Consider the following 57,671-nt stretch of genomic DNA (forward strand, 5'->3'; position numbering starts at 1 on the left):
TTAACTGAGATGGTTTTATCTTTTAAAAAAATGGAATTATGGCAACAATTAGGATTTTATTGGGCTTCATTTGCATTGCTTTTGCTGGCAGCAGTTGGGGTTTTGACCGCAATCGTGTAACTGATGGAGGGGCAAGAATTATCATCGAAACAGCTAAAAAAGAAATTGGCGTTCGTGAAGATCAGGAGAATGCTGGCGCAAGGGTGGATCAGTACAACACGTATGTTGGGCTTAAAAAAGTACCATGGTGTGCTTCGTTTGTGTCATGGTGCTTTGGTCAGGCGGGCTATTCGCAACCGCGCACGGCTTGGAGTCCTTCGCTTTTTCCCCCTGATCGGATTGCCAAGGATCCGGTGGCTGGAATGGTGTTGGGGATATACTTTGAGCATTTAAAGCGGATTGGGCATTGCGGGATCGTAACGGAGGTAAGGAATGACTGGGTTTTGAGCGTAGAGGGGAATACGAATTTAAATGGTAGTAGGGAAGGGGATGGTGTATATAGGCGCACAAGGCATGTGAGGAGTATATATCGTTTTGCAGACTGGACAAAGAAAGGAGGTCGAATTTGAGGACCTTATCTGTTATCTTAATATTATGCTTATGTAGTTGCGCTTTATTTAATAAAACGAGTAAAACAACTACTACAGATAAGCAATCATCAAAAAAGCAGCTGGAATCGAGTCAGCTGCTTTTTAGAACCGCAAACAAGGAAACACAGATTTTTACTTACTGGAGTGATAGTGGGTTTTATCACGTTCAAAATATCAAAGAGCAAATCGATATAGCAAAAACTGATAGATTAAAAACAGAAGAGAAGCAGGAGGCTAAGCAGGAAATAATAGTGAAAAAGACCGAGCCGCTAAGCTTTTGGATTTATGGTCTGGTATGCATAAGTTTAGTCATCTGTTATTGGCTTTATAGACGTTTTTTTTAAATGCAAAAGAGGTTGTATAACCTCCTCCGTATTTTATTTTGTTGAGAGGCAATTTTACTGCGTTTTCCACCAAATTTCAGCTAAGTAAGGTTTATTGTTAATTATCTAGGGAGCTTTGTTTAAATAACTTGATTAAAATATTGCGTGATATCAAAACGACCTAAAACCCATAGCCAATGAAATAAAGAAACGACAATAACAGATCATACTTCTTAAATGAGGTATTAATTCAGAGTCTCGATCATCAAATTCTGACAATGTTGCAAACGAGACAATAGATTAATGCCCGTAACAAATATTGTTGTACTTTCGCAAGTGCACTGTAGCGTTATGGGCTCCTATTGTAAATCCGTTTTGCAGGGCCGTCAGAAGCCAGATGATGCGGTATTTAGAGCTCGCTATGGTGCACTTTCGTTTTATCTAATAACGCCATGCTCTAGGTTTCTGTAAATCCCAAGAGACTTATTTTTTGAAACTAAAAAAATGAGCATATGTATACACCAGACCAATTTCTACACAAAAGACCATCAGGAACTAAAGCCGAGCTTAATGCGTTCGCGGAAACTAAATTAAAAGAGTTTTTTGAAACTTATCCACTTGATGATAGTCTTGAATATCTCTGGAGAATGATCCAACAAAGTTTCTATACCAAAAGCCGCATATTACCGAACGCAGAACGTGCTAATCTGATTGCTTATTATGAATATCTTCATACCCTTATTTTGGCAGCTAGCATCGTTAATGATGAATTAAAAGGATCATCTTAATTCATAGAATAATTTCGTTTATTGGCATAGGTAAATTTATATTCTCTCCCATTTTTTTTTACGGCAGCCCGTTTACTCGCTATGAATTTTTCGCATCCATTAAGTTAATTGTGAATTAGTCTTATTGTGATTGCTATTTTTTTGGTATTTATGTTTCATAATTTTTAAACATCATGGAAACGCGATTGTGGATGCAGGTGAGGGAATCCCTTTGGGCTGCCGCTAAAAAAGCTATCTACGGGAAGCGATGGTCTCTGGATGTTGGATTTTCAACCGTGAGCAAAAAATGGTATAAACCTGAGGAGTTTATGGTATCAATCGAAACGGTGAGTATGCACCAAGGTAAAGATGATGGAAGTAAGTATGTTGTGAAAGATCCATTGGTCGGACTACAGGAAGGTATTGATCTTCTCGAACGAACGCACAAAGAAATTGACGCTTTTAATAAAAAAATCCATAATTATTACGGACTTAAACCGAAGTGAAAAGTGGGGAAATTAATTGAGCATATAACAAATGCAGCCTATTCTTTTACACCATTGGCCTCATTCGCAATATTCACGAGCTTTTGAAGTCTCCATCGTACGGGGCGGTCGTGATACAGACCCTTTTTGCTAACTGTGCAAGGCAAAAGTCGCTTGACCGAAATATACACCCCACGCAGGGTTTCTTTGTTTTCCATTTATTTCGGACTTTCTTCATTACCGTAATGCCAGGTTTGATCGTTCTAGCCGGTGAATGATCATGTCATATAAAGGATAATATTTTGTGAATTCCTCCATGCAAGTTTGCGCTATACGGTCAACGGCCAGCTTCGGATCACCAGCCTCATAATCTCTTCCTATAGTAAAGTAATGTGCAAAAGCATCCTTTTTAACGAATTCATAAAGTTGCTCAGCGTTTTCAAAGCTCGATGTCATTCTTTCTTCACCGGCGATGTGGATCCAGTACGGATCGCCCAAATCTCTAATCAAATAGAAGAACTTTGTACGATAATTTGAGTCTTTCATCTGTTCTCTGAAATGCTGCCTGTCTACTTTACCAGCATTAGCTTTTGCAGGCATCAACCAGAATCCAACAGTGTCATGGTGAATGATGAACTGCATTCTCATGAAATACAATGGGGTCGTCTCATGATCCCCATACATTTTTAAAGTGGATTGATCCCTGCCGTAACCAACCCAGAGCGAGCGGACAAGATGCTGATCGTGATGGGCAGTCTCAATCTGGGAAGCTATATATATGGGTTTATAATGCGGATAAATCTCCCAAGATTTTGGAATTAATGGGGCTACCTGGTCATTGAGCCTATAGAGTTTATCTCTAACGGCAGCCCGCTCCACCCAGATTTCCTGATTATCCAATCCAACTTTCGATGGATCGAAAGTCATGAAATCTGATTTCTTAAAAAACTGTCTGCTAAAATCTACTTTATCCAGTTTATGAGTGGAGGAAACCTTTGCTATGAGTTCTTTGATATTATTGATCTTTGCTGATTCCAACGCTTCATTTTTCTCGAAATTCTCTGTATATGCATCAATCAACTCTCTGGTCAGCGCAATTGAATCGGCCTCCCATTCTATGATATGTTCTCGCATCTCATAACAGGTGGAATGATCAGTTATTTTCACAAAAAATTCCTCATTTGCAGCCCAGCCACCATGGGTCAGGTTTCCTGATCCGACGAAGGCCAGCCAGCCGATCTGTGTATTAAATAAATAAAGTTTTGGGTGAAAAAAATTATTAGCAAATACACTCACTTTAAGCTCTCCGGATTGTTCCAGGTTGAACAATTTCTCCAATACCGCAGGTGGTGTGGGCATATGGATACCTAATATCACATTAATCACTGTATCAGGTTTAAGATTGCGCATCAAGAAGTCAAACGTTTTCCCGGTAATCATCCCCACGGCAATATAAACCTGAGTAATGCTAGGTGCCATTTTGAGGAATTCAGCATTCAGTTTTCCGGTAGTATTAACAGTTTTTTTAGATTGCATTAGTTTAGTTTGAGTAATGAGCATCATTAAATTCAGTGGCCAATGTTGGCACTACTGACAATCTATATATTCTTAAGAACATAATGATAACTCTCTCTAAAATTAGTTCATTTTATTTATCTGTAGCTACCCTACCGCCTTCCAGTCTTCAATATTTCATTTAAAATGAGGCAAGGCCGATCCTGATAAAAAGAAAAAGCCATCCTTCTACCATTTCCGACCTCTTACCGATCCCACCATATAAACCTAGCAACTTCGCCGAATCCACACAGTAAAGTCAAAGAATTGTTCATAAAAGAACTTAAACCGAATTTCAATTTATAACCACAAAACTAGTTTTTCTTATGCCTTTGCATATTCGACTCCAATTTCAATCTCTCCGCTCGCTGTAAGTTCGGCTGCCTCTAGAAAACTGGCCTTGAGAGAACCACCAAGTGCTATTTTCTGGTTATAACTGATGCTGCTGATCGGAAAAGAATGTGGGCCTACATCAATGCTTTGCGGAATAAACTGGAATGCCGCATTGATTAGGGCTTTGACAAACTCTTGAAGCTTAGTTTTAAAATAATTATGAAAATCCCGCGCCTTTTTACCAGCATCTTTGATAAGGGTTTCAACAGAAAACACCAAGTCATCAATCTTCTGTTGGGCGTATTCCCTTCCGAAAATAAAATTCTCCCTCAATGCACTGGTATAGCTTTCCCACATGCTTTCAATTTTCCCCAAAGTGGCACCATCGAAAACCCCTTTTAACTTAGCCTCATTCTTCTGGACTTGCAATTCGTTAACGTGACGAATGGCTGTCTCTAAAATTTCATCGTTTATAATTATAGTTTTATACATATATTAAGTTTGATTGTTTAAATAAGATCAAAAAAAGGGTGCTTTTCAAAAGCATCAGGAAGTGGGATTTCCGGACATATAGCACTATCAAATAGATAACTTACAATGTCTTTTACTGGGCTCTGAAATGATTCGACAACATACAGCCCACGATCATATACCTCCTGGGCCAGTTCTGCATCTTGATATACAAAGTTGAGCAGACTGAATGAAACCTGATCCATTTGTTCGGTATTCCGTGTTAAGTTTTCTTCACAGGTTCTCTGTACGGCATTGGCCCATTCAGAAAGGTCATAAATGTATGCTTCGACCTTCAGTGCCTTCCAATCGATATTTTTTATCCAGGATAATGTTCTTAAACTGCAAGGCAAATCTCCGGAATTGAGCTGCTCCATAAAATTAATGCCCATGTGATTCCCAAATCTCCATTTTAACATTTCGGCTGCTTCCGGTTCCACATCTCTGCCGAAAAATAGGCCCGCTTTGGCGACATGGCTCCATTCACCTAGTTGATATATCAAGTATTGCTGATTATTAACCATTGGATTGGTAGTTCCTCCTAGGATCACCGCACGGGTCAGTTCCAAATAAGCAGCGCCGTATTTGCCAACGTATGTTTTAATATATTCGAATTGATCCGCAGGGATAGATATTGAGGTCACGTTATAGCTCGGTCTGCCTGTATTTTTATCCCTTTCACGCGTCCTTATCTGACAGACTAAACCTCCGGTCGTTTCAATAAGCCAAAATGGACATTGAATTCTGCCTAGCGGCATCATTGTATAACGATCTAATAGCGTTTCCGATTGCTTATTCAATATGATGGATCGATATCCTGACCGCATAGCTGCTTGCCCTGTCATTTTTATGATCTCCCGTAACTCCTTGTCTGTTATGCCTGTCCAATCTTTTCTATCCTCAACCAGCGACGATAATAGTTGATTTGTTTTGCTGGAAACATAATTGTGCTGATATTCTCGAACTTTTTCAAAATCATCATTGCTTAGGATCATCCTGCCTTCCCTCCACGCAATATTAACACCAGCTGTCCTTGCATCTGGATGAATCAGCACCTTTAAGTCTTCCACATCTATATCCGCGATCATTTCCAACCACTTTATGTGCTGCTCCAGAACACTATTTTTAAATGTTCTGGCACTTAAACTGAGATCGGGCATAAGCTCCATACCGCTGAACCGTGTTAAATTCAGCAAAATCCTGAAAGCCTGATCACCGCGCAATGGGATATCACCAAGCTTTAAACGCCATTTGGCGACAATGTTCCGTACCGTTAAATATCCGGGAAGATATTGTTTATGGCTGCCTTTCAAATATGGCCATAGTAGATCCTTCCCGATTTTTTGCTTGGCATCGCTGCACAGTTTCTCAAAAGTATCCCGGTGTATACGGGCCTGGGTAATTATTTCGTCAAGGGTTGGGGCATGCTTGTTTTTTGTATCCGGAATATAATCTATGAGATTGGACATGACCAAATTAATGGGCGACTCTATCTCGGGATCCAACGTCGGATCATCAGCAAACTCTCCATAAAGCGCCAGGCCTTCAAACCAGGGCGTCCAGGTCTGCTCCATCGATTGGATTTTATTTTCTATCTCGGCGGAACGTTCAGTATGAAGTAATGAGATGATAGAAGGTTCCCTCATAGGAAATGGTTTACCACTGTTAAAAAGTTCAATAATGGCATCATCTGTAGAAGTATCCATCTTGGAAGAATTATCCAGAAAAAGTATGGCTTCTAGGTCAACCAGAGTCCAGCGCATGATATTTAAGGTAAGGCCTATAACTCCGAACAGGCTATAGACATGAGTTAGCTCATGCTTCAGGTCAAGCAGCATATTTCCCAATTGTTCCTCTTTAAGAATAGAATCTCCATGGGGTATGGAGTTGAGCATTTTCGAATAACTGAGCGTCCAGTTGTTGAAATTGACCATTAAGGTCTCTTTATGAAGAAGCAGATCAAAGCGTCCATCAGCGATCTCCAGCATAAAGTCATTACTCACTGCGCTGAAATTTTCAACCCAGGCTTCAAAAGGTTTCTTCCAAACTGGTGTGCTGATCACCGAAAGGTCCGGAAAAGGTTCAGGCTTCCCTTTAACGCCATTCAGACAACAGTACAAACAAGCGAGGGGACGGAGATACTTATTCATACCTATATTGTTTTCAATCAACTGAAGAACTTTCTCATCATGGCTTGCAATTTCGGTCTGAGATTGTTTGACTAACAGGTATCTGATTAACCTGTCCATTGCATCAAAAGCCGATACTCTTCTGTCAGGATATTCATCAGCATGAATAGTGAGTATATCAACTGTCTGCGCGAGCAATATTGTGATGTCTTCACTTGCATATTTGAAGGAGACTTCAATTGCATAATTACATAGCTTTATCGATTTTGAATTATCTTTGTCTTTATAAAAGCTGATGGTAGTTAACAGCGTTCCTATGGTCTGGGGGCTGGAGTATCTGAGATCCAGCAAATAGGAAATCTCCTCAAGGTAGGCTCCGATCTTAAGGAGTAGCTGATCCTCTGGTTTGACTAATTGATCAAACAACATCAACTCCTTAAAGCATTCGATCACTAAGCCCAGCATTTGGGAATCCTTTACTTCCTTTTCAGTCCAGAGCTTTTCTAAAAATAAGACAGCATCGTCCACATAGACGAATCCGTTTTCCACCTTAGTAATTTTGGGATAACTGTACAGAACTTGAAACAATAAAAAACTGATCATTCGACCGCTTACCTGAAGGGAATTAATAAATGCATATTGAATGGGATGCATATCCTGCTCAGTCGCCTCTACCGACCACTTGTCATAAGATTCTAATTCGGCCTCCGTTGGAGATTCCAGTATATTCAGGCTCTTCATCAAAGTCTGATACGTATCAGTGACAAGAAACTCCTTGTATCGTTCGGCGGGAACACTTAATGCTATTGGTTTGTTGAATTGTTGAGGCATTATGAAAGAAATAAAAGCGTTTAACTTAAAAGCAAGTTACCAATTCTGCAGGATATAAATAAGGTAAAATATTTTAAAAAACTACGTCAAGTAAATTCAGGACTCGACAGATTGAACATTTTACTCTGGAGTGTGCTTGTCAGCTTGACTGTAAAATTACTGGCCAAGTTGGCGCGTTAGGCGATGGCCATAATCAGCGTGATATTTACCTCCTGCAAATAATACTTGTGTTTTGTTATATTTGAAGTTATCTAAATAAACTCTTATGGATCTTCAAAAGGCAAAATCACTTGATCAAACTCTTCAAATGTTTAGAGGTAATTTATCTCATACACTGGAAGGGATACAAAAAGAACAATTAAAGGTTTATGGTAATCTCGAAAAATATTATCCAATTGAAAATGACATTAAATATCTACTAGGTGACGATATGCTAAGAGAAGTTCAAGGAGGTATTATTTCTCTCTCCAATAGAGGTTTTGGTGCTTTAGCAGATGTTAATTCGTTAGGTTACAAAGCAAAAATTGAAAAAGGTAAAAGAGATAATATCATTAAGTATGTGGTTTTTGTACTTTCAATATTAACCTTTCTAATCTTACTCTATAAAACCTTTGTTTTGACGAAATAAAAAACGGGAACAATTTAGTTGTTCCCGCCGATCATCGCCAAATTACTTATTATCGCAATTTGGTTTAGGTCTTGAACGTAGAAATGTTTTTCTGCCGTCTTTCGTTGGCTTTGAAGGGTGCACTACTACGAACTTGTTGGGTTTCTTGCTATTTGACATAACTTTAAACTTTTAGGTTCATAAATCAGACGATGTCAAGCCTCGTCATTTCGGCCTCTCTATTTTCCGATTTGACTGAGCACCAGCATATTGTAAAGTTAATAAAACTATTGATTCATTTTGAAATAGGTATTTCCCCCTCGGAAAGCTATATATTTAAGTTGTATTATAGATTTTCAGTTAGGGTAATTTGCTATATTGTCACCTATGTTTATTTAAAATTATGATGTAAATCTGTTTTTGTCCAAGTACGTTAAGTTGTTCTTGGCTCCGGTTAAAAAAAATGTAATACTAAAACTTCGTCCTACGTACTTTAAAGTATTAACTATTTCATCAATAATGTTGGCTTTTTTGTTTTTAGCGAATATTAGCCTAAAATGCGATTTGATATCTCAATAAAAGCTAGACACTGTCGGGGAACTTGTTTCTCACCAAGTTGGGGAACTGGTCTGATTCTGTATCTAATATTTCAATATAGTCGCCGATGTCGTCGGAATGAACACTGAATATTTCATTAAATTTTGCCACAAAATTTGGAATGGCATGATGAATACAAAACTTTTCTGTTATGTTAAACGCTTCTTGTAAGATAACCCCAGAATCCAGCTTGAAATCAACGTTGATCTCTGCAACTTGTATTATTTTTTCTGTGATGTAGACTGCCCTGATTATCGGGTGAGGGTGAGAGCTTTCTGTGTAATAGATATCTTGATCACATTGACCCATAATCATGAAATAATTCAAAATTCCTGAAACAACTACTGACAGTAGCTTGCTCAAATTCCCAGCAGTTTGATGTTGGTCAGGATGTTTCTTCCAGAAATCCAAGATATGTGGAGGGATCATGTTGGCAGCATGAATGTCGGCATCGAATTCAAGGCAATGTTTTAGTGATGAGTACTTGTCTTCGGTGCCATTGTGTTTCCGTTCATCAAGTGAGTCGAACACTTTGAAGGGTTTTTGTATTAAATGAGCAAGTTCGTGGTAAAATGTAAACTGAACGGCCACTTGGAACATTAGAAATCCCAATGGAATTTTAAACAGTGTCTCTATTTCGCTATAATTTTTGTTGATCTCTTTATCTTCCTTAAATAAAAAATTTTTGGAGTAAAGACTTTCGTATGTTTTTACTATTGTGCCACAATTGACTTGAATAATGTTAAAGCCTTCCGGAAAACTTGCCTTGGCATTGATATTATAATCGTTGGTGTAGATGAATCTCGCAGGTTGTATATCATATTCTTTGCAACGTTCGGAAAGATTCGTCTGACAAAATGTGAAAAAATTTTCAAAATAATTTTCCAATGGGGTTTCACTGAAATCGTAAATGTCAGCAAAACTGATTATCTTTTTCGCCATAAGTTCTTTGCATACTTCGTCGTAGGTCATCATATTTTAAGGATTCATTTTATCATCGTATAACAACAATTCAAGATCTTCTTTGTAGATCTTTCCTGTTTGGTAAAAGATGCACCAAAGTACACATCCTGTCGGTTTATTTTAGATTTCAGCGCCATAACTTTTTTCGAGCACTATGGAATATATTTGAAATGATTGATCTTATTTCAGATGGTTAAAATTGAAGGATGTTCTGCCGTTAAAGACCTAATCATGGGAGACGAAAAAAGCACGTATTAATATTCGCAGAACAAAAGAGCTCAGGTTCATAAAGAAGCGGCTAAAGACATATTTCATGGCGTCACGAATTTTGATGGGAATATTCGTTAACAGCGCTTTTATTTGTGTAATTTCCCTTTTAATTGCGACTTCAAAATGGACCAAATATATGATGACTTAAAGCGTACCTTGGTAAAACGTGGACTTGCTTCGAACAACGATGTAAATGATAAAGTCTTTTATAAAGAGGATGAATTGCATGTCATTTTGGAACATACAGGCTCGAAATCCGAGCTTACTGAAAATATCCGCAAAGATTTGATAAAAGTGTCTAATGGCTTCGAGTTTAAGTTAATATTAAATGGAAAAGAAAAGACCATAATATATCCACAATTAAAGGATAAAATCAAGGAATTCAATTACCAAAGAATTTATAAGGATTCATTCATAATTGCAACAATTATTACAGGGTTCTATATATGTGTGATGACCATATTAGTTAGCCTCATTAATCAAGAGCCAGAAACGATAAAGGGTATCAGCGATAAGCTGCTTGATGTAAGTGCACTCATTTCTTCATTTGTTATCACTTACTTAACTTCGAAAGTCTTAACTGTGAGACAGGAAAAGTTGAACAGAGTAGAGAAGATCAAGGAGCTATCGAATAAACTCACCGAATTTAGACGGATCTGTCACGTTGTACTGGAAAGCTGGCAATTCTGGCAGCCCTCAGCTGCGGCTCATGCCCACGGGAAAAATGTTGCTAAAAAAATAACCTTTAATGATCTGCAATATTTAAATGTGTACGACCGTAGATGGGATGAAATACATAACATGATGAAATATGAAACTTATGGTGAAATCAAGCCGAAATTTGTACTGCAATTGGCTACATTGTGCAAGTCAAAGGATAGATACATTCACAATCGGTTGTTTCTTGGTATGAGCTTCCTTGCCAATTATATTTATTCACTTAAAGAACTCGAAGAGTGGCGATTTCTACCAGATAATAATATGTTTTGGTATGTGTTTGAAAATGAATGGCAAGATTATGAGCGCTCCTTTAACTTCCAAATATCTGATCATGATAAGACAAGAATTACCAAGTGTGCTGGCCGACTTGATAATTCACTGGTCAATAAGAATTTTAGTAAAGAACTTTTGGTTTCTGCCTCGCAAATAGCTGAAAACGAGATTATACCTGAATTGACAAGACTTGTAAAGAAAAATGAGGCTAAGCAATCTTTCTTAATTAAGTACTTGCTGATTTGCTTTTCTGGGGTTTTTGTTTTTGGCGTGTTACTTCAAGTAATTTTAGGTCTGTTTTTGAGTTCTTTGGTGATAAGCTACATCTCTATAATTGCTGTTACTGCGATTGTGATCCATATCCTGATCAGTATGCCGGCAATACTCAAAAGTGAAATTACTTTCCACCCAAAGTATGACTATGATTAGACTAGATGTCCTGAGATTAGCGCAGTACAGTTAATAGAAGTCTCATGTATCGTTAATTTGAGTTTGGGGGATTTAAGTTCCCTGGCAATTTAATTGATGTTGTAATTTAAATTGTATAATGTGTAAAATATAAATCATGGCAAAATTGGATAGGGAATATTCGGGCCAATACGTGGGAATACAAAAGGGCTTGTATCATTGATAAAATGATACAAGCCCTTTTCAATTGAATTATGATGTCCTAGAAGTGAAAGTTTACACCGATTGTTGGTTTAAAAGTATCTATTCCAAATTGAAACTCTTCACCGTCGGTTTTAAAGGGATCAGGATTTTCCATATACGTTGCTTCGTTAAAACTTTTTTGGTAACTCAGCATCGGAAATGAAAATTCAATAGCAATTTTTTTTATTGGAAAGTAAGCCAGGCCAGGTTTAATATTTGCTCCAAATTGTTTGAATTTATTCTCACTTGAGAAAAAGGGACTTGTCTCATTGTTATATTTCGACTTGCCTATATTTCCGTTTATAGCTAGTTCATTAAAAATTTTAAATTTTTCATTGATGTTGAAGTAATACCTGACAAATGGTGCTAGTCCATAACTTCTGCTTGTCTGTCTGCTCAATGGGGTTTGGTCGTTCAGATCGCTTTGTGTATCCTTATAATAATTATATAATAATCCAATACCAATCGCCAGATTATCGTTGATAAAATAAGCCGACCTTAAAGAAGTACTAAAATAATTTGATTTTTGAGCAGATTGTCCCTCAAATTTATAAGTGTAGAAGGAAGCATATCCACCTAACATTACCTTTCCTTTTTCTGTTTGAGCATTCGCCTGAATGGTGAAAAGACATAACAATGCTGCGAAAACTAATTTGTTTTTCATGTTGTTTTTCTTGAGTAATTAATCAAACGCAGAATTAAAAATGATAATTCACACCAATAGCTGGACTAAAAGAGCTGAAGCCAAAGGATAAGCTGTCATACTTATATGGTATTTGTCCAGCTATTTCCGGGGTATCTTTTTGATGAACATAACCTACTAAAGGAAATTGAAATTCAATAGCCCATTTTTTAGCTGGGAAAAACGCAAGTCCAGGACTGATTCCTGTACCGTAGGTTGTAGATTTACTTGTGGTGTTTCCGGCTTTTCCATGCTCATCCACTTGTTTTCTAATCCCTTTGGAGGCACTTACATTAAAATCTCCAAAAAATTTAAAGTTATCCGCGATTCTGGTGTAATGCCTAACAAATGGAGATATGCCATAATTGCTTTGCTGGGTACCAAAATTAACATTTCCTGCAGTACCTAGATATCCTTTCGATTTTGCTATGGAATAGTTTAAAGAGGTACCTACAGCCCAGTTGTCACTTACAAAGTAGCCCATTCTGGGTAGTACCCCAAAAGCGGTTTTTTTCTCCGGATTTTGACTTTCGTTTTTAGAAGTACTAAAGTTTACACTTCCTCCTAATAGGAAGTTTCCTTTTTCTGTTTGTGCGTTGGTCTTGAACGCGATGGCGCATAGCGCGGCCATGATGAATAGTTTGCTTTTCATTTTCATTTGTGTGTTTTGTGTTAACCAATATTAGTTAATAAAAAGAGTATTGTACTACTGCAACGAAAATGTTTCAAAAAAAGAAAAGCCAGTAATATGCTGACCATAAAGGTTAGCACATTACTGGCTTTAAAAGGGTAAATTGACCTTATTTATTGTTCAAAAACACAAATTTGTGATCGAACATATCTAACTTGATTTTACTGTCTTTATCTACTTTTCCAGCTAAGATCTCCTTAGATAACTCATTTAAAATGCGTTTTTGTATCACACGTTTCAATGGTCGCGCTCCAAACTGTGGGTCGTACCCTAGTTCAGCTAACCAGTCCAACGCTTCAGGAGTTGCTTCCATTTCAATCCCCATTTCAGCAAGTGTGTCCTGAACATGTTTGAACTGTAGGCTTACAATATCTCTAAGCTCATTTCGATCAAGCGGAGTAAACATAATCAACTCATCAATCCTGTTTAAGAATTCAGGTCGGATGGTTTGTTTCAACAGCTCAAACAATTCGTTTTTAGTTTTTGCAATTACCTCATCACGGTTTTCATCATTGAGCGCTTTGAAATTATCTTGTATAAGGTGTGAGCCGATGTTTGATGTCATAATGATGATCGTGTTTTTAAAGTTCACCACACGGCCTTTATTATCCGTTAAGCGGCCATCATCCAGGACTTGCAATAAGATGTTAAATACATCTGGATGCGCTTTCTCGATCTCATCTAACAATACAACAGAATAAGGTTTGCGACGTACTGCTTCAGTAAGCTGTCCGCCTTCTTCATAACCTACATATCCCGGAGGGGCACCAATTAAGCGCGAAACCGCATGTCGTTCCTGATACTCACTCATGTCAATACGGGTCATCGCATTTTCATCGTTAAACAGGAATTCTGCTAAGGCCTTTGCCAGCTCAGTCTTACCCACACCAGTTGTACCCAGGAATATAAATGAGCCAATTGGTTTACGTTTGTCTTGTAATCCGGCACGCGAGCGACGGATCGCATCAGATATCGCTTCAATAGCTTCATGTTGGCCGGCAACACGTTTGTGTAATTCCGTTTCAAGGTGCAATAATTTCTCGCGTTCGCTGGAAATCAACTTGGTTACCGGTATTCCAGTAGAGCGGGCTACTACACCTGCAATGTCATCTGCAGTAACTTCTTCTTTTAACATACGGCCTTCAATCTGCTGACTTTCCAATTGCGCTTTTAGCGTTTCAACTTTATCCTGGGCTTCTTTTATCTTGCCATAGCGTAGTTCGGCTACTTTTCCGTAATCACCAGCACGCTCGGCTTGACTGGCTTCCTGTTTGTAGTTCTCAACCAGTTCCAGTTCATTGTTAATGTTGTCAACCAGGTCTTTTTCGCCCTGCCATTTTGCTTTTATTTCATCCCTTTCAGCAGATAGGTTAGCGATCTCTTCGCCTAAGGCCTTAACTTTTTTACTGTCATTTTCGCGTTTAATGGCCTCCCGTTCGATCTCTAATTGCATGATCTTACGGTTCATCTCATCCACTTCCTCTGGTACACTGTCCATTTCCATGCGGAGCTTGGCTGCAGCTTCATCCATTAAGTCGATGGCTTTATCCGGTAAAAAGCGGTCGGCAATATACCTTTGCGACATCTCTACAGCGGCAATAATAGCCTCATCTTTAATCCGCACCTTGTGGTGCGTTTCATAGCGCTCTTTTAATCCACGAAGGATGGAGATTGCATCTTGCGTATCTGGTTCGTCGACGAACACCTTTTGGAAACGGCGTTCTAATGCTTTATCTTTTTCTATATATTTCTGGTATTCATCCAGAGTGGTCGCGCCGATTGCACGTAATTCACCGCGGGCCAAGGCAGGTTTTAGGATGTTTGCAGCGTCCATTGCACCTTCGCCACCTCCGGCACCTACCAAAGTATGGATCTCATCAATAAACAAGATGATATCACCATCACTTTGAGTGACTTCTTTGATTACGGCTTTAAGACGCTCCTCAAACTCGCCCTTATATTTCGCACCTGCAATCAGTGAGCCCATATCCAGAGAGTAAACGGTTTTCGTTTTCAGGTTGGCAGGCACATCGCCTTTAATAATTCTGAAAGCAATACCCTCGGCAATTGCCGTTTTACCCACACCAGGCTCACCAATCAATATCGGGTTGTTTTTAGTTCTTCTGGAAAGAATTTGAATTACCCGCCTGATTTCTTCATCGCGACCAATGATAGGGTCTAGTTTGCCTGATTCGGCATATTCGTTTAAGTTACGTGCATATTTATTTAATGCATTGTAAGTGGCTTCTGCATTTTGTCCGGTAACATGATTATCTCCCCTTAAAGCAATAATCGCTTTTTTAAGGTCTTTCTCAGTTACGCCCTGATCTTTCAGGTATTTAGATGTATTGTCATTTACAGAAAGTAAGCCAAGCAGCAGGTGCTCAACTGAAACAAACTCGTCTTTAAACTCTTTTAAATAAGATTGAGCTTTTTGTAAAGCCGAATTACTTCCTGAAGTCAAATACGGACTACTACCCGTAACTTTAGGGAAGCGCTCAATCTCTGCATCTAATTGTTGATTTAAAACATTTAGATTCACGTTGAGCTTCTTCAAAACATAAGAAACTACATTGTCATCAACAGTAAGCAAACCTTTTAGGATATGTGCTGTCTCAATAGCCTGTTGCTGATTGCCTTGGGCTATTTCGGAAGCCTGTTGAATCGCTTCCTGTGCTTTTATAGTGAAGTTGTTGAAGTTCATATCAGTCTATAAACAAAGTATATGCCGCCTTGTTTTTTTTAAAAATACCGGAAATTTTGTCGGCATTTTGAGAATTGTGGTGACTATTTTACCGATAAATGTAAAACTTGTATGAAATAATGTCTCTTTTCTGGTAAATAGAAACAGAGGTTTATGATTTGGAATAAAATTCCCGTCCTTTGCAGGTATCCAATGAGAGAATTTATACGATTATATTTAGACGCTTACAAAGGGCTGTCAACACCGGCATGGATGTTGGCGCTTGTGATGTTAATTAACAGGAGTGGGGCAATGGTTATCCCTTTTCTAGGGGTTTATATGGTGAATCATTTACACTTTGACCTGGAGGATACAGGTACTGTTTTAAGCTGTTTTGGTGTGGGGGCTGTTGGTGGATCTTTTTTAGGCGGATGGTTAACCGATAAAGTTGGGCACTTCAGGGTACAGCTGATCAGTTTGATTTTAACAGTTCCTGTGTTTTTTCTGCTGCCTGAGTTGGATACGGTTGTAAAACTTGGGCTTGGTGTTTTTATGTTAAGCATCATATCGGAGACTTTCAGACCCGCGAATTCAGTTTCTATCGCTTATTATTCAAAGCCGGATAACATCATCAGGTCTTTTTCCTTAAATAGAATGGCCATGAATCTGGGCTTCTCTATTGGCCCTGCTTTAGGTGGCTTTTTAGCTGCAGTTTCTTATACCTTTCTGTTTTATGGAAACGCGATTGGAGCTTTTTTATCAGCGATATTATTTTTTCTTTATTTCCGTAATCGTAAGGGTAATGAAAGAAAAGTTGTTGCTCATGAGGAAGATCTCGATCCAATGGGGGGGAGATCGCCCTACAAAGACACGCTTTTTGTGCTTTTTAGTCTACTCAGCTGTGTATTTGCCATTTGTTTTTTGCAGTTGTTGAACACGCTGCCATTATATTATCGGACTGTTTATAAGCTTACCGAAGCAAATATTGGTGTCATCCTGGCCTTTAGTGGATTGGTGGTATTTTCGCTGGAAATGTTACTGGTGCATATTGCTGAGAAAAGGATGACCGCCAGAGCTACAATTGTATGGGGAGTTTTACTTTGTGGATTGTCTTTTTTAATTTTAAATCTTGCAAGTGGCATGTGGATCTTATATGTATCCATGTTCGTACTCTGTATTGCTGAGATTCTAGCTATGCCATTTATGGCTACTGTAACTTTACAGCGCTCTTCGCTAAAGAAAAGGGGTGCGTATATGGGAATTAATGCCTTGTCTTTTTCGGTAGCACACATATTCTCGCCCTTTGTCGGAACACGAGTTGCTGCAATTTATGGTTTCGAAGTTTTATGGTATGGAACGGCTATAACATTGTTGCTGACAGCAGCTGGATTTCTTATTGTGATGAAAAAGATGCGATTATCAGAATTTTGAGGTAACAATTTTGGGCTTGGGTTGATATAGCTGTAGACCTAATCCCATATGTTATGAAAAAGCTCATCTCTAGTCTTGCTAATATTCCATTTTCTGTAATAGCACAGCAATTTCCTGAAGCGCCCATGTGCTTTTATGCCTTAAAAACGGTGCTGTCATTTTTTGTATTTCAAAACGGTTATAAAAGCCTTTTAGCGATGGACATGAAAACTCATGCCTACACATTTAGCACTGAAAAACCTATTGCGATCACCAAGGTTGGCTATAGAGCCTGGAAAGTGGGGATTACTTATCGCATATCCTTGTGGCAGATAGGTGTTGATAAGCCCTTAAGTACACGATATATCAGTCCGGCAAATACAAAGGACATTGAATTTTTCTCTTTAAAATATCCTATCAATATACATCCCGGAGTTGTCTATTACATTACGCGTACTTATGTAAACGGTGGAGATGAGCTGACAGATTGTGTAGGTTGGCTGAGTAGCAATGAAGGTGGATCACTTTATCCCGTTAAACAAGGCCCTATTGTTTTAAACCATGGATTTTTTAGCGATGATCTTGACCCCCTGCAAAGTGAAAGTATGTCGAACATACAGACGGGCACATTGTTGCCTTTTATAGATTTTGAATATACCCTACAATATCGATGAACGAGAAAAGGTGCCTTTTGGGGCACCTCTTCGTTATAAATTTTTAAACTGTTACTTCAGTAGCTCAGCTAATCTCGAAGTTTGATGATCTGCCAGTTTTTGTAGTGGACCTGCAGCTAACATTTTCATCATCATGTTCAAATCAGCCGATATAATGTGCGAAGCTGTAGTGCCGCCTTTCCCGTTATCTGCTACTGTCCATTTTAATTCAAGATCAAAAGGAGCTTTTTCTGTTGGAACAGCTGTTAGCTCTTTGTTCTCTACACGATTGGTTATTTTGATAGCCAATTTCGCCATGTTCTGTATGGTAAAGCTTGCTTCGTCTTCCGTAGATGACCAGTTATAAATATTCTCGGGCATCAACTGCTGATGATTATTCATATCTGCTAAAAAGGCATATACTTTTTCTACAGGTAAATTTACTTCAGTAGTACTTTCAATAACAGTCATTATAATTAGGTTAGTTTTTCTAATTCGTTAGCCCATTCTGCTGGGTTTCTACGCCATTTAGTTAAAAGATCTACGTCTTTTTGTGCAATAAAACTATGCTCTGCAGCATAATCAATTAATGTATTGTAGTTTGATAGTGTTGCATAACGGCATTTTGCTGCGGCAAAGTTTTCATCAGCCTGATCAAAACCATAAGTGAATATGGCAACTAATCCGGCAACAGATAATCCCGCTTTCCTCAATGCATCAACAGCTTGCAGACTGCTTTTACCTGTCGAAATCAGATCTTCTATAACTACTACTCTTTGTCCTTCAATAATTTCACCTTCGATCAGGCTTCCTGTTCCGTGTTCTTTTGCTTTAGCTCTTACATAAGCAAATGGTAATCCTAGTTCCTGGGCTACTAAAGCACCTTGAGGGATACCTGCAGTGGCAACTCCGGCAATCAGATCCACAGAACCAAATTCTTCCTGGATTAATTGTGTAAGTTTTTGTCTGATGTAAGTCCTAACAGATGGATGGGAAAGGGTGATCCTATTGTCACAATAAATAGGAGATTTCCAACCTGAAGCCCATGTAAATGGGTTGTTTGGTTGTAACTTTATTGCTTTTATTTGTAATAAAAATTCAGCTACCTTTAATTCAATATCACTTTTATTATACATGGCGCAAAAATACGGATTTCTTTACAATTTGTGTTAATACTACCCTAAACTTATGTGATTAAGGAGTATAGACAATTGAAGAAAATGCTCGGTTAAATAATTAATTCCTATAGGCCCAAATATCGTTAATTAAAACTGCCGGTAAAAGTTATTTTTTGGCTTTTGTTGATAATCAATGTAATAAAGAATTTATTGGAATTAAATTTGGGTGAGGGGTGTTATTTTCACCTTGTATAAAATTTCATTCTGTAAATCGGTCATTTTTTGGTGGAAACCTCGGTTGTTTATGCTAGGCTAGTCTTTTCGAATATGTCTATGGAACTTTGTCTTCTGGTCACACAAAAGATAGCGTTTTATATGAAGGACATTAAGATAGAAAGATCTATTACCAGGCGCGGCGAGGATTCGTTGGCGCGCTACCTAAAGGAGATATCCAGGTTTCCATTGCTTAAAGTAGAAGAGGAAGTGATATTGGCAAAAAAAATCAGTACAGGGGATAAGGCCGCATTGGAAAAACTGGTGAATTGTAACTTACGTTTTGTAGTGTCGGTTGCTAAAAAATATGAAATAGAGGGCATGCCTTTGGTTGATCTGATTTCGGAAGGGAATATAGGCTTGGTAAAAGCGGCGAAGCGTTTTGATGAAAGCAGAGGTTTTAAATTTATTTCTTATGCGGTTTGGTGGATTAGGCAAGCGATTATGTATAGTATTGGGATTCATAAGCGGATGATAAGGTTACCTATGAATCAGGTGTGCGGGATCATGGACCTCTGGAAATCTGAAGGTTTGCTGGAACAGCGACTGCAGCGTTCGCCTACTTTGGAGGAGTTGACAGAATTTATGGGACTTCCTGACGACCGTCTGAGGGATTATTTATCAAACTCTGCTGATGTTTTTTCATTGGACTTGCCATTGGAAGATGCGGAGGACACGCCAAGAATGGCTATGATGACCGATCCAATGGCAATGTCGCCTGATGCTAACCTGGAACAGGAGGCGTTTCAAATCAATATTCAGCGGATCATGAATGTGCTTAGCCCACGTGACCAACATATTCTTCGACTGGCCTATGGAATGGGGGGAGGCAGACCATTGCCAAATGAGGACATCAGTAATTTATTGGGACTGAGTTCCGAAACCATCCGGAGGGCAAAGCAGAAAGCACTGTTTAAATTACGTGAAATGAAAGAGGTAAAAACGATGCTGCAATATCTGTAGTAGGACATTATTTTTTTCGTGGTAATTCTGTACTTTTAAAAAATGATTTTCATTGCGGAAATACGCATTGGGGCGTGCTTGAACAATCATTTTTAAAATATTGGCTACGAATTATGAAGACTTACAGGATTTATATCAACGATAATACACTATATATAACTGACAATGTTCCAGATTTATCTCCAGAAGTTGAACGTTTAAGTGTTGTAGGCTTTGATTTTTCGACATTTTACAAGCAAGTAGCTGGCTTATCTGGTAAATCGTACTTGTTACTAGATTCAGACCCAAAAGCTTTGTTTAAAAGAATTAAAAGTAGCTGCTTAATTATTAAAGCAGCCGGTGGATTGGTTGCTAACGCTAAAGGGAATTACCTTTTTATTTTTAGGAATAAAAAATGGGATTTGCCAAAAGGAAAGGTTGAAACCGGCGAGAAAATGAAAGAGGCTGCATTGCGTGAAGTGGAAGAAGAATGTGGCGTAAAGATCTTCACCAATGATGAAAAGCTTTGCAAAACTTACCATGTGTATACATTGGGGGCTAAAATAGTTTTAAAGAAAACCAATTGGTACAGTATGACGGTTAAAGGAGTTCCTAAACTGATTCCTCAAAAAGAAGAGGGGATTACTAAAGCCTGTTGGTTAAGTAGGGCCGAATTGGCGCCTGTACTGAAAAACACTTATCCTTCTATTGTACAGGTATTGGAAGTTGGGGATATTGTACTCTTAGGACTATAAAATATGCACAAGAGGCAGTTCCTTATAAAAAAGGAAGTGCCTCTTGTGGTAAAAATTGACTTACATTTCCATTGTTGCGTAAGATATCGCGGACAATGGTTGAGCTGATCGCAGAATATTCAGGCTTGCTCAATATAAAGATGGTTTCCATTTCAGGCATCATCGTTTGGTTGATTTGTGCAATTGCCCTTTCATACTCAAAATCACCAACAGAGCGAATTCCCCTGACCATGTATTTTGCATTTATTTTTCTGCAAAAATCTACCGTTAAGCCTTCATAAAGCTGTACCTCAACCTGTGCAGTATCTGCAAATACGGTTTTTACAATTTCTTCACGCTGCTCTGCAGATAGAAAGCTTTGTTTTGAACTGTTTAGTCCAATGCCAACTACGATTTTATCAAATAAAGGCAGTGCACGCTTTAGTATATCTACGTGAGCGATGGTTATAGGGTCGAATGAACCAGGGAAAAGTGCAATCTTCATAAGGTTAAATTTTTTCAAAGAAACTGAAAGAGGAATTTCCATACCTTCGGGTTTCTTTATAACCCGGTTGGTCTTTCATCTTTAGTAAAGATGGGTGTTCTACTATTAATAAGCCGTTATCAGTAAGTAAATTATTCCTTAACACCAACTGGGGTATCAATGGAATGGTCGGTAAGTCGTAAGGCGGATCTGCAAAAATGATCTGATAAGTATCCTGATGACCTTCCAAAAATTTAAAAACATCGGCCTTTTGGACATCTATTTCTGGCAGATCGAATTTTTTAATCACTGATTTTACCCAAAACACACATCCCGAATGCTTGTCTACCGAAGTAACGTGCTTTATTCCTCTCGATGCAAATTCTATGCTAACGTTGCCTGTTCCGCAAAACAGATCAAGTGCACGGCACTCTTCAAAATCGTAAGTATTATACAGGATATTAAAAAGGGCTTCTTTGGCCATATCCGTAGTTGGCCTAACCGGTAAGCTTTCTGGAGCATTAAGGCGAATGCCTTTTAATCTTCCACCTATTATTCGCATAAATCAAGTGCTAGTAAGCTGCTGTAATAATGAGCAGGCATATCATCTAATATTTTGTGGTCTATTTCTTTAGCAGGAGGCAAACTGAAATTGATATTGCTAAAGTACTTTGTGATACATTGGTAATAATCATCTCCAGAATGTATAATACCACTTAACTGTACTTCTGTGTCAGCTGTATTGATATTAAGCTGGTTAATGATCAATAAAAGATAGTAGTTGAATTCTTCAGCATTATCAGTCTGGTAATAATTCTGAAAGATCAACTTTTCAGCAGTACTATACAAAGCGTTGAACGAAGATGCAGTAAAATCGAGTACCAAGCTAGTCTTGTTATGCTGAGCTGCAAGGGCCAATACCGGCGCATTTTGTGCATACAATTTGCAATTGTTCAGGGATGTTGCCAATGTTTCTTCAGTAAATTGCTGAAGGGTAAAGATTGAGGTAAAACCAAAAGTTTTAAATGGCCTGGTATATAAGGTGTTTGATTGTGCTTCGGTAAAGAATTTAGCGTATTGATTGAGCTGTTTTGGATCAAACAGTTCATTAGGGATATTAATGGAATTCTCTGTATATACAGCTGCTTTAATTTCTTTAAAAGCTAAGGTTAAGTAAACATCATTTTTTAGTTTGTTCGCCAGCATTGCTGGTACATGCTCACATTCCTGCTCATCGTAAACTGCTTTAAGTTGTCTGCTGCCCTTATCTATGATGGCATAAGAGAAACTATCTGGTGTTATTTTTAACAACAGGTCGCAATCTGCAGCCGTATTTAGGTCAAATTCAGGATCAACTAATAGTATGCTGTTTTTATTATCCATATTAGCAAAATTAATCCTTTTTTCTATAAGATCACCATCGCATATTTGTTAAATGGATAAAGCAGCAATTATTGCCCAATCTTATGAATTTACTCCGACTGCCGAACAGCTTTCTTTTTGTAAAGAAATGGCTTCTTTTTTATCGCAGGACTTGGATAATCAGTGTTTTATATTAAGAGGGTATGCAGGGACGGGTAAAACTACTTCAGTAGGGGCTTTGGTAAAGGCTTTGGCAAAATTTAAAATTCGCTCGGTATTAATGGCGCCCACAGGAAGGGCGGCAAAGGTAATGAGCAATTACACGGGTAAAAAAGCATTAACTATTCATAAAAAAATATACAGAAAGAAGTCGGCGGTTTCGACTGAACTATCCTTTCAGCTGGCGCCTAATTTGGCTGAGCATACACTTTTTATCATCGATGAGGCTTCGATGGTTGCCGATGAATGGATTACACATACTGGTTCTTCTTTTTTAAAGGACCTTATGCAATTTGTATACAATGGAAAAAACTGCGCTGCTTTATTTGTGGGGGATACAGCTCAGTTGCCGCCAGTTGGTAGCATTGATAGCCCGGCTTTAAATTCAGCTTATATCGCAGCTAATTTTGGCGTTCTGGTTAAAAGTGTTGAGCTGAAAGAGGTCGTGCGGCAGGAAAAGAAATCGGGGATATTGGCCAATGCGACCATGCTGCGTAAGCTGATCAACGATCTGGAAGCCAAAAGTGATGGGGAGGTAGTGTTGCCTAAATTTATCACTAAAAACTATAAAGATATTTTTAGGATGACGGGCTTAAAGCTGGTAGAGGGTTTAGAATATGCTTATAGTAAGTTTGGTATAGAGAATTCTCTGGTTGTTTGCAGGTCTAATAAATCTGCCAATGTGTACAATCAACAGATTAGGGCAAGGTTGCTTTACCGAGAGGAAGAGTTGACCGGTGGTGACCAGATTATGGTAGTCAGGAATAATTATTTTTGGTTGCCCGAAAATGAAGCTGCAGCTTTTATTGCCAATGGTGATATGGCCAAGGTGGTAAGGGTAAGGAAAACGGAGGAACGTTATGGCTTTCGTTTTTCGGAGGTACAATTGGAGTTTATGGATTTTCCGGATGTGGGACTGGTTACCTGCAAAGTAATGTTGGATACGCTCACTGTAGAAGCGCCAAATTTATCCTATGAACAAGGAAATAAGCTATTTGAACAGTTGAATATAGATTACGAGCATATCAAAAATAAGCGGGATAGATTCAATGCAATCAAAGAGGATCCTTATTTTAATGCCTTACAAATTAAGTTCGCCTATGCGGTGACTTGCCATAAAGCTCAGGGCGGACAATGGGATGCTGTTTTTGTTGACCAGGGCTATTTAACGGATGAAATGGTAGATATGGATTTTTTAAGATGGCTATATACAGGTGTGACAAGAGCGAAAAGAGAATTATTTTTAGTAAATTTTGCTCCTAACTTATTTTTAGCTCCTGCTGAGGATCAATTTTAAATTTAAATAATGTAATTATGAGATTTGCATATTCTATTAAACAAAAAATGAAAATAGCAGTGTTGTTGTTCTGCATCATGGCCTGCACCCTTTTGATTCGTTTTTTGGAGGATAAAAGTGTAAAGAGCATGAATGAGTCATTTGTATCTATGTACAATGACAGATTGATTCCTGCTACTGATTTGTTTTATGTGGCAGAGAATGCTTATTTAAAAAAATCTTTGTTTGAAGACGCTTTGTACGGAGCAGATCAGGCTTTTGATGCGGAAAGCTTAAAGTCGAAGTTGGCTAAGCTAAACGTTTCAATCGATTCGTTGATTAATAAGTATGGTAAAACCTTCCTGGTAAAACTTGAGAAGGAACAGTTGGAGGAACTTAAAAAAGGTCTTGAAAGTACAGTAGGGGTAGAGAATAGGATTTTGGCTATCGCGACTACTCAAGGCGTAGAAGAAGCGAGAAAGCTCTATAACAACGAGGGAAGAGATTCTTCAAACAAGACCATAAAAAAATTATCCGAGCTGATGAGTATTCAGAAACAAATTGGAGAGGAATTGATCAAGGATTCTGCCTTTATGGTTTCTGGTAATAAGCTATATTCTAGTTTTCAGGTGGTTTTGGCTATTGTTATAGGTATTCTAATTGTGGGAATTGTATTTACTTCTAATGTGGTAAAGATCAATAACGAGAAGTTTAACTTGAATTAGGCTGCTACTAATGGTATGGTGATTTGAAAGGTTGTGCCTTCATTTTCTTTGCTGTTAACGGTTATCGAGCCGCCATGGCGTTCAATAATTTGCCTGGAGATGTGCAGCCCTAAGCCTATTGATTTTTCACCTTTAAGTCCCGGCCGCCCTGCTTTAGAGAACTGATCAAAGAGTATTTCCTGTAGGTTATCTGGGATGCCAATTCCAAAATCTGTAATCCGGATGATGCATTTATCTGCTGACCTGGAAAGTTCAATATTGATCGGTGTTTCTGGTTTGGAGAACTTTAATCCGTTCCCAATGAGGTTGTCTATAACTCTGGTTAGTTTAGATGGGTTAACTGCTGCGGTAAGTGCAGGATCGTCCGGATTAAAATTTATAATTCTTTCCTTGTTTACATTTTTTTGCCAGTTGTCGCAAATTCCATTCATGAAAGCGATCATATTGGTGGTTTGAAGCTGGAAGGGGGCCCTGTCATTTTGTGCGACTTCAATTAAATCGTTGATAATGCTTTTTGCCTGACGCGTAGAGGTAAGGATCAGCTGCATTTCCATACTGTTTTTATTGGGATCTTCTTCTAGCGCAATTCGGGTTAATGCCTCGATATTATTTAGAGGATTTCTAAGATCATGCGCCACAAATCCAAGGATTTCACCTTTTTGATGATTAAGGAGTTGAACTTCCATGTTCTTTTCTTCCAGCTGTTTAACTTTTACAAATTGTTCCGCTTTAAAGTAATAGCCATATCTGGAGCAGGCATAAAGGAAAAATGCGAGTACACCAGACATGATGACGTTGAGTAGTTTTTGCTGACTACTAATGTTGGGTATCAGCATAGCGGCAATAAACAGACATACAATGTAAATAGAAATGAGAACGATTTGTTTAAATTCAAGTGCAAAGAAAACACTCACAGCAACTATTCCAGTAAGAAATATAGTCAGCGTGTTCTTCGGATTAAACAAGGAGAAAAGGTAACTTACCGTAAAAGATGTAGTTAAGAGAAATAGGCAAAATAGCACGATCAGTACATTTCTACCAGCTGTTTTCCAATGTTTGGATCTTAAAGCGTAACTACTAAGAAGTATAAACAAAGAAGAACCAGCAATTTGAACCCAGTTAAGGGTATTGTACAGATTCAGGTTAGGCATAGATACTAATGCATCCTGGTAAAAGATCGAGGTCATCCTTACCGCAAGTGCAACGATCAGCAAGAATGTACCTAAAATGGTGACTTGTTTGGTGTTAATGTAGCTATAAGTATCCATAAACTCACTGGAATACTTTTTCGGAATTCTATATCTAAATAAATGAAGCACTCTTTTTTTTGGTAGTAAAAATAATGAAAGGAAATGAAGTTGTATGATATATTATATTATTTTTACTGAAAGTAATTAATATTTATGATGGCTATGGTACATAAAATTTATTTGATTATGATGCTGCTTTGTATAAACATTGTAGTTAAAGCCCAAGGAAGAGACTCCTTAAACTATAAATTTAGCCTCAAATCAGCGATTGATTTTGCCTTAACCCACCAAACAGCCGTTTTAAATGCATCCGTTGATGAGGAAATTGCCCGCAATACGGTAAAGCAAACTGTTGGTATTGGTTTGCCGCATGTATCTACTTCATTTAATTTTCAGGATTTTCTGAAGTTGCCAACTACGCTATTGCCGGGTGAATTTGCTTCTCCACCCTCCAGTACACCTATTCCGGTTACGTTTGGTACAAAATACAGCTCTACCTTAGGCATCCAATTAAATCAGTTGTTGTTTGATGGAAGCTATATTGTAGGCTTACAGGCTTCAAAAACCTATAAGGAATTGTCGGTAAGAAATAGTACACGTACAAGGATAGAAACAGCAGTTGCGGTAACAAAAGCTTATTATTCTGCATTAGTGAGTAAGGAACAATTGGTTTTAATTGATGCGAACCTTGTGCAACTCACAAAATCGTTAAATGATACCGAAGCGATGTTTAAGAATGGTTTTTCGGAAAAGATTGATGTGGATCGGCTTCAGGTGCTGAAGAATAATCTGGAAACTGATCGGGAGAACGTAGTACGTTTATTCGATATTAATGTTGATTTGCTTAAGTTTCAAATGGGGATGCCCATACAAGTTAGTCTTGTGCTTACGGATAAAATAAGTGATGTAAGGGCTGAGCCTGTTGCTTTACAGGTTTCCGACACTGCGGCCTATAAGGGGAGAATAGAATATTCTTTACTAGAAACACAGAAAAAATTAAACGAGTTAGATTTAAGACGACAAAAAAGTATGTTCCTGCCTACACTGTCAGGCTTTGCGAGCGCATCGAAGAGTTTTCAATCAGATGATCTTCCAAAACACTTCGAGCAGAGTTTTCCAACTTCAGTAATAGGGCTTACACTTTCCTGGAATATCATTAATGGTGGGCAACGTATTTATCAGGTCCGCAACGCGAAACTGACGGTTCAGAAGTCGGAAAACGACATGTTGAATTTAAAGAATGGCATTTCATTGGAGATTTCAAATGGTCAAAAAGCATACCTCAGCAGTCTACGCTCGGTTGAAAACCAACAACGAAACCTTAGTCTTTCGGCCGAAATCCTTAGAGTTAGCCGTATCAAATATGAACAAGGCGTTGGTTCTAGTTTGGAAGTGACTATCGCCGAAACCTCTTTAAAAGAAGCTCAGAACAATTATATCAAAGCACTATATGATCTGCTGATTAATAAAGTAGATTTAGATAAGGCTGCAGGAAGAATCAATTATTAACCTCAAAATACTAGATAACGATGAAAAGACCATTATATACAATCGCACTGGCCCTTCTCTTGGCTTCCTGTTCATCAGATAATCCTAAGGACAAAAAGGCAACATTGGAAAAGCTTAAAAAAGAGCGCACGGCATTGAATGGGAAAATAGAAAAGCTGGAGTCGGAATTAGGTCAGAACAAGAAGAAAGTTGATTTTAAAGATGTTGCTGTAACGGAATTAGCGGAAACACATTTTCGGAATTATGTAGAAGTACAGGGGCGGGTTGATGCGGAAGAGAATGTAGATATTATGCCTGAGGTGCCGGGTACGGTGACTGCCATTTATGTAAAGGCGGGACAACATGTTAATAAGGGGCAGGTATTGGTTCAGCTAGACGATAAGGTATTGAAACAGAATGTTGCTCAACTGCAAACTCAGTTAGATCTGGCGAGGACTGTTTTTGACCGTCAGAAAAATTTGTGGGATCAAAAAATAGGTACCGAGGTTCAATATTTAACAGCAAAGAGCCAGAAAGAGGGGTTGGAACGACAACTTGCAGGATTAAAATCGCAGGCCTCGATGAGTAAGGTGAAAAGTCCGGTTTCTGGAACTGTGGATGCGATGGAACTGAAGTTGGGACAATCTGTGGCACCTGGATCACCAATGGGGATAAGGGTAGTAAATGCCGACAGACTGAAAGTAAAAGCGCTGGTTTCTGAAAATTATGGAGGAAAGGTAAACCAGGGTGATGAGGTTACGATTTCTTTACCTGATGTGCCAGAGAATCTGAATGCGAAGGTATCCTTTGCCGCTAAGATGATTGATCCGGTTTCGAGGGGATTTAATGTGGAAGTGAAATTGCCTTCAAACAAGAAATATCGTCCTAATATGGTGGCCATCTTAAAAATTATAGACTATAGCAATGATAAGGCACTGGTGGTTCCTGTAAATGCGATACAAAAATCGGAAAGCAGTGAATATGTTTTCATAGCCGTAGATGGTAAAGCGAAAAAGGTAAACATTAAGTCTGGAAAGGTTTCGGATGGAAAAGCAGAGGTTTTATCCGGTTTAAAGGTAGGGGATAAGGTCATCATTACCGGTTTTCAGGACCTGAACGACGGGGATTCGGTTAAGTTGTAAATTAATTATTCATAATAGAATATGAAGGATGTTAATAAAGAGTTTGGACCGTCTAGTTGGGCGATAGATAACAGAACGGCTATATACGTATTTACGTGTTTACTGATGATTGCCGGCTATTTTTCCTACCACAGTCTGCCAAAAGAGAATTTTCCGGAGGTGATTATCCCAAAGATATTTGTGCAAACGGTATATCCAGGTACTTCGCCTGCTAATATAGAAAACCTGGTGACCAAGCAGCTGGAAAAGGAAATTCGAGGGACATTGGGATTGAAAAAAATCACTTCCAATTCGTACCAGGATTTCTCATTTATTACTGCAGAGTTTAACACTGGGGTAGATATAAAAGATGCCAAACAACGGGTAAAGGATGCTGTAGATAAGGCCAGGACAGATCTTCCATCTGATTTACCGGCCGATCCGGTGATCATGGATATCAATCTTTCTGATCTGCCAATTATGTATATCAATATCTCGGGTGATTATGACCTAAAGAAATTAAAGGAATATGCTGATGATATTCAAGATCGGGTTGAAGGTTTGAAAGAGATTGCCGGAGTGGATATTGTGGGCGCGCTGGAACCTGAAATACAGATCAATGTTGATTTACGTAAGATGGAGGCTGCGCATATCTCATTCAATGATATCGCTATGGCGGTAAGTAAAGAGAATAAAACGATATCTGGGGGGTCGGTGAAGATGGACGGGATGCTGCGGACTTTAAATGTTAAGAAAGAGTTTAAAGATGCTGAAGAGATTGGTAACCTGATTGTTAAAACGCCTTCGGGCGGTTCTGTTTATTTAAAGGATATTGCCGAAGTAAAGGATTCATTTAAGGAGCAAAATAGTTACGCCCGATTGTACGGGAAAAATGTAATTACCCTAAATGTGAGAAAGCGAAGTGGCGAAAACCTGATTGAGGCCTCGGATAAGATCAATGCACTATTGAAGGAGATGAAGGGGAAGGTGATTCCTGAGAAGCTGAACATTACGATTACGGGTGATCAGAGCGATCAGACGCGGGTTACACTTCATGATCTGATCAATACCATCATTATTGGTTTTATTCTGGTAACACTGATTCTGATGTTTTTTATGGGGGTAACCAATGCGCTATTTGTAGCGATGTCTGTGCCGCTGTCTATGTTTATTGCTTTCCTTTTGATGCCAGTGTTGGGTGGCGTATTCGATTTTAATTTTACCATGAACATGATGGTACTGTTTTCTTTTTTACTGGGACTGGGGATTGTGGTGGATGATGCAATTGTGGTAATAGAGAATACGCACCGGATTTTTGACAATGGTAAAGTTCCTATTGTGCAGGCTGCTAAAGTAGCTACTGGGGAAGTGTTTTTACCGGTGTTGTCAGGTACTTTAACCACATTGGCGCCTTTCTTCCCTTTGTTGTTTTGGCCTGGAATTATTGGTGAATTTATGTATTTCTTGCCGGTTACATTGATTGTTACGCTATCAGCTTCGTTGATTGTAGCTTATATCATTAACCCGGTCTTTGCAGTTGATTTTATGAAACCGCATCATGATGATGAAGGTCAGCGGCCTACTTTTAACAAGGCGGTTAAGCGTACGATAGTGGTCTTTACAATTCTGGCCATAATTGGTTATCTGGTGAATTTTGGCTTAGGAAATTTCGTAGTATTACTGGCTTTGCTTTATTTGCTAAACCATTTTGTGCTGACTGGAATGATCAAAAAATTCCAGACGGTAACCTGGCCTAAGGTGGTAAATGGCTATCACAGCTTATTGGTGTGGGCTTTAAAACGTCCACGTACTATGATATGGGGTACTGTAGGCTTGTTTTTCTTTACAGTGATCCTGGTTGGCGTGGTGCCACCGAGAATTGTTTTTTTTCCTGCTGCTGATCCTAATTTTGCATATGTCTATATTGAGTTGCCTGTGGGTACCGACCAGGCGTATACGAGTAAGGTGGTGGAAAAGGTTGAAGCGCAGGTGACAACGGTTGTAGGCCGTAATAACCCTGATGTTTCTTCCATAATTTCGAATGTTACAGTTGGGGTTACGGATCCTCAGGGTGAAGATCAGGGCGAGTATACCAATAAGGGTAAGGTAACGGTTGCTTTTGTGGCTTATGGTAAACGTAAGGGCGAACGTACTATTAATTACCTGGATAAGATTCGTCAGGCAGTAAAGGGGATTCCCGGAGCAGAAATTACGGTTGCTCAAGAGCAGGGTGGTCCGCCAACAGCAAAACCGATCAGTATTGAAATTACTGGTGATGATTTGGATTCCATTGCGGTAACGGCAGATCGATTGAAGAAATTTCTGGATAACAAACAGATTGCTGGTGTAGAGGAATTGAAGACAGACTTTCAGAACAATAAGCCGGAAATTATTTTTAATATAAATAGAGAAAGGGCCAATCGTGAGGGGGTTTCCACACAGGATATCGGTAATTCTTTAAGAGCTGCATTGTACGGTTACGAAGTTTCAAAGTTTAGGGATGTAAATGATGATTATGAAATTAATGTACGTGCAAAGGAGGACCAAAGGAATAACCTGGAAGCTTTAAGAAATATGAAGATCACCTATAGGGATATGGGAATGAATGGGATCATCAGGCAAGTGCCAATATCTGCTTTTGCTGATGTAGATTATGTGAATACTTATGGTGGTATTAAGCGTAAACAGCAGAAAAGGATTATTATTCTTTCTTCGAACGTATTGTCGGAGTATAATGCCAATGAGGTGGTTGCCAATATTCAGAGTGAGATCAACGAGTTTAAGGCGCCTGATGGGGTAGTGATCAAGATGGCCGGCGAGCAGGAAGAGCAAATGGAGACCGCGGCATTTTTAGGCACAGCCATGATTAGCGCGTTGTTTATCATTTTAATTATCCTCGTATTGCAGTTTAACTCTATCAGTAAACCTATCGTTATTTTAAGTGAGATTCTGTTTAGTGTAATTGGCGTTTTACTAGGAATAACAATCTTCCGTATGGAATTGTCGATCGTTATGACTGGTTTGGGAATCGTAGCCCTCGCTGGTATTGTGGTGCGTAACGGAATATTGCTGGTTGAATTTGCGGATCTGATGGTGAGTCAGGGGATGGAGGTGCGAGAGGCTGTTATTGAAGCTGGTCGGACCAGGATGACACCTGTATTGCTCACTGCAACGGCGACAATGCTTGGATTGGTGCCATTGGCTGTAGGCTTAAATATAGATTTTGTGACCATGTTTACTGAATTGCATCCGCATCTTTACTTTGGGGGGGATAACGTTGCATTCTGGGGGCCATTATCGTGGACAATCATCTTTGGGTTGAGTTTTGCCACTTTCTTAACGCTGGTTTTGGTTCCATGTATGTATTTGGTTGCGGATAAGAATTCTAAAAGGATAAAGTCGCTTTTTTTGAAAAGTAAAAAATAACCGTTCTCCTCGAAGGCTGGAACCTTTGCCTGAAGGAGGCAAAATTCCTAGGCCTTTACGGAGAAGGTAATTTTTTTGTCAAGCTGGGCGCCTTATTGTAAGGTACCTAGTTTGTTTATGGTTGGTATCAAATAAGCGTTTTTTTATTTGCTTGGTTGGTTATAAGGTTGGTGTGGCTACTTTTGAGCTGATGATTTCTTGTATCAGCTCATCGATTTGTATTTTGGTGATGTTGGGCATACAGATAATATGCGACCAGCCACCTTCGGCAGCGAGCTGCCATTTCTGCCTGATTTTTAAATCTGGTTCAGGGAAGTTTACAGTAATGGCATTTGCATTTCTCCAGGCTGGGATGCCTATTTCTTTAAGCTTTTGTTCAGCGTAACTGGCAGTTTCAAGGCAATGTTTAGCACGTTCTTTTAGACCAGCAATACCTAGTTTTTTTATGGTGTACCACAAGAATAGGGGGCTGTGTCCGTTTCTGGAGCCGGAAATGGTAGTATCCATACTTCCGATGTAAGCTACGGAACGCGCAATTCTATCTCTATTTGATTTTTTAGCTATGACTACACCGCATGGCATTGGAGACCCAATGAATTTGTGACCGCTAATGGCTATGCTGTCGGCACCATCAACAAAATCAAAGGCAGGGCGGGGTTCTATTAGTGCGCTATAACTACCAGATAGGGCACCGTCTGCATGGATATAATAATGTTTGATGGCAAGCTTTTTTAAAATCAGTTTGATTTTACTGATGTCATCACGCGCTTCGGTCATAGTGGTACCTATATTGGCCATTATGATCACGGGCATGTGCCTGTTCATTCGGATGGTGTTTTCCAGGTCTTCGTAATCAATTTCTCCGTTATCCTGAGTGCTGATTACAATGTTGGACATGTTTAAGAGGTGTAGATTCTTTTGTACGCTATAGTGTGTAGCCTCAGAGTAGTAGACCATACCTTTAGGGTGGAGTTCTCTGGCAAGGTATAGGCCGTAAAGATTACCTTCCGAACCACCATTAGTTACATAACCCCACCAATCGTGTGGCTCTGCTCTAAATAGCTCAGCAAAAAATTGTACGACCTCTTTTTCAATTTCACGTGAACCAACCGCGTAAGTGGATGGGACAAATGGATCACCCAGATTATTCATAGGGTATTCCATAAAGGGCATTAGTTCGGTATAGTTAAAGTCTTTAGATACAGGATATCCCATGAAGTAATCAGTATTCGTTTTTACTTCTTCTAGTAATTTTTCAAGTATCTGTTTTTCGCCTGTTGATAAGGAATTTGTATGCATTGTTTGGTCGTTTTGTACTGCAAAAATATGTTTAATGAAATTAAATATTAATAAATAGACTTGATTAAGAATATTATGTTGTTTGTTTTGTTTATTTGAAATAATGATTTGAATGGGAGTCCTTAAATCTCCGCAGGCTTTAAGGAAATTTTGCAGTTTTATTTCAGTCTCTGCAGAGTCGTTCGTTCTTTCCCAGAAATTTTGGTTGCTCAGAGAGGACCTAGGATTAACTCATAGCGTTAATTGGTTTTAACGGATTCGTTGAGCTCGCAAGCTCGGTTCATTTGTTTTTTGTCAAGAAAAAACAATTTATTCCAGTCCTCGAAGAGTCAACCAAAATTTCCTTTTACATTTGCGGCCAATTATAAAACGAAGGCAATGAACAGACCTCTGGAAAACATTCAAGCATCAATAGCTTCATTAAGAGCAGAAATTATTAACCATAAGGTTTACGCCGTAATTGAGGATCTGGAAGATTTGAGGATCTTTATGGAATATCATGTTTACGCGGTTTGGGATTTTATGTCTCTATTAAAGTCTTTGCAGATTAACTTGACTTGTACTCAGGTTCCCTGGTTTCCTGTTGGCTCGGGCAATACGCGGGCTTTGATCAATGAAATCGTTGCAGGAGAAGAGTCTGACGTGGATGCAAATGGAGATAAGAAAAGCCATTTTGAAATGTATCTGGATGCGATGCAACAATGTGGAGCAGATACGACACAGATTAATAGGTTTACAGAGACATTAAAAGCTACCGGTGATTTTGAAAAGGCCTATACTTTTTCAGGTACACCAGCGGCAGCTAGAAGTTTTGTTGATTATACTTTTAAAATCATTAATAGCGGGGAAGCACATCTACAGGCCAGCACTTTTACATTTGGGAGAGAGGATTTGATTCCAAATATGTTCCTGACTATAGTAAATGATCTCAATACAAAATTCCCAGATCAGATTTCGCTTTTCAAATATTACCTGGACAGACACATTGAAGTTGATGGTGACCATCACAGTCATCTTGCTTTGGCCATGACCTCAGAACTTTGTGCTGATAACGAATCACATTGGAAAGCAGCTGAGGCAGCAACTATCGAATCCTTAAAAAAACGTATTGAACTTTGGGACGGTGCCTACGAGGAAATCATGGCAGTGAAAAGTTAATAAAGCACCTTACAAAGGGTCCTTCGTGAAACTCAATCCCTGAGTTTGTGACGCGGAATTTTGGTTGCTCAGAACGAACCTAGGATTAACTCATAGCGTTAATTGTTTTTAAATGGATTCGTTGAGCTCGCAAACTCGGTTCATTTTTTTCTTCCTAAAGAAGAAAAAACTTATTCCAGTTCGTGAAGTTCAACCTAAATTCCCCCTTTTTAACATATTTTAACATTATACCCCCTTTTAACGCTGTGAAAAAATTAACGTTTGTTGTAATTTTCGCAACGAATAAAAAAATGGGTATAAATGGAAGAAGTAACTAATATTACTGAGCATTCATCGTATGGAACTGATATCCGTGCACTGAATGAAATGATTCAAAAAGAAAGTGCATTTATCGATCTCCTTTTTATGGAAATGGATAAGGTAATTGTTGGGCAGAGGTATATGGTAGAGCGCCTGATGATAGGTTTGCTGGCTGATGGACATATCCTTTTGGAAGGTGTACCAGGACTGGCAAAAACATTGGCTATTAACACCCTGTCGAAAGCCATTGATGCAGGTTTCAGCAGAATTCAATTTACACCAGATCTTTTACCAGCGGATTTGCTGGGAACAATGATCTACAACCAAAAGAAAGAAGAATTTATTGTTAGAAAAGGGCCATTGTTTTCTAATTTTATTTTGGCGGATGAGATTAACCGTGCGCCGGCTAAAGTACAGAGTGCTTTACTGGAAGCGATGCAAGAGCGTCAGGTAACTATTGGGGATAACACTTTCCCATTGCCTAAGCCTTTTCTGGTACTCGCTACTCAAAATCCAATTGAACAAGAAGGTACTTATCCTCTGCCTGAAGCACAGGTAGACAGGTTTATGTTGAAGGTGGTGATCGGTTATCCTAAAAAGGAGGATGAGAAAAAGATTATGCGGGCCAACATTGCGCCTCAGGGGATGCCTAAGGCTAATGTCGTTATTCATACAGATGATATTTTGAGAGCAAGAAAAGCGGTTAGAGAAGTATATATGGACGAGAAAATCGAACAATATATTATTGATATCGTTTTCGCAACGCGTTTCCCTGCCGACTATAAATTAGCTGATTATAAGAACCTGATTAGTTTTGGTGCATCACCACGTGCAAGTATCAACCTCGCTTTAGCGGCCAAGGCATACGCTTTTATTAAAAGAAGAGGTTATGTAATTCCAGAAGATGTTAGGGCGGTTTGTCATGATGTATTGAGACATCGTATCGGACTTACTTATGAGGCCGAAGCCGAAGACATCAATACGGAGACGATCATCACCGGAATACTAAATGCAGTAGAAGTTCCTTAGTATTATGGATACCAAAGACCTCTTAAAAAAAGTAAGGAAGATTGAGATTAAAACTCGTGGTTTAAGTAACCAGATCTTCTCGGGCGAATACCAATCGGCATTTAAAGGTCGTGGTATGGCCTTTAGCGAGGTGCGAGAATATCAGGTGGGGGATGAGATTCGTACCATCGACTGGAATGTAACTGCCCGTTTTAACCATCCTTATGTGAAAGTATTTGATGAGGAAAGGGAAATGACAGTGATGTTGCTGGTGGATGTGAGTGGGTCTAAAAACTTTGGAACACAGGTTCAGTTGAAACAAGAACTGGCCACAGAGTTGTGTGCGGTACTTTCTTTTTCTGCCATACAAAATAACGATAAAGTTGGGCTGCTCTTTTTTAGCGATAAGGTAGAGAAGTTTATTCCACCTAAAAAAGGTCGCAGTCATATCCTGATGATCATCAGAGAGCTGATAGATTTTAAACCGCAAAATAAAGGTACCAATGTGGCCGAAGGCTTAAGGTATTTTACAAGTGCTATTAAGAAAAGATGCACGGCTTTTCTGATCTCTGATTTCATGAGCAGTCCTTTTGAAAATGAGCTAAAAATTGCCAATCGTAAACACGACCTGGTTGCTTTAAGGTTATATGATATTCATGAAGAAGAATTCCCTGATTTGGGATTGATACCAGTGAAGGATGAAGAAAGTGGCGAAATTGAATGGATTAATACCAGTAGTAAGGCTGTACGTAATTCATTTAAAGCTGCGGCTTTGGAAAGAAATGGAAAGCTGGAGGATATGTTTAGAAAATCAGGGGTAGATTTCACCAAAATCGGAACTCATCAATCCTATATCAAGCCATTAATGACATTGTTTAAGAAAAGAGAAGCCAGAAGATAAGGGTATGAGACAATATTTTAATTTTAGCTGGTGCTTAATGCTGGCTTTAGCTGGTTTTACTTACTCGGCAAAAGCGCAGGACATTCGGGTAGAGGCTAAGCTAGACAAGACCACTATAGCACTTGGGGATCAGACCAAATTGCATTTGATTGTTCATCTGCCCGCCAATTCACATGTAGATTTTCCGGTACTGGCAGATACCATTTCATCAAAAATACAAATTGTTGAAATGGGTAAGACGGATACTATAGCTGATCAAAACAATCCAGGTGTAAAAACCATCAGCAGGCAATATACAATTACCTCTTTTGATGCAGGCTTGCATATGATTCCTGCATATACATTTGGTAGCAAGTCGGGTAGCTTTAATACGGCTGCACTTCCTTTGGAGGTAACGGCCGTAAAGGTGGATACGACGAAAGCTATATATGATATTAAGGAGCCCTTAGCGGTGTCTTATTCTTTCATGGACTGGCTTAGGGATAACTGGAAACTGGTGTTACTTGTGGCATTAGGTATTTTGGTAATTGTCGGATTGATCTGGTATTTCATTAAAAAAAGCAAAAATAAACCGGCTAAAGTTGAACCTCCTAAAGCAATTGTTCCTTTGCATACCATTGCTTTAGATAAGCTAAAAGCTTTGAAAAATGAAAAGTTATGGGAACAAGGCCAGATTAAGCAATATCATAGCGAGCTAACCGATATCATTAGAGAGTACCTGGAAAAAAGATATGAAATCAATGCTTTGGAGCAAACCTCTGAAGAGATTTTTGCGGGCTTACGTCATCTTGATATTTCTGAACAAAATACAAATAAGTTGAGGCAGATGCTGCTACTTGCAGATTTGGTGAAGTTTGCCAAAGCAACACCATTGAATACAGATAATGAACAAAGTATGGAAAATGCGATCAGTTTTGTAATGAACACCAAAGCGGTTGCTGCTCCATTGACTGAAAATAAAGTACAAAATAACGATAATGAATCTGTTTAGCGGAATTGAATTTGCCAATAAGGGCTTTTTCTGGCTCCTGATCATCATTCCTTTAATGATTGGCTGGTACATTTGGAGAAATACCAAACTTCAGGGAAGTTTACGGATGTCGGCTTTAAAAGGTTTTTCCTCCGGTAAAAAGAGCAGCTATGCTATTTTAAGGCATTATGGGATCGTTTTAAGGGTATTGGCGTTAATTGCTTTAATTATCGCACTCGCGAGGCCACAATCTGCGTTTAGCTGGCAAAACTCGACAACAGAAGGGATTGATATTGTAATTGCGACTGATATCTCGGGTAGTATGCTTGCTGAAGACTTGAAACCGAATCGTCTGGAAGCTGGGAAAAATATTGCGATAGACTTTATAAAGGACCGTCCGGAAGACCGTATAGGCCTAGTTATTTTTAGTGGAGAGAGCTTTACCCAATGTCCACTTACCATTGATCATGATGTATTGATTAACTTGTTTAAGGATGTTAACAATGGAATGATTGAAGATGGAACAGCTATCGGAATGGGACTGGCAACGGCAGTGAATCGCCTAAAAGATAGTGAGGCTAAGAGTAAAGTCGTGATTTTACTGACTGATGGTTCGAATACTACAGGCTCTATTCCGCCAATGACTGCTGCAGAAATTGCGAAACAAATGAAGGTAAGGGTTTATACTGTTGGTGTAGGTACAAAAGGTTATGCACCGTATCCGGTAAAAACGCCATTTGGGATCGAATATCAGCAGGTTCCGGTTACTATCGATGAAGATGTGTTGACTAAGATCGCTAACATTACGGGTGGAAAGTATTTCCGTGCTACCAATAACGAAAAGTTGAAACAGATTTATCAGCAAATAGATCAACTGGAAAAAGCTAAGATTGCGGTTACCCAGTATAATAAAAAGACCGAGCGCTTTTTGCCTTTTGCTTTAATCGCTTTGGTATTACTGCTGGCTGAATTTTTATTGAGAAATACAATTTTTAAAGGAGCCTTAACTTAAAGAGATGCTACGTTTTGAACATATAGAATTTTTATGGGGCTTAGCCGCGATTCCATTACTCATCCTGATCTTCTTATGGGTGCGCAGATGGAAAAGAAAAGCGTTATTGGCTTTTGGTGATCCACATACGGTAAGAAGGATGATGCCTGAGGTTTCGTTGAGTAGGCCGGGCTTAAAGTTTGTATTGTATATACTGGCTTATGCTTCTTTGGTAGTGGGTATCGCCAATCCACAAATAGGAACTAAAATGGAAGAGGCGAAGCGTGATGGTGCTGATTTGATGATTTTATTGGATGTTTCGAATAGTATGCTGGCGGGTGATTTGGCTCCTAATAGATTGGAGAATGCCAAACGGGCCATTTCTCAGTTAATTGATAATTTACATAACGACCGAATAGGGATCATCATTTTTGCTGGTGAGGCTTATGTCCAATTGCCTATTACTACAGATTACTCTGCCGCTAAGCTATTCCTGAACAACATTACTACTGATATTGTGCCAACGCAGGGTACAGCCATTGGTGCTGCCATTGATATGGGGATGAAGTCCTTTAATTTTGTGAACGGTACGAGTAAGGCTATGATTTTGATGACTGATGGTGAAAACCATGAGGATGATGCTGTTTCGGCAGCTAAAAATGCTCGGGCTAAAGATGTGGCCATACATGTGATTGGACTGGGCTCGCAAGAGGGCGCGCCTGTACCTATTTACAAGAATGGGAAGCCAGTAGGCTTTCATACGGATGAGGCTGGAAAAACTGTGGTTAGTAAATTGAACGAAGAGATGTGTAAGGAGATTTCGGAAGCTGGTAATGGCGTATATGTAAGGGCTAGTAATGCGAATAGTGGTTTAAACATCGTGATGGACCAGGTAAATAAAATGGAAAAGAAAACTTACGATAGTAAGTCATTTAAAAATTACGAAGACAGGTTCCAGTTTTTCCTTGGTTTATCGATGTTACTATTGCTGCTGGAGTTTTTTATCTCTAATCGTAGAAACTTGAAATTAAGTGAATTGAATTTGTTTGAAGTGAGGTAGTTATGAAGCAATTGATCATTATTATATATATTGTATTACAAGGGGCTGTAGTTTTTGCACAGAAGGAGAAGAAATACATCCACAATGGCAATAAGCTTTATCAGCAACAGAAATATGCAGAAGCTGAGGCCAGCTATCGCCAGTCAGTAGAAAAAACAAAGGAATCCGTAGCGGGTAATTTTAATCTGGGTGATGCTTTATACAAGCAGAAGAAATTTGATAATGCTGCACAAAAATTTACGGAGATTGCTGCCTCATCAGAAAACAAAGCAGTAAAGGCGCAAGCTTACCATAATTTGGGTAACTCTTTGCTGGAAAGTAAAAAGTTAGAAGAGAGTATTGAGGCCTATAAAAAATCTTTGATCAATAATCCTAAAGATGATCAGACGAGGTATAATCTGGCTTATGCTCAGGAAAAGCTGAAGCAACAACAACAGCAGGATAAGAACAATAAGGATAAGAATAAAGACAAGAAAGATCAGAATAAGAAGGACCAGAATAAAGATCAGAAGGACAAAGATAAGCAGGATAAGGATAAGAAAGACCAGGATAAAAAGGACCAGAATAAAGATCAAAAGGACAAGGATAAACAGGATAAAGACAAAAAGGATCAGGATAAAAAAGATCAGCAGGGGCAACAGCCTCAGCCAGATAAGTTGTCTAAAGAGGATGCAGAAAGGATGCTGGATGCTTTGAAAAATGAAGAGAAAAATACCCAGGATAAGTTGAAAAACAAAAAAGCAAAAGGGGTAAAGGGACGTATTGTTAAAGACTGGTAAAAGGGGTTATTATATAATGAAAATGAGATATTATTTATTGTCGGTATTGCTTTTCTGGTCTGCCATTGGTTTAGGCCAGATAAAGGTTACTGCATCAGTAAGTTCTAATCAGGTGGCTACTGGTGAGCAGTTTGAAATTACTTTTTCAACTACTGGGAATCCAGAATCATTCGATCCACCTGCATTTAATGGGTTTCAGGTAGTTGGTGGGCCTAATCAGTCGTCCAGTTTCAGTTCTATTAACGGGACGACAACGGCAAGCATTTCTGTGGGTTATGTGTTGATTGGTGTAAAAGAAGGGGAGTATGCTATTGGACCTGCAACAATGGTCGTTAATGGTAAGGCCTATAAATCTAATGCTGTAAAAATAAAAGTAACAAAAGGTAGATCTGTTCCTCAGCAATCTGGACAATCAGCTCAAGGAGGTCAGGGTGCTGGGGTACCTACAGGTAATTCAGCTGATCTTTCGAAGCGCTTGTTTTTGCGGGCAATAGCCAGTAAAACGAACGTTTACCAGGGCGAGCAAATAGCAGTTACTTATAAGTTATATGCTAACATTGCGATTGTAGGTAATGAGCCAGAGAAATTGCCGGATTTTAATGGGTTTTGGAGTCAGGAAATTAAGAACGGTAGTCAGAGTGTAGAATGGAAAGAGGAAGTTTATAATGGGACAAGGTATCATGTTGGCGTATTGAAAGAGATCATATTATTCCCGGAACGGTTTGGGAAGCTGACGCTTGATCCTTTGATTATGAATTTTGTGGTCCGTAAAAATGTACCATCTAATGATCCTATTGAGCAGTTTTTTGGTGGTGGCTCTTATGAGGATGTAAAATATAAAGTGAAAAGTGCACCCGTAACCATTAATGTTAAGGCCTTGCCAGATGCTGGTAAGCCTGAAGGTTTTGAAGGTGCTGTAGGGACTTTTGCAATTGGTGCTGCGATTGATAAATCATCGGTTAAGGCAAATGAGGCCATTAACTATACACTCAAAATAACGGGCTCGGGTAATCTAAAACTATTGAAAGCTCCAACGGTGAACTTTCCTGCCGACCTGGAAAAGTATGATCCGAAAATTACTGATCACCTTACTGAAAGCCTGAATGGTGTTTCTGGAAGCAGAGAATTTAGTTATTTGCTTATTCCAAGACATGAGGGTAATTATACCATTGAGCCGTTAAAATTCTCTTATTTTAATCCATCGACCCAAAAGTATGTGACATTAACTGCCGGACCTTTTAATTTAAAAGTAGCTAAAGGAGCACCGGGTTCTAATGTTACGGCTTATGCTTCAGGTAATCAGAAGGACATAAAAATGCTGGCAAAAGATATTGCTTACATTAAGACAAATGCATCAGGTTTACATAAAAAGGGGAGTTCTTTTTATGGATCGGCGGCTTATTATCTTTTACTTTGTTTAGGTCCTTTGTTGTTTTTTGGCGCATTTGCATATCGTAAACAATACAGGGAGAATAACAGAGATCAGGTGAAGGTAAGGGGCAGAAATGCAAATAAAATTGCGGCTAAACACTTGGCGAGTGCAAAAAAACAATTGTTGAACGGAGATAAAAAGTTGTTTTATCAAGACGTTTATAAAGGACTTTACCAATACCTGAGTGATAAATTTAATATTCCTGCTGCGGAATTGAACAAGGAAAATATCAGTGAACAGTTAAGTGCTGCAGGGATTGCGACACCATTAATCAACCAACTCACAGAGACACTGGATTTGTGCGAAATGGCGCGGTATGCTCCTGTTTCTGGAATTTCAGATCAGGAAGTATTTGATAAAGCTAAAAGTATCATTAATGACATTGAAGAGCATGCGTAACTTTTTGAAATATAATTTATGTGCATGGCTGTTGCTATTTGCTATGCCTTTATTCACCTCGGCAAAGGTAATTGATGCTGATGCTTTACTAAAACAGGGCAATGCTGCTTATGCTAAAAATCAATTTGCGGAAGCAGCAGCGGCTTATCAGCAGGTATTGGATGCTGGTTATGAATCGGCAGCGGTCTACTTTAACCTGGGTAATGCGCAATATAAGTTAGCCGAAATGCCTGCGGCAATTTTACACTATGAGAAGGCATTGAAGCTGGCCCCTGGTGATGCGGATATTAAACAGAACTTACAGTTGGCTAATCTTAAAATAACGGATAGGATAGAAGAAATACCTGAATTTTTTCTGAGCAAATGGTGGAAAGGATTTATCTTATTCTTTTCTCTGAGTATCTTATCTGTATTTACAATTGTGTGCTTTATTGTAGGCTTTATTTTGCTGATCGCCTATCTGTTCTTGATTTCCGTTTGGCCGAAAAAGATGGCTTTTTATACGGGAATAACTGTGCTTTCATTTGGATTGATCTTTTTAGTGATGTCTGCAGTACAATCACATTACCTGAATGCATATCAGCAGGGGATTGTTTTTACTGGCGCTGTCGACGTGAAAAGCGGTCCTGATGGAAAGCAGAAAACGTTGTTCGTGATCCATGAGGGTACAAAAGTGAGTATTCTGGAACAAGATAATGATTGGGCAAAGATCGTATTGGCCAATGGCAATGGGGGCTGGATAAAATTACTGGATATTAAAGAAATATAAGAGAGGGAATTAAATGGCACCGTTATCAACAAAGCAACCGCAACTATTCCCATCAAATCTTGCTTTTTTAAATAAGCTCAGAAATCATAATGACAGGGATTGGTTTAATGCCAATAAGGAAGAATTCCAACAGGAGCAGCAAATGGTTACGGCCTTTGCAGATGCATTATTACAAGAACTCAATACGCAGGATGTGATAGAAACGCCTTCCGGTGCAAAGAGTGTGTATCGCATTTATAGGGATACCCGCTTTTCTAAAGACAAGACGCCTTATAAAACGTATTGGAGTGGAAGTTTTAAGCGTGCCACCAAATACCGTAGGGGAGGTTATTACTTTCATATCGAACCGGGCAACAGTTTTATTGGTGGTGGATTTTGGGGTCCAAATGCTAATGATCTGAAACTGATTAGAGAAGATATTTCATTTGATTCGGCGCCTATGAGAAAAATCTTAAACAGCGAGTCATTTATTTCATCTTTTGAAAAGTTAAAAGGGGAGCAATTAAAGACCACTCCCAAAGGCTTTGATGCGAATTCTGAAGCTATTGATCTTTTGCGCTATAAACAATTTCTGCTGATTCGAAAGTTTTCTGATGAAGCCGTTTTAAGTCCGAATTTTCTAAAAGAGGCAAGCCAGACCTTTAAAAATATGCGTCCGTTTTTGGACTATATGAGCGAAGTACTGACAACTGATGTCAATGGAATTGGGATATAATCATCCATTATTATGACCTTGGTCATTTGATGGAGTTTTTTAAAAGCCTAACTTTGATATCAAAAGTATAATAACAAATAGGATATGCTCGGAGACTTAGGTAAAAAGCAGATTATAGATCTCCTACACCGGCAGGTTATTGGACGGGTGGGATGCCATGTCAATGGTGAGACTTATATTGTCCCAATTAATTATATTTACAATAATGATTCCATCTATGCCCATTCGGGTAATGGTAAGAAAATTGAGATGATGCGTCAGAATCCCAAAGTATGTTTTCAGGTGGATGAGATCACAGATACATTTAGTTGGCAAAGTGTAATTTTGTGGGGGACTTTTGAAGAACTCAATGGAGTAGACAGGCAACAGGCGATGCAGGGCATTATCTATAGGATTATGCCGCTTGCTAATAAGCATTCGGAAGAGTCATCTCACGGTATTGATATTGAACAGCATAATGATCTTATCGTCTATCGAATAAGGATTACCGAGGTGACCGGGCGTTTCGAGTCCCACGAGGACTAGTAACCTCGCCCACTTTTTTCTTATGATTGGTCTTTTTAACTGAAGGCGCGGGTACAGGCTGAGTGAGTTTTCTGATATAGATGTGCTTGACATTCGCTTTCCCACTTTCTCTTTCATCGACTTCAAAGCGGTTGGTGCTTTTTATCAAAGGTAGCAATTTAGAAAACCCATAATTCCTGGAATCAAAATCTGGTTTTTTCTTCATCATCAGATTGCCGAAATCTCCAAGATAAGCCCAACCGTCTTCGTCTGCAAGGTCAGTAATACTATCTGCGAAAAGCCTGATAATTCCGGGATCAACTTTACTTAAAGGCTGTGTTTCTGGAGCTTTAGTACTTGCAGTAGTTGGTATTGTGCTGCTATCTTCTGCAGGCAACTGTTTTGGTTTTAGAATTTCAATGTAGATGAATTTATCACAAGCAGTGATAAAAGGAGTTAGTGTTTTCTTTTCACCGATACCTATTACTTTCATGCCGGCTTCTCGAAGCCTGGTGGCTAATCTGGTAAAATCACTATCGCTGGAAACGATGCAAAATCCGTCAACTTTTCCCGTATAGAGGATATCCATGGCATCAATAATCAGCGCGCTGTCGCTTGCATTTTTGCCACTGGAATAACTGTACTGCTGAATCGGAGTGATCGCATTTTCCAGCAGTACTTTTTTCCATCCCGAAACTGTTGGTTTGGTCCAGTCAGCATAGATCCTTTTGAACGTTGGGGTGCCGTATTTGGCGATTTCCTCAAACATCTCCTTAACGTTGGCATAAGGGACGTTGTCTGCATCGATCAGTACTGCGAGTTTCAGATCTTTCTCGTTTTTCATAAGCCCTGTGCTGGTGATTTTATTAAAGATAAGCAAACATAAATAGAAAAATATTAGTCTTACTGTATGGAGATGTTATTATTGCCAAATAATTGGTAATATAATATAGTAAGTGGATAATAAATTTTAAAAGGACGAGAGCTGTATCTCGCATATTTGTATAATATACTTCTGAATTTGAGGGGAGTACATTAAGCTAACCAAATAAATATGAAATTATGATTACTTTAGTTTATCTACTGTTAATCTAAAAGGGGACTGTACGTGCATAAGAATTCGGAAAATATAGATATTGAACTGCTTATTGCAGGTGATGAATCTGCGTTCAACACGGCTTATCACCTTTATGCAGAAAAAATTTATAGGTTGGCATTCCGATTTTTAAAAAATGAAGCACAATGTGAAGAAATTGTTCAGGAAACCTTTCTAAAACTCTGGTTAAGCCGTTTAAGGCTCGATCCATCAGGAAATCTCTGGCTATACCTATATGTGATTGCAAAAAGACTATCGTTCGACGCTTATAAAGAGATTTGCAAATCATCAGCCCTGACGGAAAAGCTATTGTTAAATCTTCATGCAATTAGGAATACTACGGAAGATGAAATTTTAGCAAATGAGCTGGAATGTTTTACCGAAAGCGTAATCAGTAAGTTACCTAATCAACAACGTCTCATTTTCAAATTAAGTCGTCTCGAAGGCTTATCTCACCAGGAAATTGCCAGTCAGTTGAATATCTCCCCAAATACAGTAAAAAACCACATGGTAGAGGCCTTAAAGACGATAAAGATGGAGTTAAAATACTCGGATCTTATCTATTTCCTGGCTCTGTTTTATATGATTTAAAATTTATTTTCATTTTGACTAGTCCTATTGGTCACTTTTTAAGTTCTCTCTTATAACCAGCCCTTAAAAGGCAAAATATAAACCAGACTTGAACGAAGAAAAATTACAGCTTTTATTAAAAGCCTACTTGGATCATACAATCAGTGATGAAGACTGCCTTGAGTTGATGGCCTATACAAAGGATATCGAACAGTCAGAAATTGATATGATAATAAACCGACAGCTGCAAGAGATAAATACTGGGCCACTGTTTAGAGGTGCTAAAGCCGATTCTGTTTTAGCGCTGATCAAGAAAGATCCAAGGTTCGTTGGGAGGGGACATTCAGATTTACCTATATACAAAAAAATCATTGGTAGTACTGTTTTTCGTATTGCAGCAGTATTTGTGCTTACCTTATTTGTGGCACTGTATGCTATCCATTATGAGAAGCAGGGCACTGCATCAGAGACTATGACTGATAAAGTTGTTATTGCTCCCGGTACAAAGAAAGCAGTTCTGACCTTGGCAAATGGCAAGCAAATATCGTTAAATGATGCGGAGATTGGAGAATTGGCTAATGAAGGAAGTGTATCTGTTCGTAAAACCAGCACGGGGCAGTTAATTTACGACCTCTCTAATTCTTCTGCCGATGGTACGTCCTCTGCAGGTTACAATACTGTCCAAACACCTAAGGGCGGAGAATATCATGTCATCCTTCCTGATGGTACACTGGTCTGGCTAAACTCAGCTTCTTCGCTCACATTTCCTACTAAGTTTTCCTCCACCAACCGAGAAGTAACTCTTAAAGGCGAAGCTTATTTCGAAGTAGCTCATCTTAAAAAGAAACCATTCCATGTAAATGTAAAAGGAACCAGGGTAGAGGTACTTGGTACGCATTTCAATATCTCTGCTTACGACGATGATACAGAGGTAGCTACTACGCTTTTAGAGGGATCCGTGAGCGTATCTAAGAATAAACGTAAATCAATATTGTTGCCAGGCCAGCAATCACTAGTGATGGATGGAGCAGATGCTATCCTGGTAAAAAATGTCAACACGGAAGACGTCATGGCATGGCATAATGGTTATTTCCGTTTTAACGATGAAGACATCAGAACTATCCTTAAAAAGGTATCCAGATGGTATGATGTGGAAATAGAATACCGAAATACCAAACCAAGCCAGAAACTGGGCGGCATGTCATACCGAACAAAGAGCTTGCAGGACCTGCTTGAACAATTAGAAAAAATAGGAAACTTACATTTTAAGCTCGAAGGAAGGAGGATTATTGTTCTAGACTGATACTAATCGTTTATTACAATTATCGGCCAAAAATACCGGAAGTGTTCGCTGCACTTCCGGTTACCGAAAATCGGGTCAGATAATTTATTCTATTGCTTGAAACAACCAAATTTTAATTAACCTAACAACCAAATGTATAAAAATTCCACTGCAGTATCAAGCAGCAGGGCTACCTCTGCTTTGTATAAATTTTTTCTTATAATGAAACTGACAACTGTTTTATTACTACTAACTATTTTGCAGGTTAGTGCATCCAGCTACGCTCAAAAGATTACTTTGAAAGTGAACAAGATGCCTATGTTAGCATTTTTTGCCCAGGTGCAAAAACAGACAGGTTATGATTTTCTTTACAATTCTGATGATCTGAAAAAGGCTATGCCGATCACGGTGAATATCGAGAATATGCCTTTGAAGGACGCGCTTAATCTATGTTTTAGCAATCAGCCACTTAATTTTTACATCGATAAAAATTCGGTGCTGGTAAAAAGAAAGGAACCTGAAGTTTTTAGAACCGCAGAGGAGTTTATGCAAAACGTGGTAACAGGTAAAGTGACTGATATATATAATCTTCCTTTTCCGGGAGTAGCGATCAGGGAAAAAGGTGGGACAGCTACCGCTGTTTCTGATATTAAAGGGAGTTTTAAAATTACAGTTTCTAAAGCGACTGCAGTACTCATATTTTCCTTTATTGGTTATGACAATCTGGAAGTGGAAATTGCTAACCAGAAGAATTTAAATGTAGTATTAAAAGAAAAGCCAACTAAGCTGGATGAAGTAGTGGTTGTAGGGTATGGTACTGTGAACAAAAAAGATCTGACAGGTGCTGTAGCTGAAGTTAAGGTGGCTGAGATAGTAAAAGCGCCAGTAACAAATTTTGAACAGGCCTTGGCTGGAAGAGTATCTGGCGTGCAGGTGTCGAGCAACGACGATCAGCCAGGTAGTGGTATGAATATCGTAATCAGAGGAGGTAATTCATTAACCCAAAGTAATGCTCCACTGTATGTTGTGGATGGGTTTCCAATTGAAAATTTTTCCAGCTCTTCATTAAATCCACAGGATATTGAATCCATTTCTATACTTAAAGATGCCTCGGCTACTGCTATTTATGGTTCAAGGGGCGCAAACGGGGTCATCATTGTGGAGACTAAAAAAGGTAAACTCGGTAAACCGGAGATTAGCTATAAAGCTTATGCGGGTAAGCAGTTCGTTACTAAGAAAATGGAAATGATGAATCCTTATGAGTTTGTGAAGTACCAATTGGAAGTTCAACCTAATGAAATGGAAGAACTATATATCACGAAGCCCAAAAAGACCCTGGAAGACTATAGAAATGTAGAAGGTATTGACTGGCAGGGGCTTTTGTTTAGAGGAGCAGCGATGAATAGCCATGATCTAGCCATTAGAGGAGCAACCCCACAAACAAAGTATTCTTTTTCTGGTTCCTATGTGAATCAAGATGGTGTGGTGATCAATTCGGGATATAAAAGGACCCAGGCAAGAGTTTCTATAGAGCAAACGGTTACACCTAAACTAAAGGCCAATTTAAACGTAAATTATAGTTTAGATAAAAATTATGGATCATTGGCTTCACTGCAGCAATCTTCATCAAATTCATATGCTTCATTTTTAATGTACAGGACTTTGGGCTACAGACCGGTTTCAAATGAAGCAGATATTGTTAATGAGTTATTTGATACTGAAGATGAGGTTGCTCTTGCACTAATGAATCCATATCTCACAACTCAAAATGAAATCAGACAACAAACCAAAAATGGTTTATTGGTAAATGCGGGACTTGTTTATTCTTTTTCTAAAAATCTGACTTTAAACATTAGAGGTGGATTAAACACTGTAGGAACTAAAGATGAAGCATTTTATAATTCAAAAACATACAAAGGATTACCTAGCAGTTTTAACGTTAAGGGGGTAAACGGGGCTTATGGTAATAGTGATCTTAAAAGTTGGGTGAATGAAAACACGTTAACCTATAAAAAGAACTTTGGTAAAAACAATCTCGACCTTGTCGGGGGAGTAACCTTTCAACAGAATGAAGTAGATACCTACGGCTTTGAATCAACTAATATTCCCAATGAGGATTTAAAACTGAGAGCTTTACAGTTGGGACTACCCGCTGGATTAATTTCCGTTGCTTCAAAAAATGCATTGGCATCGGCAATGGCCAGGGCAAACTATAGTATCAACTCAAAATATCTGTTTACAGCATCTATTAGGTTGGATGGGTCATCAAAATTTGCTGCGACGAATCGTTGGGGAGTTTTCCCTTCGGGTGCATTCGCCTGGCAAATGGGCAGGGAAGATTTTATTAAAAGATCTGATGTAATAAGTGATGCAAAATTGCGCATTAGTTACGGGATAAGTGGCAATAATAGGATCGGAGATTTTGCCAGATACCAAAACGTAGTGTTGTCTACCTTCTTCTCATTTAATAACCAGACACCGGAGTATATTGCTATGGTGAATAACATGGGCAATGAGGATTTAAAGTGGGAAAAAACAGCCCAATTAGATATTGGCTATGATTTATCATTATTCAAAAACAGGATCAATTTAAATGTAGATGTGTATTCGAAAATCACCAGAGATTTGCTGCTCAACTCTAATCTTCCATTAAGTACGGGTTTTTCAACGGTATATAAAAATGTAGGTAAAATAAAAAACCAAGGTTTAGAACTTACCTTAAATACGGTAAACATTAATAACAAAACATTTAGGTGGGAAACAGAATTTAACATCAGTTTCAACAGAAATAGGATACTGGAATTGGCCGAGCATCAGGAGAAAATACAAACAACGGTGCCATTTACTGGAGATTACAATGGTACGTTTTTATACTTAGCAAAGATTGATCAGCCCGCCGCGCAGTTTTATGGCTATGAGTGGCTTGGAAATTATCAATATGAAGATTTTGACCTTGTAAATGGTAATTATGTTTTAAAAGCAGGAATCTCAACTAATGGAAATACCGCTGCAACCATTAAACCCGGAGATATCAAATACAAAGATCAGAACGGTGATGGGATTGTAAACGACAATGACGCTGTTGTAATTGGAAGAGCTCTGCCTATACATTATGGTGGTTTTACTAACAATTTTACTTATAAAAACTTCAGTTTAAGTGTATTTATGCAGTGGAACTACGGCAATCAGATTATGAATGCAAATAGGTTGGCATTCGAAGGTAACTTTGCCAATCGCGCTAACTTCAACCAATTCGCATCTTACATTAATCGCTGGTCGCCCGAAAATCAAAACAACGAAAATTTCAGGGTTGGTGGTTTTGGGCCCAAAGGCAGATATTCTACCAGGACATTAGAAGATGGCTCTTTTTTAAGACTTAAAACTGTTAACCTCTCTTATAATTTGCCAAAAAAGACGATGAAGAAGATCAGTGGTTTGGAAATATTTGCCGCTGCTCAAAATCTATACACCTGGACAAAATATTCTGGGTTTGATCCTGAGGTTTCTACGGCTAATAGTACGCTAACTCCTGGGTTCGATTATTCTGCTTATCCAAGGAACTTTACTGTTACCCTAGGTGCTCGCATTTCATTGTAAGATAGTTTCACATTATAGATCAAAAAGATATTCATATGAAAGCTTCAAATCATAAAATAAGTATTTTAATCGTGTTATTTTTTATCTCCATCGGAGTTCTTTCTTCCTGTAACAAAATGCTGGAATTAGATATAGATGGATACATTTTAGCAACCGATAATTATTATAAAACTCCAGAACAATTGGAAACTGCATTAAGAGGAGTTTACTCAACCACCAGAGAGACTTACGTATATGCAAATACCATGTTAGGGAGGATGGGATTGGAAGCTGACGAAGCTTTTCCGAATTTCAACACAGATAAAGGAACGATCGCCTATTATACGGTTAACACTACAGATGATAAATTGTTAAACCACTGGCGCGCGATTTACAAAGGGATAAACCGAGCAAATCTTTTGTTGGCAAATGTTGAAAATAAAGAAATCAATATTACGCTAGAAGCACGAAATAACGTAAAAGGACAAGCCTTATTTTTAAGAGGGTATTACTATTTTATGCTCGTGAGTAGATTTGGAGGAGTGCCTTTGGTACTAAAACCTTCGGTATCGGGAAAGGAAGAAGATGTTCAGATTCCAAAGTCTTCCGTAAAAGAAGTTTATACCCAAGTACTTTCGGATATGGAACAAGCAGCTGATTTGGTTTATGAAGCCGATAAAGTGGAATCAGCAGGAAGAGTCAGTAAATCTGCAGTATGGGGGATTCTGGCCAGGGTAAATTTGTATATGGCCGGTTTTCCCTTAAAGGAAACTGATAGGTATGCCGAGGCTGCGAAATGGTCAGAAAAAGTAATGACATCGGGAAAACATGCCCTTAATACATCATATTCACAGGTTTTTATCAATTACGCTCAGGACAAATACGACATGAAAGAGAGTATCTTTGAAGTCGAGTTCTATGGTAACGGCGGTGGTTTATATGCCAGCACGATTGGTCAGGTAGGCGTAAATAACGGCATACAGTATTCTGCTACCGGAACAGGTGGATTTGGTTATTCTAATGGGATTGTTCATCCTACCAAATGGTTATACAATTTGTACCTGACAGGCGATACAAGACGAGATTGGGCAATTGCGCCATTTCGCTACTTAAATGATCTGCCAAGTGCCTGGCCTGTAAGTTCAGATATTATCAATAGGTTTTGCGGAAAGTTTAGACGAGAAAAGGAAACTCTACTCCCTAAAACCAGCGTGGGTACCCCACAAAATTTTCCGCTATTACGTTATGCCGATGTATTGTTGATGTATGCCGAGGCCATAAATGAAGTAAATAAGAATCCAAGTATGGCCTATAACGCCATAAACCAGGTACGGAGAAGGGCTTATGGAAAACCATTAGACAAAGCAGATGTACAAGCGGATCTTGCTCAGTTAAGTTATGAGACTTTTAAAACGGAATTAAAAAACGAACGTGCAAGAGAGCTGTGTTTTGAAGCGCTAAGAAAAAATGATGTAGTAAGGTGGGGAGATTTTTATACCAACATGAAGGCCAGACTACCGGATATTCCTGCAGGAACTGCTACGGTGAATGTGTCGGGTAAAGAATATTATACCAATGTAAGTGAAAGAGATGTGATTTGGCCACTGCCATCTTATGAAATAGGTGTTAACAAAAGACTTGTGCAAAATGAAGATTGGTAAAGTATTTTCAGCGCTATGTATATCGCTTTCTATATTTGGACTTGGCTGTCAGAAAGTAGAAAGCAGTAAAATCGCATCCGTACAAACAGCCTTATCTTCGACTCCTCCATTATGGGTAAGTGAGGTTAAATCTGTTGACGCTTCTACAGGCATTTTTCTGGGAAGCCCGAGTTTGTTAAGATTGCCCAATGGTGATATTCTGGCATCGTTTGATTACAACGGGCCGACTTCGAACACAACAGGCGTTTACCGCTCTACGGATGATGGCGAAACATGGAGCCATATCACCGATATAGTCGGCCTGTTCTGGGCCAATCTATTTGAGCACAACGGCAGTATTTATTTTCTGGGTACAAATGCAGGTACTGGTGTAGTGGCCCGTACTATCGTTATTTCCAGGTCGCAGGACAACGGTAATACCTGGTCAACCCCGGTTACCTTATTTGATCAGGATATTCCGGGTAAGGCGGTACGTTACCATTGTGCACCAACTCCGGTTGTGATCCATAACGGACGTTTATTCAGGGCCTTCGAGGCGCTTGATACAAGCTTTCCATGGGCAAGGGGATACAGGGCTTTTACAATTTCTATCCCTGTGGCTAATGACTTAATGACGCCTTCGAACTGGAAGATGAGTACAAAAGTTACTTATAACGCTGCCTGGGACCCGGCGGGTTCGGAAAGTACTACAGGCTGGATTGAAGGAAATATGGTGGTTGGACCGGATAATAAATTGGTAAATCTGATCCGGGTAAACTCTGTACCTTACATCAACAAAGCGGCAATTATTAACATCAGTGATCAGGGAGACACAGCATCTTTTGTTCCTCAGAATTTCATTACTTTTCCTGGTGGACTGCATAAATTTGTCATCCGTAAAGATGAGACATCTGAGGTTTACCTGGCCATGGTGAATAACAATACGGCTCCGTCGTATATCCAGCAAAGAAATATATTGTCTCTTTATGGTTCTTATAACCTGAGAGACTGGACACATCTTAAAACATTAATGCGTGATGATCAAGGCCTTTCTTTCGCACAGTCGGTTGCCAAAACAGGCTTTCAATACCCTGACTGGCATTTTGATGGCGACCACCTGATTTACCTTGTCCGTACGGCTTATGATGGCGCCTACAATTATCACAATGCCAATCGCATTACCTTTGGCCGACTGGAAAATTTTCGTCCTTTACTTTCACTTGTACCGTTGCCGTCAACGCCGGTTCCCGGTCAGCCAGATACAGAGCTCCTGCCTTCAACAACAGTTGGCTCCCTTGGTTATGTTCGGTTTAAATATAGAGGGGCAGATGTGGAATACAAAACCGTACGGGCTGCAAGTGGTAAAATCTGGTTGCAACAAAATCTGGGCTCAGATTGTGTTGCAATTTCAAGTACTGACGTAGATGCATATGGCCATTTCTTTCAATGGGGAAGGCACGATGATGGGCATCAGCTAAAAACACCGGTGATTTTTAATGGACTTCCTTCTCCGAATAATCCATCAGGGATATCGGATAAAAACAGCGCGCCTTATTATTCGGTAGCTACAGGTGGCTGGTGGAGTGCTGGCGTAGCGACCGACGTATGGAATGTTACCAATAAGGAGGAAGTTTTGGCAAGTGAAGGCTGTGATCCTTGCAGAATTATCAATGCCAATTGGCGCATCCCTACTTCCCAGGAATGGCAAGAACTGGCCACTACTGAAAATATCACAAATACTGCATCTGCATTTAGCTCCAATCTTAAATTGGTAAAATCAGGATATCGTTTGTCAACTACAGCTGCACTTTTTCATGTAAATGGTCGGTATTGGAGCAGTACGCCGCATCCTACGACAGGTGGTGCAGCTTTTGCATTTCATTTCACAGATACTCAGGTTACACCTGCCTTATCATTAAGCAGAGCAGGGGGCTTAACGATTAGGTGCATCCGCGACGGACAATAGAAAATATATAAAACACAATAAAAACCATACATATGAACTATAAAATTATTACAGTAATCACTGCAGTTGTTTTACTTTTTGGTAGTGCCTGCAAAGTAAGAACTTCCGGCTCAGGAAAGGCCAATCCTGAAGAATTGCTGGGTTGGCAATTGGGCGCACAGGCATACACGTTTAACAGGTTTAGTTTTACAGTGGCTCTTGATAAAATTGACAGTTGCGGCTTAAGGTATGTTGAGGCCTTTCCTGGGCAGGAAATAGGTGGAGGTATAACCGAGAAAATGGACTATAAGATGTCGGCATCCAGCAAAGCATATGTAAAGAAAAAACTACAGCAGAAAGGGATTAGGATGGTATCCTATGGCGTAATCAAAATGAAGGATAAGGAAGACTGGAGAAAGGTATTTTCTTTTGCTAAAGAAATGGGAATTAAAACGATTACCTGTGAGCCGGAAATAGCCGTTATGCCATTGATCTCATCGCTGTGTGATGAATTTGAAATCAATGCGGCGATACATAATCATCCTAAGCCTTCATTTTATTGGGATCCGGAGATCGTTCTAAGTTCTATTAAGGGAATGAGCAAACGTGTGGGAGCTTGTGCTGATATAGGACATTGGGTAAGATCTGGACTGGATCCTGTAACCTGTCTAAAAAAATTGGAAGGGCGTGTTTATCAACTCCATTTTAAAGACCTGAACGAGAGGAATAATGTTAAGGCGCACGATGTGCATTGGGGTACAGGTGTGAGTAATATATCTGGTGTACTTGCTGAATTGAAACGTCAGAATTTTAAAGGTATGCTTTCGGCCGAATATGAATACAATTGGAATAACAATACCGGCGATGTAACTGTAAGCGTACAGAATTTTAGAAAACTGCTATGAGATTTAAAGTTCTTCAAATCGTTTTTTTATGGGCACTTGTTATCAGTACGGTTTATGCACAGGAAAAAACTCCGCTTCCTGAGCCTCTAAAATATGCGGATACTGAGATCAATCCTTATGGCTTTGGTCTGGAGCTTGTTCCCGCAATTTTGCCTGGCGGTGATTTGTTATCGTCGATTCATTTACTTGGAAGTGGCTTTTATTTGAGTAAGCTTTTGGGGAAAGATGAGAAGGGTTCATTGATCTATCAGAAGCCTGTATATCAGGAACAGCTGAGTGAAAAAATAGGTAGAGTGAAAGTTGTGTATCTACAGGAAAATATGCCGGAATTTCTGGCGGCAGCCAAGCAGGATAAGAAATGGTATTTTTGGCAGCTATCAACTTCAGGTGATGCTGTAGAAATTCTGAATCCAATTCCTATTCTTGTTGGTGGCAGGCCTTTAACTGAAGATTTTACGATGTTGGTAGTAAAGGATAGAACCTTTATTTTAAGAGTAAGTGATCGGGTAAAAGATGCATATTGGCCTAACCGAACAAACCCTTGGAGTTTTCCTCCAAATCCTGATATCGGATTTAATAAAGGCTACAATACTTCTGGCGTATGGGCTGGGGAGAAAAGTGTAATCTATTTTGAGTATGCAGAACAGAAGGCCGGGAGTAAAGGTTCCTTTAGTGCATGGAAGCCTGTTTTACGAAATGGGATACCATTTAAATCCATTGCCTACTCAAGCCAGGCTAAGTTAACTCCACTCGATTTACTGAACAAAGGTCAGAAGCAAATTCTGTTTGCAACAGATGTAGACCAGTTAAGTCTTTGGAATATTGACTTTTCTAATGGAGCTATAACAATTGATTCCTTAAAGCTTCCTGATGGGATAGCTCAAACTATAAAAGATTCGTATTTCAGTACGCCTGTAACTTCTACTTTTCCTTTTAATAAAAAGCGTGAAGGTTTTGTGATGGGTGGAAATCCAGGAGTTTTAACAGAATATTATAGGGATAAACAAAGATGGAATACCCGACCTGTGTTGATGAAAGGAGGGGATCTGCATGTGGAGACACTTGCCTGCCCACAATGGATAGACTGGGATGGAGACGGGATCGCGGATATTGTTTCAGGTGATGCCAGTGGTTTTTTGTGGTTTATTAAAAATTATGGAACAAATGAAAATCCAATCTGGAGGTCTTCAAATAAGGTAAAAGCAAATGGCAAAACGATTCATCATCAGGCAGGAATGACAGGCTCAATCCAGGGACCTAATGAAAAAAGATGGGGATATTTACAGCCAACTGTATGTGATTGGGATGGTGACGGCTTGCTTGACATCGTTTGTAATGACATAACGGGTATGCATATGATATATAAAAACATCGGAAAAGCAGGGAACCCGGTATTGACTGAACCGAAACCATTGCTATATCTTAACCAACCTTATAAGGCCGCATGGAGAAGTAAACCTGCTGTTTTGTCAAAAAAATACATGGATGATAAAAATTGGAAGCTTTTGACATCCTATTTGACTATCAATGGTAAAGGAGAACTCTGTTTATATAAAAGGGAAATTTCCTCACCGAATTCTCTGATTGATGAGCAAATTTTGCAGAATGTGAATCAACAACCGGTACGCATTGTTGGCCAGGCAGGTCATGAAGGACGAGCTACGTTAGCCATTTGTGATTACAATCAGGACGGAATCTGGGATGTTATTTTTGGCCAGGGAATTCATATGTCGCAGAGTAAAATTGCGCCTGGGGCTGTTCCATATTCAACGGCTTACCTGATGATCAATCGAGGTACGAATCAAAAGCCTATTTTCGATATTCCAAAACCCATTTGTCAAAATAATGGCTTAAAAATTAATATGGACATACACGGATGTTGGATAAGCCCCATTTTAGATAAAAATGATCGCTTAATCGACTTGCTTGCAGGTGGCGAAGATGGCCGTTTTTATTTGTTCAGAAAACCACAAGTATGCGAATAACTTATATATAACCAAAATGAATCAACTAATTCCTAGAAGGACTGCTATTCGAAACCTTTTAATCATAGCCGGGGGTGCGATGGTTTTACCTGCTTGCTATAACAAGTCGGGAAAACCGACTATACAACTAAATAATCTGAGCCTAACGGAGGAAGATGAGTTGTTCCTTGAAATACTTTGTGAAACACTTGTTCCTGAAACGGATAGTCCAGGTGCTAAAAGTCTCAAATTGCATTTGTTTGTAATG

Annotated in this window: 49 protein-coding genes (2 of these 49 only partly in view); 34 read left to right on the forward strand and 15 right to left on the reverse strand. The window is 39.0% G+C overall.

Annotation, left to right across the window (positions count from 1 at the left end; translation table 11 throughout):
• The 4 genes from BLS35_RS09315 to BLS35_RS09335 form a co-directional block, all read left to right on the forward strand.
• Positions 1–120, forward strand: the final stretch of a protein-coding gene (locus BLS35_RS09315) for a hypothetical protein (protein ID WP_090780152.1). 249 nt of this gene lie to the left of the window's left edge; 120 of the gene's 369 nt are visible here — the last part of the coding sequence; its start codon lies beyond the left edge, outside the window; the stop codon is at positions 118–120.
• Positions 39–569, forward strand: a complete 531-nt coding sequence (locus BLS35_RS09320; protein ID WP_132225965.1) for a CHAP domain-containing protein — start codon at positions 39–41, stop codon at positions 567–569. Before BLS35_RS09315 ends, BLS35_RS09320 begins: the two co-directional genes overlap by 82 nt.
• 856 nt (positions 570–1,425) lie before the next feature.
• Positions 1,426–1,701 (forward strand): hypothetical protein, encoded by a 276-nt coding sequence (locus BLS35_RS09330; protein WP_090780157.1) that lies wholly within the window; start codon positions 1,426–1,428, stop codon positions 1,699–1,701.
• A gap of 173 nt (positions 1,702–1,874) precedes the next feature.
• Positions 1,875–2,186: a hypothetical protein gene (locus BLS35_RS09335; RefSeq protein WP_090780159.1), complete on the forward strand. Its 312-nt coding sequence runs from the start codon at positions 1,875–1,877 to the stop codon at positions 2,184–2,186.
• A 216-nt stretch (positions 2,187–2,402) separates the two neighbouring features.
• Here BLS35_RS09335 and BLS35_RS09340 read toward each other — a convergent pair whose 3' ends face one another.
• The 3 genes from BLS35_RS09340 to BLS35_RS09350 all read right to left on the reverse strand — a co-directional run bounded on the left by BLS35_RS09340 (position 2,403) and on the right by BLS35_RS09350 (position 7,522).
• Positions 2,403–3,701 carry a phospholipase D family protein gene (locus tag BLS35_RS09340; protein ID WP_165973278.1) on the reverse strand — a complete coding sequence of 433 codons (1,299 nt, stop codon included), beginning with the start codon at positions 3,699–3,701 and terminating at the stop codon, positions 2,403–2,405.
• Positions 3,702–4,043: 342 nt separating this feature from the next.
• Positions 4,044–4,544 carry a hypothetical protein gene (locus tag BLS35_RS09345; protein ID WP_090780164.1) on the reverse strand — a complete coding sequence of 167 codons (501 nt, stop codon included), beginning with the start codon at positions 4,542–4,544 and terminating at the stop codon, positions 4,044–4,046.
• Between the two features lie 17 nt (positions 4,545–4,561).
• Positions 4,562–7,522 carry a hypothetical protein gene (locus BLS35_RS09350; RefSeq protein ID WP_090780166.1) on the reverse strand — a complete coding sequence of 987 codons (2,961 nt, stop codon included), beginning with the start codon at positions 7,520–7,522 and terminating at the stop codon, positions 4,562–4,564.
• A 265-nt stretch (positions 7,523–7,787) separates the two neighbouring features.
• On the opposite strand from BLS35_RS09350, the gene BLS35_RS09355 reads away from it, so the two are divergent.
• On the forward strand, positions 7,788–8,150 hold the full coding sequence (locus BLS35_RS09355) for a hypothetical protein (protein WP_090780169.1): 363 nt from the start codon (positions 7,788–7,790) through the stop codon (positions 8,148–8,150).
• 561 nt (positions 8,151–8,711) lie between these two features.
• Here the strand turns inward: BLS35_RS09355 and BLS35_RS09360 are convergent.
• Positions 8,712–9,701 (reverse strand): hypothetical protein, encoded by a 990-nt coding sequence (locus BLS35_RS09360; protein WP_090780171.1) that lies wholly within the window; start codon positions 9,699–9,701, stop codon positions 8,712–8,714.
• A gap of 381 nt (positions 9,702–10,082) precedes the next feature.
• Here BLS35_RS09360 and BLS35_RS09365 point away from each other — a divergent pair, with 381 nt between their 5' ends.
• Complete coding sequence (locus BLS35_RS09365; RefSeq protein ID WP_090780173.1) at positions 10,083–11,381, forward strand: hypothetical protein; 1,299 nt, start codon at positions 10,083–10,085, stop codon at positions 11,379–11,381.
• A gap of 241 nt (positions 11,382–11,622) precedes the next feature.
• On the opposite strand, the gene BLS35_RS09370 is transcribed toward BLS35_RS09365, so the two are convergent.
• The 3 genes from BLS35_RS09370 to clpB form a co-directional block, all read right to left on the reverse strand.
• A complete protein-coding gene (locus BLS35_RS09370) occupies positions 11,623–12,267 on the reverse strand; it encodes an outer membrane beta-barrel protein (RefSeq protein ID WP_090780175.1) in 645 nt (214 codons plus the stop codon).
• A gap of 34 nt (positions 12,268–12,301) precedes the next feature.
• Positions 12,302–12,937 carry an outer membrane beta-barrel protein gene (locus BLS35_RS09375; RefSeq protein WP_165973277.1) on the reverse strand — a complete coding sequence of 212 codons (636 nt, stop codon included), beginning with the start codon at positions 12,935–12,937 and terminating at the stop codon, positions 12,302–12,304.
• 148 nt (positions 12,938–13,085) lie between these two features.
• The gene (gene clpB / locus BLS35_RS09380) at positions 13,086–15,680 is read right to left on the reverse strand and encodes an ATP-dependent chaperone ClpB (RefSeq protein ID WP_090780181.1); all 2,595 of its coding nucleotides are present in this window, start codon (positions 15,678–15,680) and stop codon (positions 13,086–13,088) included.
• A gap of 192 nt (positions 15,681–15,872) precedes the next feature.
• Here clpB and BLS35_RS09385 point away from each other — a divergent pair, with 192 nt between their 5' ends.
• Entirely contained in the window at positions 15,873–17,090 is a 1,218-nt protein-coding gene (locus tag BLS35_RS09385) for an MFS transporter (RefSeq protein WP_090780183.1), read from the forward strand.
• 53 nt (positions 17,091–17,143) lie between these two features.
• Positions 17,144–17,743 carry a hypothetical protein gene (locus BLS35_RS09390; protein ID WP_090780185.1) on the forward strand — a complete coding sequence of 200 codons (600 nt, stop codon included), beginning with the start codon at positions 17,144–17,146 and terminating at the stop codon, positions 17,741–17,743.
• Positions 17,744–17,794: 51 nt separating this feature from the next.
• Here BLS35_RS09390 and BLS35_RS09395 read toward each other — a convergent pair whose 3' ends face one another.
• Together BLS35_RS09395 and pyrE are read right to left on the reverse strand one after the other, a co-directional pair.
• Positions 17,795–18,193, reverse strand: coding sequence for an SRPBCC family protein (locus tag BLS35_RS09395; RefSeq protein ID WP_090780187.1), 399 nt, complete (start codon positions 18,191–18,193; stop codon positions 17,795–17,797).
• Between the two features lie 5 nt (positions 18,194–18,198).
• Positions 18,199–18,858: an orotate phosphoribosyltransferase gene (pyrE, locus tag BLS35_RS09400; RefSeq protein ID WP_090780189.1), complete on the reverse strand. Its 660-nt coding sequence runs from the start codon at positions 18,856–18,858 to the stop codon at positions 18,199–18,201.
• A gap of 357 nt (positions 18,859–19,215) precedes the next feature.
• Here pyrE and BLS35_RS09405 point away from each other — a divergent pair, with 357 nt between their 5' ends.
• The gene (locus BLS35_RS09405) at positions 19,216–20,076 is read left to right on the forward strand and encodes a sigma-70 family RNA polymerase sigma factor (RefSeq protein WP_165973276.1); all 861 of its coding nucleotides are present in this window, start codon (positions 19,216–19,218) and stop codon (positions 20,074–20,076) included.
• 113 nt (positions 20,077–20,189) lie between these two features.
• Positions 20,190–20,810, forward strand: a complete 621-nt coding sequence (locus BLS35_RS09410) for an NUDIX hydrolase (RefSeq protein WP_090780193.1) — start codon at positions 20,190–20,192, stop codon at positions 20,808–20,810.
• Positions 20,811–20,832: 22 nt separating this feature from the next.
• Here BLS35_RS09410 and coaD read toward each other — a convergent pair whose 3' ends face one another.
• The 3 genes from coaD to BLS35_RS09425 are packed head-to-tail and all read right to left on the reverse strand — an operon-like array spanning position 20,833 to position 22,656.
• Positions 20,833–21,294, reverse strand: coding sequence for a pantetheine-phosphate adenylyltransferase (gene coaD, locus BLS35_RS09415; RefSeq protein WP_090780194.1), 462 nt, complete (start codon positions 21,292–21,294; stop codon positions 20,833–20,835).
• A gap of 4 nt (positions 21,295–21,298) precedes the next feature.
• The gene (locus tag BLS35_RS09420) at positions 21,299–21,835 is read right to left on the reverse strand and encodes an RsmD family RNA methyltransferase (RefSeq protein WP_090780196.1); all 537 of its coding nucleotides are present in this window, start codon (positions 21,833–21,835) and stop codon (positions 21,299–21,301) included.
• Positions 21,826–22,656: a DUF3822 family protein gene (locus tag BLS35_RS09425; RefSeq protein ID WP_090780198.1), complete on the reverse strand. Its 831-nt coding sequence runs from the start codon at positions 22,654–22,656 to the stop codon at positions 21,826–21,828. Before BLS35_RS09425 ends, BLS35_RS09420 begins: the two co-directional genes overlap by 10 nt.
• 52 nt (positions 22,657–22,708) lie before the next feature.
• Between BLS35_RS09425 and BLS35_RS09430 the strand changes: the two genes are divergently transcribed.
• Positions 22,709–24,151 carry an ATP-dependent DNA helicase gene (locus BLS35_RS09430; protein ID WP_090780200.1) on the forward strand — a complete coding sequence of 481 codons (1,443 nt, stop codon included), beginning with the start codon at positions 22,709–22,711 and terminating at the stop codon, positions 24,149–24,151.
• A gap of 17 nt (positions 24,152–24,168) precedes the next feature.
• Positions 24,169–24,855 (forward strand): MCP four helix bundle domain-containing protein, encoded by a 687-nt coding sequence (locus BLS35_RS09435; protein WP_090780202.1) that lies wholly within the window; start codon positions 24,169–24,171, stop codon positions 24,853–24,855.
• On the opposite strand, the gene BLS35_RS09440 is transcribed toward BLS35_RS09435, so the two are convergent.
• On the reverse strand, positions 24,852–26,123 hold the full coding sequence (locus BLS35_RS09440) for a sensor histidine kinase (protein WP_090780204.1): 1,272 nt from the start codon (positions 26,121–26,123) through the stop codon (positions 24,852–24,854). The two genes, BLS35_RS09435 and BLS35_RS09440, sit on opposite strands and share 4 nt — an antisense overlap.
• Positions 26,124–26,291: 168 nt before the next feature.
• Here BLS35_RS09440 and BLS35_RS09445 point away from each other — a divergent pair, with 168 nt between their 5' ends.
• From BLS35_RS09445 to BLS35_RS09455, 3 genes are read left to right on the forward strand one after another with little or no spacing between them, the layout of a single operon-like run.
• Positions 26,292–27,614: a TolC family protein gene (locus BLS35_RS09445; protein ID WP_254778785.1), complete on the forward strand. Its 1,323-nt coding sequence runs from the start codon at positions 26,292–26,294 to the stop codon at positions 27,612–27,614.
• A 20-nt stretch (positions 27,615–27,634) separates the two neighbouring features.
• On the forward strand, positions 27,635–28,735 hold the full coding sequence (locus BLS35_RS09450) for an efflux RND transporter periplasmic adaptor subunit (protein ID WP_090780206.1): 1,101 nt from the start codon (positions 27,635–27,637) through the stop codon (positions 28,733–28,735).
• 21 nt (positions 28,736–28,756) lie between these two features.
• Entirely contained in the window at positions 28,757–32,140 is a 3,384-nt protein-coding gene (locus BLS35_RS09455) for an efflux RND transporter permease subunit (protein ID WP_090780208.1), read from the forward strand.
• Between the two features lie 159 nt (positions 32,141–32,299).
• Here BLS35_RS09455 and BLS35_RS09460 read toward each other — a convergent pair whose 3' ends face one another.
• Positions 32,300–33,439, reverse strand: coding sequence for a histidine decarboxylase (locus BLS35_RS09460; protein WP_090780210.1), 1,140 nt, complete (start codon positions 33,437–33,439; stop codon positions 32,300–32,302).
• 378 nt (positions 33,440–33,817) lie between these two features.
• Here BLS35_RS09460 and BLS35_RS09465 point away from each other — a divergent pair, with 378 nt between their 5' ends.
• The 11 genes from BLS35_RS09465 (at position 33,818) to BLS35_RS09515 (ending at position 44,446) form a co-directional block, all read left to right on the forward strand.
• A complete protein-coding gene (locus BLS35_RS09465; RefSeq protein WP_090780410.1) occupies positions 33,818–34,597 on the forward strand; it encodes a DUF3050 domain-containing protein in 780 nt (259 codons plus the stop codon).
• 366 nt (positions 34,598–34,963) lie between these two features.
• Entirely contained in the window at positions 34,964–35,926 is a 963-nt protein-coding gene (locus BLS35_RS09470) for an AAA family ATPase (protein WP_371328240.1), read from the forward strand.
• A gap of 4 nt (positions 35,927–35,930) precedes the next feature.
• Positions 35,931–36,806, forward strand: coding sequence for a DUF58 domain-containing protein (locus BLS35_RS09475; protein WP_175459584.1), 876 nt, complete (start codon positions 35,931–35,933; stop codon positions 36,804–36,806).
• Between the two features lie 4 nt (positions 36,807–36,810).
• Complete coding sequence (locus tag BLS35_RS09480) at positions 36,811–37,797, forward strand: BatD family protein (RefSeq protein WP_090780216.1); 987 nt, start codon at positions 36,811–36,813, stop codon at positions 37,795–37,797.
• Positions 37,784–38,788: a vWA domain-containing protein gene (locus tag BLS35_RS09485; protein ID WP_175459585.1), complete on the forward strand. Its 1,005-nt coding sequence runs from the start codon at positions 37,784–37,786 to the stop codon at positions 38,786–38,788. Before BLS35_RS09480 ends, BLS35_RS09485 begins: the two co-directional genes overlap by 14 nt.
• Positions 38,789–38,792: 4 nt before the next feature.
• Positions 38,793–39,827, forward strand: coding sequence for a vWA domain-containing protein (locus tag BLS35_RS09490; protein WP_090780218.1), 1,035 nt, complete (start codon positions 38,793–38,795; stop codon positions 39,825–39,827).
• Positions 39,828–39,829: 2 nt separating this feature from the next.
• Positions 39,830–40,606 carry a tetratricopeptide repeat protein gene (locus BLS35_RS09495; RefSeq protein ID WP_090780219.1) on the forward strand — a complete coding sequence of 259 codons (777 nt, stop codon included), beginning with the start codon at positions 39,830–39,832 and terminating at the stop codon, positions 40,604–40,606.
• 22 nt (positions 40,607–40,628) lie between these two features.
• Positions 40,629–42,437: a BatD family protein gene (locus tag BLS35_RS09500; protein ID WP_254778787.1), complete on the forward strand. Its 1,809-nt coding sequence runs from the start codon at positions 40,629–40,631 to the stop codon at positions 42,435–42,437.
• The gene (locus BLS35_RS09505; protein ID WP_254778788.1) at positions 42,415–43,206 is read left to right on the forward strand and encodes an SH3 domain-containing protein; all 792 of its coding nucleotides are present in this window, start codon (positions 42,415–42,417) and stop codon (positions 43,204–43,206) included. The genes BLS35_RS09500 and BLS35_RS09505 overlap by 23 nt, the downstream gene beginning before the upstream one ends.
• A gap of 13 nt (positions 43,207–43,219) precedes the next feature.
• Complete coding sequence (locus BLS35_RS09510; RefSeq protein ID WP_090780223.1) at positions 43,220–43,921, forward strand: DUF2461 domain-containing protein; 702 nt, start codon at positions 43,220–43,222, stop codon at positions 43,919–43,921.
• A 147-nt stretch (positions 43,922–44,068) separates the two neighbouring features.
• A complete protein-coding gene (locus BLS35_RS09515) occupies positions 44,069–44,446 on the forward strand; it encodes a pyridoxamine 5'-phosphate oxidase family protein (protein WP_254778789.1) in 378 nt (125 codons plus the stop codon).
• Here the strand turns inward: BLS35_RS09515 and BLS35_RS09520 are convergent.
• Entirely contained in the window at positions 44,406–45,269 is an 864-nt protein-coding gene (locus tag BLS35_RS09520) for an NYN domain-containing protein (protein WP_090780227.1), read from the reverse strand. The two genes, BLS35_RS09515 and BLS35_RS09520, sit on opposite strands and share 41 nt — an antisense overlap.
• A gap of 264 nt (positions 45,270–45,533) precedes the next feature.
• On the opposite strand from BLS35_RS09520, the gene BLS35_RS09525 reads away from it, so the two are divergent.
• The 8 genes from BLS35_RS09525 to BLS35_RS09560 form a co-directional block, all read left to right on the forward strand.
• A complete protein-coding gene (locus BLS35_RS09525; RefSeq protein ID WP_165973275.1) occupies positions 45,534–46,112 on the forward strand; it encodes an RNA polymerase sigma factor in 579 nt (192 codons plus the stop codon).
• Positions 46,113–46,200: 88 nt separating this feature from the next.
• Positions 46,201–47,394, forward strand: coding sequence for a FecR family protein (locus BLS35_RS09530; protein WP_090780231.1), 1,194 nt, complete (start codon positions 46,201–46,203; stop codon positions 47,392–47,394).
• A gap of 201 nt (positions 47,395–47,595) precedes the next feature.
• Entirely contained in the window at positions 47,596–50,970 is a 3,375-nt protein-coding gene (locus BLS35_RS09535; RefSeq protein WP_165973274.1) for a TonB-dependent receptor, read from the forward strand.
• A gap of 35 nt (positions 50,971–51,005) precedes the next feature.
• Positions 51,006–52,610 carry a RagB/SusD family nutrient uptake outer membrane protein gene (locus BLS35_RS09540; protein WP_090780233.1) on the forward strand — a complete coding sequence of 535 codons (1,605 nt, stop codon included), beginning with the start codon at positions 51,006–51,008 and terminating at the stop codon, positions 52,608–52,610.
• On the forward strand, positions 52,597–54,555 hold the full coding sequence (locus tag BLS35_RS09545) for a hypothetical protein (RefSeq protein ID WP_090780236.1): 1,959 nt from the start codon (positions 52,597–52,599) through the stop codon (positions 54,553–54,555). The genes BLS35_RS09540 and BLS35_RS09545 overlap by 14 nt, the downstream gene beginning before the upstream one ends.
• Before the next feature lie 32 nt (positions 54,556–54,587).
• Positions 54,588–55,439 (forward strand): sugar phosphate isomerase/epimerase family protein, encoded by an 852-nt coding sequence (locus BLS35_RS09550; protein WP_090780238.1) that lies wholly within the window; start codon positions 54,588–54,590, stop codon positions 55,437–55,439.
• Complete coding sequence (locus BLS35_RS09555; RefSeq protein ID WP_090780240.1) at positions 55,436–57,424, forward strand: FG-GAP repeat domain-containing protein; 1,989 nt, start codon at positions 55,436–55,438, stop codon at positions 57,422–57,424. The genes BLS35_RS09550 and BLS35_RS09555 overlap by 4 nt, the downstream gene beginning before the upstream one ends.
• Positions 57,425–57,440: 16 nt before the next feature.
• Positions 57,441–57,671 carry the start of a gluconate 2-dehydrogenase subunit 3 family protein gene (locus BLS35_RS09560; protein WP_254778791.1) on the forward strand. Its footprint extends 303 nt past the window's final position, so only the first 231 of its 534 coding nucleotides appear in the window; it begins with the start codon at positions 57,441–57,443; its stop codon lies off the right edge, out of view.

It is taken from the genome of Pedobacter sp. ok626 (assembly GCF_900100435.1).
In the GTDB taxonomy this organism is placed as follows: Bacteria; Bacteroidota; Bacteroidia; order Sphingobacteriales; family Sphingobacteriaceae; genus Pedobacter.

Coding starts and splice junctions, on each gene's coding strand:
- BLS35_RS09340 (WP_165973278.1), bottom strand. CDS start 3,701: ATGCAATCTAAAAAAACTGTTAATACTACCGGAAAACTGAATGCTGAA.
- BLS35_RS09465 (WP_090780410.1), top strand. CDS start 33,818: ATGAACAGACCTCTGGAAAACATTCAAGCATCAATAGCTTCATTAAGA.
- BLS35_RS09475 (WP_175459584.1), top strand. CDS start 35,931: ATGGATACCAAAGACCTCTTAAAAAAAGTAAGGAAGATTGAGATTAAA.
- BLS35_RS09460 (WP_090780210.1), bottom strand. CDS start 33,439: ATGCATACAAATTCCTTATCAACAGGCGAAAAACAGATACTTGAAAAA.
- BLS35_RS09425 (WP_090780198.1), bottom strand. CDS start 22,656: ATGGATAATAAAAACAGCATACTATTAGTTGATCCTGAATTTGACCTA.
- BLS35_RS09435 (WP_090780202.1), top strand. CDS start 24,169: ATGAGATTTGCATATTCTATTAAACAAAAAATGAAAATAGCAGTGTTG.
- BLS35_RS09495 (WP_090780219.1), top strand. CDS start 39,830: ATGAAGCAATTGATCATTATTATATATATTGTATTACAAGGGGCTGTA.
- BLS35_RS09535 (WP_165973274.1), top strand. CDS start 47,596: ATGAAACTGACAACTGTTTTATTACTACTAACTATTTTGCAGGTTAGT.
- BLS35_RS09410 (WP_090780193.1), top strand. CDS start 20,190: ATGAAGACTTACAGGATTTATATCAACGATAATACACTATATATAACT.
- BLS35_RS09505 (WP_254778788.1), top strand. CDS start 42,415: ATGACATTGAAGAGCATGCGTAACTTTTTGAAATATAATTTATGTGCA.
- BLS35_RS09510 (WP_090780223.1), top strand. CDS start 43,220: ATGGCACCGTTATCAACAAAGCAACCGCAACTATTCCCATCAAATCTT.
- BLS35_RS09345 (WP_090780164.1), bottom strand. CDS start 4,544: ATGTATAAAACTATAATTATAAACGATGAAATTTTAGAGACAGCCATT.
- BLS35_RS09350 (WP_090780166.1), bottom strand. CDS start 7,522: ATGCCTCAACAATTCAACAAACCAATAGCATTAAGTGTTCCCGCCGAA.
- BLS35_RS09360 (WP_090780171.1), bottom strand. CDS start 9,701: ATGATGACCTACGACGAAGTATGCAAAGAACTTATGGCGAAAAAGATA.
- BLS35_RS09335 (WP_090780159.1), top strand. CDS start 1,875: ATGGAAACGCGATTGTGGATGCAGGTGAGGGAATCCCTTTGGGCTGCC.
- clpB (WP_090780181.1), bottom strand. CDS start 15,680: ATGAACTTCAACAACTTCACTATAAAAGCACAGGAAGCGATTCAACAG.
- BLS35_RS09445 (WP_254778785.1), top strand. CDS start 26,292: ATGATGCTGCTTTGTATAAACATTGTAGTTAAAGCCCAAGGAAGAGAC.
- BLS35_RS09455 (WP_090780208.1), top strand. CDS start 28,757: ATGAAGGATGTTAATAAAGAGTTTGGACCGTCTAGTTGGGCGATAGAT.
- BLS35_RS09555 (WP_090780240.1), top strand. CDS start 55,436: ATGAGATTTAAAGTTCTTCAAATCGTTTTTTTATGGGCACTTGTTATC.
- BLS35_RS09485 (WP_175459585.1), top strand. CDS start 37,784: ATGAATCTGTTTAGCGGAATTGAATTTGCCAATAAGGGCTTTTTCTGG.
- BLS35_RS09440 (WP_090780204.1), bottom strand. CDS start 26,123: ATGGATACTTATAGCTACATTAACACCAAACAAGTCACCATTTTAGGT.
- BLS35_RS09550 (WP_090780238.1), top strand. CDS start 54,588: ATGAACTATAAAATTATTACAGTAATCACTGCAGTTGTTTTACTTTTT.
- BLS35_RS09355 (WP_090780169.1), top strand. CDS start 7,788: ATGGATCTTCAAAAGGCAAAATCACTTGATCAAACTCTTCAAATGTTT.
- BLS35_RS09370 (WP_090780175.1), bottom strand. CDS start 12,267: ATGAAAAACAAATTAGTTTTCGCAGCATTGTTATGTCTTTTCACCATT.
- BLS35_RS09540 (WP_090780233.1), top strand. CDS start 51,006: ATGAAAGCTTCAAATCATAAAATAAGTATTTTAATCGTGTTATTTTTT.
- BLS35_RS09330 (WP_090780157.1), top strand. CDS start 1,426: ATGTATACACCAGACCAATTTCTACACAAAAGACCATCAGGAACTAAA.
- BLS35_RS09500 (WP_254778787.1), top strand. CDS start 40,629: ATGAGATATTATTTATTGTCGGTATTGCTTTTCTGGTCTGCCATTGGT.
- BLS35_RS09405 (WP_165973276.1), top strand. CDS start 19,216: ATGAAGGACATTAAGATAGAAAGATCTATTACCAGGCGCGGCGAGGAT.
- BLS35_RS09320 (WP_132225965.1), top strand. CDS start 39: ATGGCAACAATTAGGATTTTATTGGGCTTCATTTGCATTGCTTTTGCT.
- BLS35_RS09390 (WP_090780185.1), top strand. CDS start 17,144: ATGAAAAAGCTCATCTCTAGTCTTGCTAATATTCCATTTTCTGTAATA.
- BLS35_RS09470 (WP_371328240.1), top strand. CDS start 34,964: ATGATTCAAAAAGAAAGTGCATTTATCGATCTCCTTTTTATGGAAATG.
- pyrE (WP_090780189.1), bottom strand. CDS start 18,858: ATGTATAATAAAAGTGATATTGAATTAAAGGTAGCTGAATTTTTATTA.
- coaD (WP_090780194.1), bottom strand. CDS start 21,294: ATGAAGATTGCACTTTTCCCTGGTTCATTCGACCCTATAACCATCGCT.
- BLS35_RS09365 (WP_090780173.1), top strand. CDS start 10,083: ATGGACCAAATATATGATGACTTAAAGCGTACCTTGGTAAAACGTGGA.
- BLS35_RS09450 (WP_090780206.1), top strand. CDS start 27,635: ATGAAAAGACCATTATATACAATCGCACTGGCCCTTCTCTTGGCTTCC.
- BLS35_RS09430 (WP_090780200.1), top strand. CDS start 22,709: ATGGATAAAGCAGCAATTATTGCCCAATCTTATGAATTTACTCCGACT.
- BLS35_RS09385 (WP_090780183.1), top strand. CDS start 15,873: ATGAGAGAATTTATACGATTATATTTAGACGCTTACAAAGGGCTGTCA.
- BLS35_RS09420 (WP_090780196.1), bottom strand. CDS start 21,835: ATGCGAATAATAGGTGGAAGATTAAAAGGCATTCGCCTTAATGCTCCA.
- BLS35_RS09375 (WP_165973277.1), bottom strand. CDS start 12,937: ATGAAAAGCAAACTATTCATCATGGCCGCGCTATGCGCCATCGCGTTC.
- BLS35_RS09490 (WP_090780218.1), top strand. CDS start 38,793: ATGCTACGTTTTGAACATATAGAATTTTTATGGGGCTTAGCCGCGATT.
- BLS35_RS09545 (WP_090780236.1), top strand. CDS start 52,597: ATGAAGATTGGTAAAGTATTTTCAGCGCTATGTATATCGCTTTCTATA.
- BLS35_RS09395 (WP_090780187.1), bottom strand. CDS start 18,193: ATGACTGTTATTGAAAGTACTACTGAAGTAAATTTACCTGTAGAAAAA.
- BLS35_RS09520 (WP_090780227.1), bottom strand. CDS start 45,269: ATGAAAAACGAGAAAGATCTGAAACTCGCAGTACTGATCGATGCAGAC.
- BLS35_RS09480 (WP_090780216.1), top strand. CDS start 36,811: ATGAGACAATATTTTAATTTTAGCTGGTGCTTAATGCTGGCTTTAGCT.